General features: G+C 63.8%; 56 protein-coding genes (2 of these 56 running past the window's edge). 36 read left to right on the plus strand and 20 right to left on the minus strand.

Annotated elements, in window-relative coordinates:
- Together MESAU_RS08630 and MESAU_RS08635 are read right to left on the minus strand one after the other, a co-directional pair.
- Positions 1 to 60, minus strand: partial view of an aldo/keto reductase gene (locus MESAU_RS08630; protein WP_015315664.1) — the start only. The gene continues 939 nt to the left of window position 1, outside the view; the window shows 60 of its 999 coding nt (coding positions 1–60); its start codon is at positions 58 to 60; its stop codon lies off the left edge, out of view.
- 61 nt (positions 61 to 121) lie between these two features.
- Positions 122 to 1627, minus strand: coding sequence for a UxaA family hydrolase (locus MESAU_RS08635; protein WP_015315665.1), 1506 nt, complete (start codon positions 1625 to 1627; stop codon positions 122 to 124).
- A 205-nt stretch (positions 1628 to 1832) separates the two neighbouring features.
- Between MESAU_RS08635 and MESAU_RS08640 the strand changes: the two genes are divergently transcribed.
- From MESAU_RS08640 to gndA, 6 genes are all read left to right on the plus strand, one after another.
- Positions 1833 to 2735, plus strand: coding sequence for a GntR family transcriptional regulator (locus MESAU_RS08640; RefSeq protein WP_041163317.1), 903 nt, complete (start codon positions 1833 to 1835; stop codon positions 2733 to 2735).
- A 118-nt stretch (positions 2736 to 2853) separates the two neighbouring features.
- Positions 2854 to 3210, plus strand: a complete 357-nt coding sequence (locus MESAU_RS08645) for a DUF2946 family protein (RefSeq protein ID WP_015315667.1) — start codon at positions 2854 to 2856, stop codon at positions 3208 to 3210.
- Between the two features lie 94 nt (positions 3211 to 3304).
- Positions 3305 to 3847 (plus strand): copper chaperone PCu(A)C, encoded by a 543-nt coding sequence (locus MESAU_RS08650; RefSeq protein ID WP_015315668.1) that lies wholly within the window; start codon positions 3305 to 3307, stop codon positions 3845 to 3847.
- Between the two features lie 38 nt (positions 3848 to 3885).
- The gene (locus MESAU_RS08655) at positions 3886 to 4404 is read left to right on the plus strand and encodes a YcnI family copper-binding membrane protein (RefSeq protein ID WP_015315669.1); all 519 of its coding nucleotides are present in this window, start codon (positions 3886 to 3888) and stop codon (positions 4402 to 4404) included.
- Between the two features lie 52 nt (positions 4405 to 4456).
- A complete protein-coding gene (locus MESAU_RS08660; protein WP_015315670.1) occupies positions 4457 to 6091 on the plus strand; it encodes a copper resistance CopC/CopD family protein in 1635 nt (544 codons plus the stop codon).
- A gap of 116 nt (positions 6092 to 6207) precedes the next feature.
- Positions 6208 to 7632, plus strand: a complete 1425-nt coding sequence (gndA, locus tag MESAU_RS08665; protein WP_015315671.1) for an NADP-dependent phosphogluconate dehydrogenase — start codon at positions 6208 to 6210, stop codon at positions 7630 to 7632.
- 49 nt (positions 7633 to 7681) lie between these two features.
- Here the strand turns inward: gndA and MESAU_RS08670 are convergent, their stop codons facing one another.
- Positions 7682 to 8614 carry a LysR family transcriptional regulator gene (locus tag MESAU_RS08670; protein ID WP_015315672.1) on the minus strand — a complete coding sequence of 311 codons (933 nt, stop codon included), beginning with the start codon at positions 8612 to 8614 and terminating at the stop codon, positions 7682 to 7684.
- Positions 8615 to 8709: 95 nt separating this feature from the next.
- Between MESAU_RS08670 and MESAU_RS08675 the strand changes: the two genes are divergently transcribed.
- Positions 8710 to 9582: an NAD(P)H-dependent oxidoreductase gene (locus MESAU_RS08675; protein WP_015315673.1), complete on the plus strand. Its 873-nt coding sequence runs from the start codon at positions 8710 to 8712 to the stop codon at positions 9580 to 9582.
- On the opposite strand, the gene MESAU_RS08680 is transcribed toward MESAU_RS08675, so the two are convergent.
- The gene (locus tag MESAU_RS08680) at positions 9564 to 10613 is read right to left on the minus strand and encodes a LacI family transcriptional regulator (protein ID WP_041163318.1); all 1050 of its coding nucleotides are present in this window, start codon (positions 10611 to 10613) and stop codon (positions 9564 to 9566) included. The genes MESAU_RS08675 and MESAU_RS08680 overlap by 19 nt on opposite strands.
- Before the next feature lie 403 nt (positions 10614 to 11016).
- Between MESAU_RS08680 and MESAU_RS08685 the strand changes: the two genes are divergently transcribed.
- The 8 genes from MESAU_RS08685 (at position 11017) to MESAU_RS08720 (ending at position 19140) form a co-directional block, all read left to right on the plus strand.
- Entirely contained in the window at positions 11017 to 12255 is a 1239-nt protein-coding gene (locus MESAU_RS08685) for an ABC transporter substrate-binding protein (protein WP_015315675.1), read from the plus strand.
- Positions 12256 to 12352: 97 nt separating this feature from the next.
- Entirely contained in the window at positions 12353 to 13246 is an 894-nt protein-coding gene (locus MESAU_RS08690; RefSeq protein ID WP_015315676.1) for a carbohydrate ABC transporter permease, read from the plus strand.
- Entirely contained in the window at positions 13239 to 14174 is a 936-nt protein-coding gene (locus tag MESAU_RS08695) for a carbohydrate ABC transporter permease (protein ID WP_015315677.1), read from the plus strand. The genes MESAU_RS08690 and MESAU_RS08695 overlap by 8 nt, the downstream gene beginning before the upstream one ends.
- Positions 14174 to 15277 carry an ABC transporter ATP-binding protein gene (locus tag MESAU_RS08700; protein ID WP_041163319.1) on the plus strand — a complete coding sequence of 368 codons (1104 nt, stop codon included), beginning with the start codon at positions 14174 to 14176 and terminating at the stop codon, positions 15275 to 15277. Before MESAU_RS08695 ends, MESAU_RS08700 begins: the two co-directional genes overlap by 1 nt.
- A 55-nt stretch (positions 15278 to 15332) precedes the next feature.
- Positions 15333 to 16079, plus strand: a complete 747-nt coding sequence (locus MESAU_RS08705) for a sugar phosphate isomerase/epimerase family protein (RefSeq protein ID WP_015315679.1) — start codon at positions 15333 to 15335, stop codon at positions 16077 to 16079.
- A gap of 11 nt (positions 16080 to 16090) precedes the next feature.
- Entirely contained in the window at positions 16091 to 17248 is a 1158-nt protein-coding gene (locus MESAU_RS08710; protein ID WP_015315680.1) for a Gfo/Idh/MocA family protein, read from the plus strand.
- A gap of 134 nt (positions 17249 to 17382) precedes the next feature.
- A complete protein-coding gene (gene mgrA, locus MESAU_RS08715) occupies positions 17383 to 18429 on the plus strand; it encodes an L-glyceraldehyde 3-phosphate reductase (RefSeq protein WP_015315681.1) in 1047 nt (348 codons plus the stop codon).
- A 306-nt stretch (positions 18430 to 18735) separates the two neighbouring features.
- Positions 18736 to 19140 (plus strand): Fur family transcriptional regulator, encoded by a 405-nt coding sequence (locus MESAU_RS08720; protein WP_015315682.1) that lies wholly within the window; start codon positions 18736 to 18738, stop codon positions 19138 to 19140.
- Positions 19141 to 19157: 17 nt separating this feature from the next.
- Here MESAU_RS08720 and polA read toward each other — a convergent pair whose 3' ends face one another.
- A complete protein-coding gene (polA, locus tag MESAU_RS08725; protein WP_015315683.1) occupies positions 19158 to 22115 on the minus strand; it encodes a DNA polymerase I in 2958 nt (985 codons plus the stop codon).
- A gap of 427 nt (positions 22116 to 22542) precedes the next feature.
- On the opposite strand from polA, the gene MESAU_RS08730 reads away from it, so the two are divergent.
- The 8 genes from MESAU_RS08730 to MESAU_RS08765 all read left to right on the plus strand — a co-directional run bounded on the left by MESAU_RS08730 (position 22543) and on the right by MESAU_RS08765 (position 29669).
- Complete coding sequence (locus tag MESAU_RS08730) at positions 22543 to 23928, plus strand: M20/M25/M40 family metallo-hydrolase (RefSeq protein WP_015315684.1); 1386 nt, start codon at positions 22543 to 22545, stop codon at positions 23926 to 23928.
- A gap of 77 nt (positions 23929 to 24005) precedes the next feature.
- A complete protein-coding gene (locus tag MESAU_RS08735) occupies positions 24006 to 24626 on the plus strand; it encodes a ribonuclease D (protein ID WP_015315685.1) in 621 nt (206 codons plus the stop codon).
- A 13-nt stretch (positions 24627 to 24639) separates the two neighbouring features.
- Positions 24640 to 24843, plus strand: coding sequence for a hypothetical protein (locus MESAU_RS08740; protein WP_015315686.1), 204 nt, complete (start codon positions 24640 to 24642; stop codon positions 24841 to 24843).
- Between the two features lie 108 nt (positions 24844 to 24951).
- A complete protein-coding gene (locus tag MESAU_RS08745; protein ID WP_015315687.1) occupies positions 24952 to 25206 on the plus strand; it encodes a GlsB/YeaQ/YmgE family stress response membrane protein in 255 nt (84 codons plus the stop codon).
- Positions 25207 to 25231: 25 nt separating this feature from the next.
- The gene (locus tag MESAU_RS29970) at positions 25232 to 25378 is read left to right on the plus strand and encodes a hypothetical protein (RefSeq protein WP_015315688.1); all 147 of its coding nucleotides are present in this window, start codon (positions 25232 to 25234) and stop codon (positions 25376 to 25378) included.
- A gap of 25 nt (positions 25379 to 25403) precedes the next feature.
- Positions 25404 to 26318: a hypothetical protein gene (locus tag MESAU_RS08755; protein WP_015315689.1), complete on the plus strand. Its 915-nt coding sequence runs from the start codon at positions 25404 to 25406 to the stop codon at positions 26316 to 26318.
- 252 nt (positions 26319 to 26570) lie between these two features.
- Positions 26571 to 28838 carry a transglycosylase domain-containing protein gene (locus MESAU_RS08760; RefSeq protein WP_015315690.1) on the plus strand — a complete coding sequence of 756 codons (2268 nt, stop codon included), beginning with the start codon at positions 26571 to 26573 and terminating at the stop codon, positions 28836 to 28838.
- Between the two features lie 78 nt (positions 28839 to 28916).
- Entirely contained in the window at positions 28917 to 29669 is a 753-nt protein-coding gene (locus MESAU_RS08765; RefSeq protein ID WP_015315691.1) for an SDR family NAD(P)-dependent oxidoreductase, read from the plus strand.
- 95 nt (positions 29670 to 29764) lie between these two features.
- On the opposite strand, the gene MESAU_RS08770 is transcribed toward MESAU_RS08765, so the two are convergent.
- Positions 29765 to 31549 carry a cation:proton antiporter domain-containing protein gene (locus tag MESAU_RS08770; RefSeq protein ID WP_015315692.1) on the minus strand — a complete coding sequence of 595 codons (1785 nt, stop codon included), beginning with the start codon at positions 31547 to 31549 and terminating at the stop codon, positions 29765 to 29767.
- Positions 31550 to 31772: 223 nt separating this feature from the next.
- The gene (locus tag MESAU_RS08775) at positions 31773 to 32222 is read right to left on the minus strand and encodes a baeRF12 domain-containing protein (protein ID WP_015315693.1); all 450 of its coding nucleotides are present in this window, start codon (positions 32220 to 32222) and stop codon (positions 31773 to 31775) included.
- Positions 32223 to 32602: 380 nt separating this feature from the next.
- Here MESAU_RS08775 and cysG point away from each other — a divergent pair, with 380 nt between their 5' ends.
- The 6 genes from cysG to MESAU_RS08805 all read left to right on the plus strand — a co-directional run bounded on the left by cysG (position 32603) and on the right by MESAU_RS08805 (position 38260).
- Positions 32603 to 34051 (plus strand): siroheme synthase CysG, encoded by a 1449-nt coding sequence (gene cysG, locus MESAU_RS08780; protein WP_015315694.1) that lies wholly within the window; start codon positions 32603 to 32605, stop codon positions 34049 to 34051.
- A complete protein-coding gene (locus tag MESAU_RS08785; RefSeq protein ID WP_015315695.1) occupies positions 34048 to 34341 on the plus strand; it encodes a DUF2849 domain-containing protein in 294 nt (97 codons plus the stop codon). The genes cysG and MESAU_RS08785 overlap by 4 nt, the downstream gene beginning before the upstream one ends.
- A 45-nt stretch (positions 34342 to 34386) precedes the next feature.
- Entirely contained in the window at positions 34387 to 36057 is a 1671-nt protein-coding gene (locus MESAU_RS08790) for a nitrite/sulfite reductase (RefSeq protein ID WP_015315696.1), read from the plus strand.
- Positions 36032 to 36796, plus strand: a complete 765-nt coding sequence (locus MESAU_RS08795) for a phosphoadenylyl-sulfate reductase (RefSeq protein WP_015315697.1) — start codon at positions 36032 to 36034, stop codon at positions 36794 to 36796. The genes MESAU_RS08790 and MESAU_RS08795 overlap by 26 nt, the downstream gene beginning before the upstream one ends.
- 160 nt (positions 36797 to 36956) lie before the next feature.
- The gene (locus MESAU_RS08800; RefSeq protein WP_015315698.1) at positions 36957 to 37490 is read left to right on the plus strand and encodes a DUF934 domain-containing protein; all 534 of its coding nucleotides are present in this window, start codon (positions 36957 to 36959) and stop codon (positions 37488 to 37490) included.
- A gap of 149 nt (positions 37491 to 37639) precedes the next feature.
- Positions 37640 to 38260, plus strand: coding sequence for a DJ-1/PfpI family protein (locus MESAU_RS08805; RefSeq protein ID WP_015315699.1), 621 nt, complete (start codon positions 37640 to 37642; stop codon positions 38258 to 38260).
- Between the two features lie 45 nt (positions 38261 to 38305).
- Here the strand turns inward: MESAU_RS08805 and MESAU_RS08810 are convergent, their stop codons facing one another.
- The gene (locus tag MESAU_RS08810) at positions 38306 to 39328 is read right to left on the minus strand and encodes a fatty acid desaturase (protein WP_015315700.1); all 1023 of its coding nucleotides are present in this window, start codon (positions 39326 to 39328) and stop codon (positions 38306 to 38308) included.
- A gap of 89 nt (positions 39329 to 39417) precedes the next feature.
- Positions 39418 to 39618, minus strand: a complete 201-nt coding sequence (locus MESAU_RS08815; protein WP_015315701.1) for a hypothetical protein — start codon at positions 39616 to 39618, stop codon at positions 39418 to 39420.
- A gap of 238 nt (positions 39619 to 39856) precedes the next feature.
- Here MESAU_RS08815 and grpE point away from each other — a divergent pair, with 238 nt between their 5' ends.
- On the plus strand, positions 39857 to 40489 hold the full coding sequence (gene grpE, locus MESAU_RS08820; protein WP_015315702.1) for a nucleotide exchange factor GrpE: 633 nt from the start codon (positions 39857 to 39859) through the stop codon (positions 40487 to 40489).
- Positions 40490 to 40592: 103 nt separating this feature from the next.
- On the plus strand, positions 40593 to 41225 hold the full coding sequence (locus MESAU_RS08825) for a trimeric intracellular cation channel family protein (RefSeq protein WP_015315703.1): 633 nt from the start codon (positions 40593 to 40595) through the stop codon (positions 41223 to 41225).
- 107 nt (positions 41226 to 41332) lie between these two features.
- On the opposite strand, the gene olsB is transcribed toward MESAU_RS08825, so the two are convergent.
- The 7 genes from olsB to MESAU_RS08860 form a co-directional block, all read right to left on the minus strand.
- The gene (gene olsB, locus MESAU_RS08830) at positions 41333 to 42208 is read right to left on the minus strand and encodes a l-ornithine N(alpha)-acyltransferase (protein WP_041163320.1); all 876 of its coding nucleotides are present in this window, start codon (positions 42206 to 42208) and stop codon (positions 41333 to 41335) included.
- Positions 42209 to 42447: 239 nt separating this feature from the next.
- On the minus strand, positions 42448 to 44742 hold the full coding sequence (locus tag MESAU_RS08835) for a PAS domain-containing hybrid sensor histidine kinase/response regulator (RefSeq protein ID WP_015315705.1): 2295 nt from the start codon (positions 44740 to 44742) through the stop codon (positions 42448 to 42450).
- A gap of 143 nt (positions 44743 to 44885) precedes the next feature.
- Positions 44886 to 45875 carry an acrylyl-CoA reductase (NADPH) gene (gene acuI, locus MESAU_RS08840; protein ID WP_015315706.1) on the minus strand — a complete coding sequence of 330 codons (990 nt, stop codon included), beginning with the start codon at positions 45873 to 45875 and terminating at the stop codon, positions 44886 to 44888.
- Between the two features lie 53 nt (positions 45876 to 45928).
- Positions 45929 to 46426 (minus strand): signal peptidase II, encoded by a 498-nt coding sequence (lspA, locus tag MESAU_RS08845; protein WP_015315707.1) that lies wholly within the window; start codon positions 46424 to 46426, stop codon positions 45929 to 45931.
- A 13-nt stretch (positions 46427 to 46439) separates the two neighbouring features.
- Positions 46440 to 47297 carry a TrmH family RNA methyltransferase gene (locus MESAU_RS08850; RefSeq protein ID WP_015315708.1) on the minus strand — a complete coding sequence of 286 codons (858 nt, stop codon included), beginning with the start codon at positions 47295 to 47297 and terminating at the stop codon, positions 46440 to 46442.
- Position 47298: 1 nt separating this feature from the next.
- Positions 47299 to 48381: an RsmD family RNA methyltransferase gene (locus MESAU_RS08855; protein WP_015315709.1), complete on the minus strand. Its 1083-nt coding sequence runs from the start codon at positions 48379 to 48381 to the stop codon at positions 47299 to 47301.
- Between the two features lie 116 nt (positions 48382 to 48497).
- Positions 48498 to 48986, minus strand: a complete 489-nt coding sequence (locus MESAU_RS08860) for a hypothetical protein (RefSeq protein WP_015315710.1) — start codon at positions 48984 to 48986, stop codon at positions 48498 to 48500.
- A 149-nt stretch (positions 48987 to 49135) separates the two neighbouring features.
- Here MESAU_RS08860 and MESAU_RS08865 point away from each other — a divergent pair, with 149 nt between their 5' ends.
- Complete coding sequence (locus MESAU_RS08865; RefSeq protein ID WP_015315711.1) at positions 49136 to 49573, plus strand: EVE domain-containing protein; 438 nt, start codon at positions 49136 to 49138, stop codon at positions 49571 to 49573.
- Here MESAU_RS08865 and lhpI read toward each other — a convergent pair.
- The 4 genes from lhpI to sppA all read right to left on the minus strand — a co-directional run bounded on the left by lhpI (position 49563) and on the right by sppA (position 52293).
- On the minus strand, positions 49563 to 50528 hold the full coding sequence (gene lhpI / locus MESAU_RS08870) for a bifunctional Delta(1)-pyrroline-2-carboxylate/Delta(1)-piperideine-2-carboxylate reductase (RefSeq protein ID WP_015315712.1): 966 nt from the start codon (positions 50526 to 50528) through the stop codon (positions 49563 to 49565). The two genes, MESAU_RS08865 and lhpI, sit on opposite strands and share 11 nt — an antisense overlap.
- 37 nt (positions 50529 to 50565) lie before the next feature.
- Positions 50566 to 50922 carry a hypothetical protein gene (locus MESAU_RS08875; RefSeq protein WP_015315713.1) on the minus strand — a complete coding sequence of 119 codons (357 nt, stop codon included), beginning with the start codon at positions 50920 to 50922 and terminating at the stop codon, positions 50566 to 50568.
- Between the two features lie 50 nt (positions 50923 to 50972).
- Complete coding sequence (locus MESAU_RS08880; protein ID WP_006200394.1) at positions 50973 to 51257, minus strand: integration host factor subunit beta; 285 nt, start codon at positions 51255 to 51257, stop codon at positions 50973 to 50975.
- 79 nt (positions 51258 to 51336) lie between these two features.
- A complete protein-coding gene (sppA, locus tag MESAU_RS08885) occupies positions 51337 to 52293 on the minus strand; it encodes a signal peptide peptidase SppA (protein WP_015315714.1) in 957 nt (318 codons plus the stop codon).
- Between the two features lie 353 nt (positions 52294 to 52646).
- Between sppA and lptC the strand changes: the two genes are divergently transcribed.
- From lptC to rpoN, 4 genes are all read left to right on the plus strand, one after another.
- Complete coding sequence (gene lptC, locus MESAU_RS08890) at positions 52647 to 53360, plus strand: LPS export ABC transporter periplasmic protein LptC (protein WP_015315715.1); 714 nt, start codon at positions 52647 to 52649, stop codon at positions 53358 to 53360.
- Positions 53347 to 53940, plus strand: a complete 594-nt coding sequence (locus MESAU_RS08895) for an LptA/OstA family protein (protein WP_015315716.1) — start codon at positions 53347 to 53349, stop codon at positions 53938 to 53940. Before lptC ends, MESAU_RS08895 begins: the two co-directional genes overlap by 14 nt.
- Complete coding sequence (gene lptB / locus MESAU_RS08900; RefSeq protein ID WP_015315717.1) at positions 53940 to 54752, plus strand: LPS export ABC transporter ATP-binding protein; 813 nt, start codon at positions 53940 to 53942, stop codon at positions 54750 to 54752. Before MESAU_RS08895 ends, lptB begins: the two co-directional genes overlap by 1 nt.
- Positions 54753 to 54952: 200 nt before the next feature.
- Positions 54953 to 56041 carry the 5' portion of an RNA polymerase factor sigma-54 gene (gene rpoN / locus MESAU_RS08905; protein ID WP_015315718.1) on the plus strand. The gene runs 435 nt beyond the window's last position, so the window shows 1089 of its 1524 coding nt (coding positions 1–1089); its start codon is at positions 54953 to 54955; its stop codon lies beyond the right edge, outside the window.

The following is a 56041-nucleotide window of genomic DNA, read 5'->3' on the forward strand; positions in this document are numbered from 1 at the left end:
GCCTCCGAAACTGACTTCGGTGACCTCCAACGCGGTCTGGCCGATGCGGCGTTTTTCCATGCGCAACCTCCCTATCCCGGCCACTTGTCCGGCCGGGCAGTCTATCAGACATCAATCGAAATCAGAGCGTCGCGCCGAGATGCCAGGGCACGAATTCGTTGTCCCCGTAGCCAAAATCCTCGCTCTTGGTCTTGCGGCCCGAAGCCGTCTCGACGATCAGTTCGAAGATCTCCCGGCCCATGCCGGCAATGGTCTTTTCGCCGGAGGCAATGACGCCGCAATTGACGTCCATGTCCTCTTCCATCTGGTGATACATGGTCGAGTTGGTGGCGACCTTGATCGAGGGTGTCGGCCGGCAGCCGAAGCAGGAGCCGCGGCCGGTGGTGAAGACGATGACATTGGCGCCGCCCGCGACCTGACCGGTGGCAGAGACCGGGTCGTAGCCGGGCGTATCCATGAACACCAGCCCATTGCCGGTGACTTTCTCGGCGTAGCCGAAGACGCCGTTGAGCGGCGTCTGGCCGCCCTTGGCGACCGCGCCCAGCGACTTTTCCAGGATGGTGGTGAGGCCGCCGCGCTTGTTGCCGGGCGATGGGTTGTTGTCGATCGAGGCGCCATGCTTGGCGACGTGATCCTCCCACCATTTCACGTAGCCATCGAGCTTCTTGGCGACCTCGGGGCTTGCGGCGCGATAGGCGAGCAGGTGCTCGGCGCCATAGATTTCCGTCGTCTCGGAGAGGATGCCGATGCCGCCGACGCCAGCGAGGATGTCGACGGCCGCACCCAGCGCCGGATTGGCCGTGATACCCGACATGCCATCGGAGCCGCCGCATTGCAGGCCGACGACGATCTCGCTGACGGGGATCGGCTCGCGCTTCAACTGACCGACTTCCTCGGCGATCTCGGCCAGTACGCCCATCGCCTTTTCGACCGATTTGCGCGACCCGCCGGCATCCTGGATGTTGAAGTGGCGCTTGCCGGCGGCGGCACCCTTCTGGCCGTAAAGCGTGAGCTGGTTGACCTCGCAGCCGAGCCCGACCATCAGCACGCCGCCGAAATTCGGGTGGCGGGCATAGCCGGCAAGCGTGCGGTGCAGCACCATCATGCCGTCGCCGGTGCCGCTCATGCCGCAGCCCTGGCCATGGACGATGGGCACGAAGCCATCGATGCCGGGATATTTCGGCAAAAGGGTTCGGTTGGCGGTGTCGGCGATCGAATGGCAGACGGTGGCCGAGCAATTGACGCTGGCGATGATGCCGATGAAGTTACGGGTGCCGGCGCGACCGTCGGCGCGGCGATAGCCCATGAATGTCCGGGCGCGGTCCGCCTCCGTCGCATGCTCGGCCTCGCTTGGCGGCACCACAGGGAGGCGGCCGGCCTCGAAAACCAGATTGTGCGAATGGACATGCTCGCCGGGCGCGATGTCCTGCGTGGCGCGACCGATCGCCTGAGCGTATTTGACCACGGCTTCACCCGCGGCAATCGGCTTGATCGCCACCTTGTGGCCGGGCTCGATGACGGTGGCAGCGAGCGCGCCGCCCGGCAGCGCGGTACCGATCTCGATGCGCCCATTGGCAACGGCGACGTTGTCGGCGGGGGACAGAAGAATGGTATTCGAGACGTTCACGGGCGGTTTCCTGGGTGATCCTGGATGCGCGGATTGACACGCGCTTGTTAAGAGTTAATGTCTTTTATCGTGAAAAAACAGTTTTGCGTCAATTGTTTTTTCACGGCGGCTCCGCCCTGGGTAAGTGGTGGCGCTGCGGACGATGGAACGTCATATTGCGCTTCAAGCCGGCCGCCGCAAGCGCTGGCGTGCAATGGGTCAGGGGATGTCGAAGAGCAACAACGTCTACAAGGACGCCTATAACCGTTGTCTGAGGCTGCTCGATGAGACGCGCAGCCTGCCTTCGGAACCGGAACTTGGCGCCTTGCTGGGAGTCAGCCGCACGACCGTGCGCAGCATCCTGGCGCGCATGGAAGAGACCGGGCTGATCGCCTGGAACAAGCGCGCCAAGACGGTGCTGCGCGATCCACGTTCGGATGATTTCTTTCCCGAGGAAGAGACCGACACGCTGGCCGAGATCATCGAACGGTCCTTCATGCGCAGGCTGCTGGCCGGCGGCGCCGAGGCCGGCATGCAGATCAACGAGCTCGAACTGGCGCGCGAGATCGGCGTCGGCACCACCAGCGTACGCGAGTTCCTGATCCGCTTCTCCCGCTTCGGCCTGATCGAAAAACGCCGCAACAGCCATTGGGTGCTGAAAGGCTTCACGCGGGCCTTCGCGCTGGAACTGACCGAGATCCGCGAAATGTTCGAATTGCGCTCGGCCGCCGCCTTCACCGCGCTGCCGCAGGACAGTCCGGTATGGAGCGATCTCGATCGGCTGGAAGGGGAACACCGCGTTCTGGCACGCGAGATCGCGACGCGTTTCAATGAGTTCTCGGAGCTGGACGAGCGCTTGCACCGGCTCATTCATCGCGCCTCACGCAACCGCTTCATCGTCGATTTCTACGACGTCATCGCCATGATCTTCCACTACCACTACCAGTGGAACAAGGCGCAGGAACGCGAGCGCAACGAAGTCGCGATCGGCGAGCATCTGGCCTATATCGAGGCGCTCAAGTCGCGCGATCTCGGCAAGGTCGATGCCGCCTGCCGCAAGCACCTGAAGTCGGCCCGCCAGACATTGCTGACCTCCATCCCGGAAAGCCGGCCATCCCAAAAGAACTGATCCTGCCGTGTTGCCGCAGCATGGAATTGCCGATTTTCGACCTCTGGCTGCCGTGGTAGGGATAGTCATCGATCGTTTGAAGAGGCAAATGGTGAACCGCCGGGAGAGACGCTGGAGCATGCCGGTCGCGCTTGTCGCGGCCTGTCTGCTGTTGCTCCAGTCGACACTTGGTACGTTCGCCTTCAGCATCGGGCCTGATACCGCGCAGCTCGATGCCTTCGGCAACGTCATCTGTACCCATGACGGCGCCACACAGCTTCCCGGCGGCGACCAGCACCCGTCCCATCCGCCGGCCTGCTGCACACTCGGCTGCAGCATGTTTTCGCCGGCCTTTGCGCCGCCGGCCGATGCCGGGCTTGCGCTTGCGTCCCTTTCCTTCGAGACCGTCGCCTTCGTCTTCCCGGCGACCACGCATCTCGACTTCGCCCGCGAACGCTCCCCATCGAACCCGCGCGCGCCGCCATTGGCGGCTTGAGCCTGCTTGCTTGCGGAACCTTTCGCGAGCGTACTCATCCAAGATCAAGCATTCGCGACCGGCGACGGCGCGATCATCACGTCATGGAGCAACCATGTCCCATTCTTTCCGCATATCGGCGGGCACTTTGTTCGGCCGCACCCTGTCTCGCTTCAAAGCCGATCTCGGCATTGCCGCGTTGGCCCTCGCGCTTGTCTTCCTGGGCGCCCAGGCCGTCCTGGCGCATGAATTCAAGGTCGGCGATCTCGAAATCGAACATCCCTGGTCGCGCGCCACGCCGGCCGGCGCCAAGGTGGCCGGCGGCTATTTCACCATCGTCAACAAGGGCAGTACACCAGACCGGCTGCTGTCGATTTCCTCCGACGTCTCGGAAAAGGCCGAGCTGCATCAAATGGGCGTCAAGGACGGCGTCATGACCATGCGGCCGGTGGATGGTGGCCTGGAAGTCCCGGCAGGCGGCAAGGTGGCGCTGGCGCCGGGAGGCTACCACCTGATGTTCATCGGCCTGAAGCGGCAACCCAAGCAGGGTGAAAAATTCGCCGCCACACTGACCTTCGAGAAGGCCGGCACGGTCAATATCGAGTTCGCCGTCGAAGGCATGGGCGAAATGGGCGGCATGGACGACCACGCCAATTGATCGCGCCGATCACCAATTTTGAAATCAGAGGGACCATCATGAACAAATATCTTTTGGCGGCCGGCGCGTTTCTCGTGCTGGGGACAAATGCCGCCTTCGCGCACATCACGCTCGAGACCCAGGAGGCGGCAGTCGGCTCGACCTACAAGGCTGTACTGCGCGTGCCGCACGGTTGCGACGGCAAGGCCACGACGGCGGTGCGCGTGCAGATCCCGGAAGGGGTGATCGCGGTGAAGCCGATGCCCAAGTCGGGCTGGACGCTGCAGACCAAGAAGGGCAAGTACGAGAAATCGTACCAGCTCTACGGCCAGGCGGTTGCCGATGGGGTCAAGGAAGTCGACTGGAGCGGCGGCAATTTGCCGGATGAATTCTACGACGAGTTCGTCTTCCGCGCGACGCTGACGGCCGACCTGCCCGCCGGCCAGAAGCTGTACTTCCCGGTGGTGCAGGAATGCGGCGATGCCGCGGCCCGCTGGATCGAGATTCCGGCGGCCGGACAGGATGAGGACGCGCTGGAGAACCCGGCGCCCGGCATCAAGCTCACGCCGAAGAAATAGCTTTTCTCCCTGGCGCTCTGCTTGTCGGAGCGCCGCATCCCCATGGCATGGCATGATCGCAATACCTTCCTGGATAGCCGATACGAACAGCAAGCTCGTCGGCTGGATTGCCGGCGGGCTGCTCGCCGCGGCCATGGCGTTCATCGTCATGGCCTCGACAAGCCCGGCCCTTGCCCATGCGGCGCTGATCAAGACCGATCCGGCCGACGGTGCGGTGCTGGCGCAGGCCCCGGCGCGGTTCTCGCTGACCTTCAGCGAGCCGGTCTCGCCGTTGGTGCTGACGTTGGTGATGCCCGACGGCACCCCGGTTCCGCTGACCCACTTCCGTCTCAGCGACCAGACGGTCGAGATCGACAATCCGCGGGCGCTCAAATCCGGTACGCATGTGCTGAGCTGGCGTGTCATTTCCGCCGACGGCCATCCGGTCGGCGGCTCGCTGCTGTTTTCCGTCGGCGCGCCAAGCGAGCCGCCGACCGTCTCCGAGGCGATTGACTGGCCGCTGCGGTCGGCGATCTGGATCGGCAAGGTTTTTCTCTACATAGGCCTTTTCCTCGGCATTGGCGGCGCGTTCGCCTTTGCCTGGCTGGCCGGGGATGGCCGTGCCGGCCAGCGCTTTGTCGCGGCCGCGATCTTGTGCGGGCTGGTGGCGGCGCCCTTGTCGCTGGGCTTTCAGGGTCTCGATGCGCTGGGGGCGCCGCTCTCCCATCTGGCGCAGCCGGTGATCTGGCGCACCGGGCTCGGCACCAGCTTCGGCTGGACGGTGCTGATCGCCCTGGTCGCCTTGGGACTTGGCCTGCTGTCGCTGGCCGGACCGCGCGCGGCCGCCAGGCCGCTTGCCCTTGCCGGACTGGCTGGCGTCGGCGTCGCACTCGCCGCCAGCGGCCATGCCAGTGCCGCCGAACCGCAATGGCTGACACGGCCGCTGGTCTTCGTGCATGGCGTCGGCATCGCTTTCTGGGCCGGCGCCTTGGTGCCGCTCGGTCTCGCGCTGAAACGTCAAGCGGCGGGCGCCGTCGAATTCCTGCACCACTTCTCATGGGCAATCCTGCCTGTGGTGGCCTTGCTTGCCGCGGCAGGCATCGTGTTGGCCGTGATCCAGGTGCAGATACCCTCGGCGCTGGCCGACACAGCCTATGGCCGGCTGCTGCTGGTCAAGCTCGCGTTGCTGGTCTTCCTGTTCACGCTCGCTGCCGTCAATCGCTGGAAGCTCACCGCTTCGGCCGAGGCGGGAGCGACCGAGGTGCAACGCAGGCTCACCCGCTCGGTCAGCGTCGAAGTGCTGATCGTGCTGGCGATCTTCGGAGTCGCCGCGGGCTGGCGCTTCACGCCGCCGCCACGAGCACTGGCGATCGCGGCGGCGCAGCCGGTTTCGGTCCACATCCATGCGCTGCAGGCGATGGCCGATCTCAGCATCACGCCAGGCCATGCGGGGCCGGTGGTCGCCTCGATGATCATCATGACCGGCGATTTCGGACCGCTCGACGCCAAGGAGGTGACGCTGGTGCTGTCGAAGCCCTATTCCGGCATCGAACCGCTGAAGCGCGCGGCGACCAGGCCCGGCGACGGCAGCTGGCGTGTCGACAACCTCATCATCCCGGTACCCGGCCGCTGGATGGTGCGCATAGACATCCTGGTCTCGGACTTCGAGATGGTGAAGATCGAGGCGCCGGTCGACATCAGACCGTAACGCCCCAGCCACACAATTGGGCGAGGCGGTTGACGCGGGCCTGAAGGGCCGTCAATCATTCAAGCAACAATGAGCGCAAGCTCGAAAACACCAGATCCGAAAGCAGGGAAGAAACGATGGAAAAAGCCGAAATCGGCCTGATCGGCCTTGGCACTATGGGCTCCAACCTGGCGCTGAACATCGCCGAGCACGGGCACCGCATCGCCGTCTTCAACCGCACAAGGGCACGCACCGACGCTTTCGTCGAGAATTCCGGTGCGCTCAGGGACATGGTCGTCCCCTGCTACAGCCTGGAGGAACTCGCCGCCGCGATCCGGCCGCCGCGTCCGATCATCATCATGGTGCTGGCCGGCAAGCCGGTCGACGAGCAGATCGAAGCGCTGCGTGGCGTGCTGTCCGACAACGATATCGTCATCGATGCCGGCAATGCCAATTTCCGCGATACGATGCGGCGCTTCTCCGAGCTCTCTGGCTCGGGTTTGACCTTCATCGGCATGGGTGTCTCCGGCGGTGAGGAGGGCGCGCGCCACGGACCCTCGATCATGGTCGGCGGCACGGAAGACTCCTGGAAGCGCGTCGAGAAGGTGCTGACCGCGATCTCCGCCAAGTTCAAGGAGGAACCTTGCGCCGCATGGCTCGGCACCGACGGCGCCGGGCATTTCGTCAAGACCATCCATAACGGCATCGAATATGCCGACATGCAGATGATCGCCGAAATCTACGGCATCCTGCGTGACGGCCTGGGCATGGGGCCGAAGGAGATCGCCACGGTATTTTCCAACTGGAACAAGGGCCGGCTCAATTCCTACCTGATCGAGATCACCGCCAAGGTGCTCGCCGCCGACGATCCGAAGACCGGCAAGCCGGTGGTCGACATCATCCTCGACCGCGCCGGCCAGAAGGGCACCGGCAAATGGTCCGTCATCGAGGCGCAGCAGCTCGGCATTCCGGCGACCGCGATCGAAGCGGCGGTGGCGGCGCGCGTGCTGTCGTCGATCAAGGACGAGCGGCAGGCGGCGGAAAAGGCCTATGGCAATATCGGCGTGACCAGGATTTCCGGCGACAAGGACGGGCTGCTGAAAGACCTCGAACTGGCGCTGTTCGCCGGCAAGATCGCCGCCTACGCGCAGGGCTTCGCGGTGATGAGCGGCGCTTCGAAGGAGTTCAACTGGAACCTGCCGATGCCGACCATCGCCAAGATCTGGCGCGCCGGCTGCATCATCCGCTCGCAGATGCTCGACACGATGGCCGAGGCTTTCAGTGGTGGCGCTTCCACCAACCTGTTGATGGCGCCTGCCTTCATCAGCCTGATGCAGGAGGCGCATCCGTCGCTGCGGCGCGTCGTGGCGAGGGCTTCCGAAGCCGGCGCGCCGGTGCCTGCACTGTCTTCGGCTCTTGCCTATTTCGACAGCTACCGCCAGGGCCGCGGCACCTCGAACCTGATCCAGGCGCAGCGCGACTTCTTCGGGGCGCATGGTTTCGAGCGCATCGGCGAGCAGGGCGCGTTCCACGGACCGTGGGGCAGCGGCGCGGCTGGCTAGATCACGCTATGAAGACATCCGGCTTAGCTTGGCTGCCGTGCCGGAATACTCACCGCTCCACATGTGGCTTCTCGATTCCGGGGATGCCGCCGACCTGTTGGGCAAGAAAATCGACCAGCAGCCGGACCCGGGCGATGCCCGCCCGTTCGGGGACGATCAGCATGCTGAGCGGAACCGAAGGCAGCGCATAGTCCGGCAGAATCGCTTCAAGCCGGCCGGACGCCAGGAGATCGCCGACAAGCCATTGGTGGGCGGGCGCAATGCCGCGTCCGGCGAGCAGGGCTTCGCGTGCGGCAAGCCCGTGGTCGACCCGGAGGCGCCCTGCAAACGGCACTGTATGGCGGTTGCCGTCTGGTCCTTGCAGCACAAGGGTGTCGCTGCCGGCAACGTTTGACATCCGGATACCTTCGTGATCGGCCAGGTCCCCGGGACCTTCAGGCCTGCCGCGTTCAGCGAGATAGTCGGGCGCCCCCACGAGCAGTCGCCGGGATTGGCCGAGCGCTCGCAATTTCATGGAACTGTCGGTGAGCGGGCCGAGACGAAGCGCGATGTCGACGCCTTCCATGACGAGGTCGATGCGTTCGTCGGTGAGGCTGAGATCGACGCCGATGTCGCGATAGCGGTCCTGAAACGCGAAGATAAGCCGGCTGACATGCAGCACCCCAATGGCGGCGGTGCAGGAGAGCCGGATCGTGCCCGCGGGCGCCGCGCGCGTGCCGCGAACCTCGTCGCCCGCCTGTTCGACAAGGCGCAGGATCTGCACGCTGTCTGCATAATAGCGGCTGCCCTCATCGGTCATCGTGACACGCCGGGTGGTCCTGCTGAGCAGGGCGACGCCGACGGCCTCCTCCAGTTCCCTCAAATGGCGCGTGACTGTCGACTGGCCGATCCCGAGTTCACGCGCGACCGCCGACAGACTGCCTCGTTCAGCAACGCGCACAAAGGTGCGCATGCGCTCGAGCGTGACAGCTGATTTATCCATTAATCGGCAGAATATTATGCATTCTCGACATGTAGCGGATGATGCGGCTGTTGGCTATCTCAGGGTCAATGTTTCCAACAGAGGATCGACGAATCATGAAAGTCCTACTTGTCTTTGCCCATCCCGAGCCACGGTCGCTCAACGGCACGCTGCGTGACGTCGCCGTCAAGGAACTCACAGCTCAAGGCCACGAGGTTCGGGTGTCCGACCTCTATGCGGACGGTTGGAAATCGGAGGTCGACCGTGCTGACTTCCCCGAGCTTTCGCCCGGCGCGCGGCTGGTGCCGGTGGCTGCCTCCAAACAAGCATACGAATCCAATGCGCTGACCGGAGACGTCAAGACCGAGATCGAGAAGCTGCTTTGGGCCGATGCGCTGATCCTGCAGTTTCCGCTGTGGTGGTTCACCATGCCGGCGATTTTGAAAGGCTGGGTCGATCGGGTCTTCGCCTACGGCTTTGCCTATGGCGTCGGCGAACATAGCGACAAGCGATGGGGTGACCGGTACGGCGAGGGCACACTCGCGGGCAAGCGAGCGATGCTGGTTGTGACAGCCGGCGGTTGGGAGGATCATTATTCCCCGCGCGGCGTCAACGGACCGATCGACGACCTGCTGTTCCCGATCAATCACGGAATTCTCTATTATCCGGGGTACGACGTGCTTCCGCCGTTCGTGATCTACAGCGCGGACCGTCTCGATGCAGCTGGCTTCGAGCTTGTCGCCGAGCGCCTGCGCGAACGGATGCGGACACTGGCGACCACTGCGCCTATTCCCTACCGGCGGCAGAATGGTGGCGATTATCTGATCCCGAGCATGCGGCTTCGTGCCGAACTAGCCGATCCGGGAGCAACCGGCTTCGGACTTCATGTGAACCGCGGGGCTACCGACCAGAACGGTTCCTGGTTTGACGGGATGCATGTGGACTTGCCCGATCAGATCCGGGCAGACGCTCAGTCAGAGCGCCGATAGGCCACGACGCCCTTCGGTTCGCTCAGGCTCTGCAGCGAGCCGGGCGCGGCGCCGCCGATCCAGCCGAGCACCGAGCGGGCGAGTTCGGACCCGGCCAGGCGGAAGTCTTCGTTGACGACCAGCAATTCATGCCTGAACAGATGCAGCAGTTCCGACGACTGCTTCGACACCACGTCTACGTCGCGGCCGAGCTTGAGGCCGGCGTCCTCGATGCCGGCGACGATGGCGAGGGTCGCGGCGGCGGCGCTGCTGACGATGCCGTCCGGCCTGATGTCGCGCCGCATCAGCTGCGCGGTCCTCGTCCTGATCTGTTCGATCGAATGGTCGATCGAAACGGTGTTGAACGGCACCTCGCTGGCGCCGACTTCGCTCAGCGCATCGGCAAAGCCGTCGACCGTGTGGCGGTAGTAGCTCAAACCCACCGGCGGCGTCACCAAAGCGAGCCGGCGGCGGCCTAGGCCGGCCAGATGGCGCACCGCCTCGGCCGCGAAGGCGTAATTGTCGAAATCATGATAGGGATGCACGAGCCCCATATCGGTGCGGCCGTGGGTCGCGAAGGGAATGCCGCGCTCCAGCATGTAGCGGGCGCGGGGGTCGTTCGGCTGCGTGCGTGAAATGATGACGCCGTCGGCGGAGCCGGTCTCCACGAGATAGCGCACCGGATCCAGCGGATCCTGCGAGCGCGAATAGGGTGTCACGATCAGGTGGTAGGGCGTGTCGGCGATGACTTCCGTGACGCCATAGATGATGTCGGAGACAAAGCTCATGAGTTCGTGCTCAGTGTTGAGCACGAGGCTGATGACATTGGTCTTGCCGGTCCTGAGGCGCACCCCGGCGCGGTTCGGCCGATAGCCGATCTGCTTGGCCACGAGCTGGACTCGGCGTCTGGTCTCGGCGCCGATCTCGGGCGCGTCCTTCAAGGCCCGCGAGACGGTGGTGACGCCGAGCCCGGTCATGAAGGCAAGCGTCTTCAGCGTCGGCCGCTCCTGTGCCGTCGCCCCGTCATCCCTGGCCATGCGCTGTTTGTCCATCCGTCCCGCCCATCAGGCGCATAGCAGCCGCCGGGCAGCCCGGCAATGTTGCGGCCGCTCCCCATGGCGCGTCACCTGCAGTGGAAGCAGTATACTGAAACGTTACAGTTTGTCACGATCGGTGTAAACGGGCGCGGGCGGACGCAAAAAGACGCCGTCAACCGCAGGCCGAAAAAACGTTGAGATTCAGAGGGAAGCGTGCTCTTGGCAAGTTTCTTGCTGCTCTTACCTAAGAGAGCGGTGCAGTTTTGCATATTGCGTCGCACAATGCCGCGGCAGCGAGATGATTTTGTTCGCAGCTCGAAAAATGTCAAAGTGACATTCTGCCGGAAGGGGTTGCGTATGGTCTTCAATTGCCGTATCGAAAATCTGTAACGTTTCAGATTTCTGGGAGGAAGCCGAAATGCGATACAAATTCCTGACCGCTGCCTTTGCCGCGACGGTTGCTCTCAACTTTGCCGGGCCGGCGGCCGCGACCGATCTGGAAGTCACCCATTGGTGGACCTCCGGCGGCGAGGCGGCGGCAGTCGCCGAACTCGCCAAGGCATTCGACGCCACCGGCAATCACTGGGTCGACGGCGCCATCGCCGGATCCGGCGGCACGGCGCGGCCGATCATGATCAGCCGCATCACCGGCGGCGATCCGATGGGGGCCACGCAGTTCAATCACGGCAGGCAAGCGGAAGAGCTGGTTCAGGCTGGCCTGATGCGCGACCTCACCGATGTCGCCACCAAGGGCAAGTGGACGGAAGTGGTACGGCCCAAGAGCCTGCTCGATTCTTGCACCATCGACGGCAAGATCTATTGCGTGCCGGTCAACATCCATTCCTGGCAGTGGCTGTGGCTGTCGAACGCGGCGTTCGAGAAGGCCGGCGTGCCGGTGCCGAAGAACTGGAACGAGTATGTGGCCGCCGCTCCGGCGCTGGAGAAGGCAGGCATCGTGCCGCTCGCGGTCGGTGGGCAGGCCTGGCAGGCATCAGGCGCCTTCGACGTGCTGCTTGCCGCGGTCGGCGGAACCGACACCTTCCTCAAGGTCTACAAGGACAAGGACGCCAAGTTCGCAGCCGGTCCCGAAGTCGCCAAGGTGTTCAAGGCGGCCGACGATGCACGCAAGATGGCCAAGAACACGAATGTGCAGGACTGGAACCAGGCCACCAACATGGTCATCACCGGCAAGGCCGGCGGCCAGATCATGGGTGACTGGGCGCAGGGCGAGTTCCAGGTCGCCGGTAAGACCGCCGGCAAGGACTACACCTGCCTTCCCGGCCTCGGCCTGAACGAGGTCATCGCAACGGGCGGCGACGCCTTCTATTTCCCGCTGCTCAAGGACGCCGACAAGGCCAAGGCGCAGGAGGTGCTGGCCGAGACGCTGCTCGATCCCAAGACCCAGGTCGCCTTCAACCTCAAGAAGGGCTCGCTGCCGGTGCGCGGCGACGTCGACCTCAACGCGGCCAATGACTGCATGAAGAAAGGCCTCGCCATCCTGGCCAAGGGCGCGGTCATCCCGTGGACGGACCAGCTGCTCTCGCAGGACAGCCAGAAGCAGAAGGAGGACCTGTTCTCGGAGTTCTTCGCCAAGCCCGACATGAGCCTCGAAGAGGCGCAGAAGCGCTTCGCCGACATCATCGCTTCGGCTGATTGACGACCGACGAGCCGCCCGCTCCCGACCTTGCCAGACAGGGCCGGGAGCCAAGGCGTGCTGACTTTCCGCCCTTATCCGATCCAGCACGGCTGTACCGATGAGCAAGAGCGAACGCCCGAGCCAACTCTTCCGCAATCTCAATGCGAAGGTCGCTTCGATCCCGATGATCCTCACCGCAATGGTGGTCTTTGTCGGCGGCACCGCGTGGACGGTGCTCTATTCCTTCACCAATTCGAAGCTGCTGCCGCGGCTGAATTTCGTCGGGCTCGACCAGTATTACCGGCTGTGGGCGACGCCGCGCTGGCTGATTTCGATCGAGAACCTCTTGATCTACGGTGTGATCTCACTGGTGTTCTCGCTGGTGATCGGTTTTCTGCTGGCGGCCCTGCTCGACCAGAAGATCCGTTTCGAGGACACGTTCCGCACCATCTTCCTCTATCCCTTCGCGCTCTCCTTCATCGTCACCGGCCTTGTCTGGCAATGGCTGCTCAATCCGGATTTCGGCGTCCAGGGCGTGGTACGAAGCCTCGGCTGGACCAGCTTCGACTTCAATCCGCTCTACAATTCCAGCATCGTCATCTACGGCATATCGATCGCGGCGCTTTGGCAAGGCACGGGGCTGATCATGTGCCTGATGCTGGCGGGCCTGCGCGGCATCGACGAGGACATCTGGAAGGCCGCACGGGTGGACGGGATTCCCATGTGGAAGACTTATCTGTTCATCATCATCCCGATGATGCGGCCGGTGTTCATCACCACGCTGGTGATCATCGCGTCCGGCATCGTCAAGGTCTATGACCTCGTCGTCGCGCAGACCAGCGGCGGGCCGGGCATCGCCTCCGAAGTGCCGGCCAAATACGTCTATGACTACATGTTCTTCGCCCAGAATCTCGGCCAGGGCTTTGCCGCCTCGACCATGATGCTGCTGTCGGTGATGATCGTCATCGTGCCGTGGGCCTATCTCGAATTCGGAGGCCGCAAGCGTGTCTGATCATGCCGTCTCCTTGTCCGCCACGTCGTCAAACCTCCGGGCTGGCGCCTCCGGCCCGAGCGGACCAAAGCCGCGGCACATGTTCTCGCGCCGTAACATTTTCCTGTACGGCACGCTCATCGTGGTGGCGCTCTACTATCTCCTGCCGCTCTATGTGATGGTCGTCACCTCGCTGAAGGGCATGCCGGAGATCCGCCTCGGCAACATTTTCTCGCCGCCGCTCGAGATCACCTTCGAGCCCTGGGTCAAGGCGTGGTCGCAGGCCTGCACCGGCCTCAATTGCGACGGGCTTTCGCGCGGGTTCTGGAATTCGGTGCGCATCACCGTTCCCTCGGTGATCCTGTCGATCGCCATCGCCTCGGTGAACGGCTACGCGCTGGCCAACTGGCGCTTCAAGGGCGCCGACACCTTCTTCGTCATCCTGATCGTCGGCGCCTTCATTCCCTACCAGGTGATGATCTATCCCATCGTCATCATCCTGCGCGAGATCGGCCTCTATGGCAGCCTTACCGGCCTGGTGATCGTGCATTCCATTTTCGGCATGCCGATCCTGACGCTTCTGTTCCGCAATTATTTCACCTCCATGCCGGAGGAACTGTTCCGGGCGGCGCGCGTCGATGGCGCCGGCTTCTGGGGCATCTACCTGCGCATCATGCTGCCGATGTCACTGCCGATCTTCGTCGTCGCCGTCATCCTGCAGGTGACCGGCATCTGGAACGACTTCCTGTTCGGCGTCGTCTACACCCGTCCCGACACCTATCCGATGACGGTGCAGCTCAACAACATCGTCAATTCGGTGCAAGGCGTGAAGGAATACAACGTCAACATGGCCGCCACCATCCTGACCGGGTTGGTGCCGCTGATCGTCTATTTCATTTCCGGCAAATTGTTCGTGCGCGGCATCGCCGCCGGCGCGGTGAAAGGGTGATGGCGATGGCGGCGAACGGCACCAGCGTTTCGATCCAGGACCTGTCGCTGAACTTCGGCGCGGTCTCGGTGCTGCAGACGCTCAATCTCGATGTCGCCGAAGGCGAGTTCATCGTGCTGCTCGGACCCTCCGGCTGCGGCAAGTCGACCTTGCTCAACTGCATCGCCGGCCTGCTCGACATTTCGGAAGGCCGCATCTTCATCAAGGGCAAGAACGTCACCTGGGAAGAGCCCAAGGACCGCGGCATCGGCATGGTCTTCCAGTCCTATGCGCTCTATCCGCAAATGACGGTGGAGAAGAACCTGTCCTTCGGGCTGCGTGTCGCCGGCATCGCCAAGGACGAGATCGCCAAGCGCATCGCGCGCGCCGCCGAGATCCTGCAGATCGAGCCGTTGCTGCAGCGCAAGCCGGCGGCCCTTTCCGGCGGCCAGCGCCAGCGCGTGGCGATCGGACGGGCGCTGGTGCGCGATGTCGACGTCTTCCTGTTCGACGAACCGCTGTCCAATCTCGATGCCAAGCTGCGTTCGGAGCTGCGTGTCGAGATCAAGCTTCTGCACCGCAAGCTGCAGAACACGATGATCTATGTCACCCACGACCAGATCGAGGCAATGACGCTGGCCGACCGCATCGCGGTGATGAAGGGCGGCGTCATCCAGCAGCTCGACGCGCCGCAGACCATCTACAACCGCCCGGTCAACCGGTTTGTCGCCGGCTTCCTCGGTTCGCCTGCGATGAATTTCGTCGAGGGGCAGCTGGAGACCGGCACGACGGCGGTGTTCAAGACCGGGGATTTGGCCATCCCGCTCGAGCGCTATGGCTTCGATGGCGCCGGCAACAAGAGCGGGCCTTGCGTGTTCGGGATTCGCCCCGAGCACGTTGCCTTTGGCGAGGCCGCGAATTCCATGCCCTTCGCCACCGATGCCGCCGTCGAGATCGTTGAGCCGATGGGCTCCGATACGCTGGTGTGGACGAAGCTCGGCGGCCGCATTTTTTCCTTCCGTGTCGAGGCGGAAAAAACGCTGCGCAATGGCGACCCGATCAGGATCGGCTTTGATCCTGCCCGCGCCTCGCTGTTCGATACTCCATCCGGCAACCGCATGTAGCTCCCAAGAAAACCATCCTCCCAAGGACAATCCCCAAGCAGAACGGACAGAGACGATGAACTGGTCATTCCAACTTTACAGCGCCCGCAATTTCTTGCCCTGGACCGATGTGCTCGAAATGCTCGGCAAGCTCGGCTATGCCGAGGTCGAAGGGTTCGGCGGCGTCTATGACGATCCCAAGGCCTTCCGCGCCGAGCTCGACAAGAACGGCCTTGCCATGCCGACCGGGCATTTTTCCATCGATGCGCTGGAGAATGATTTCGACGGTGTGCGCCGGATCGCCGAAACGCTCGGCGTCAAGCTTTTGATCTGTCCCTATCTGATGGCCGAGGACAGGCCATCCGACGCCGCCGGCTGGCGCGCCTTTGGCGAGCGCCTGGCCAAGGTCGGCGAGGTCGCGTCGAAGGCCGGCTATGGCTTCGCCTGGCACAACCATGATTTCGAGTTCAAGACACTCGCCGACGGCTCGGTGCCGCAGGACCATATCCTGTCGTCCGCGCCCAATATAGGCTGGGAAATGGACGTCGCCTGGGTAGTGCGCGGCGGCTCCGACCCGCTGCCCTGGATCGAAAAGCAGGGCCAGCGCATCGTCGCCGTCCATGTCAAGGACATGGCGAAGGCGGGCGAGGGGCTGGATGAGGATGGCTGGTCGGATGTCGGCCACGGCACGATCGATTGGGCCGGCCTGATCAAGGTGCTGCGGGCCAAGAGCGCGGCGAAATACTTTGTCATGGAACAGGACAATCCCAACGACATCGAGCGCTTCGCCCGCCGCTCGATCGCAACCGTCAAGAGCTACTAGGAACAACCACCATGGCAAAGAAGCTGGGTACTGGGAAATTGGGTGTTGGCGTCATCGGCTGCGGCAACATCTCGAAGGCGTATTTTTCGCTGGCGCCGTTGTTTCGCGGCATCGAGATGCGCGCCTGCGCCGACATCAACATGGACGCGGCCAGGGCGCGGGCGAAGGAATTCAAGCTGCGCGCCGAGACCGTCGAGGATCTGCTCAAGGCCGACGATATCGACATCACCGTCAACCTGACCATTCCGGCCGTGCATTACGAAGTCTCGAAGCAGGTGCTCGATGCCGGCAAGCATGTCTATTCCGAAAAGCCGTTCGTGCTGTCGCTCAAGGAGGGTCAGGACCTCAAGGCGCGGGCCCAGAAGAGGGGGCTGCGCATAGGCTCGGCGCCGGACACGTTCCTCGGCGGCGCGCACCAGCTGGTGCGCGAACTGATCGACGAGGGGAAGCTTGGCAAGATCACCAGCGGCACTTGCCACGTCATGGGCCACGGCATGGAGCATTGGCACCCCAATCCCGACTTCTTCTTCCAGCCCGGGGCGGGACCAGTGCTGGACATCGGACCGTACTACATCACCAATCTGATCCAGCTGATCGGGCCGGTGAAGCAGGTGGCGGCCTTCGCGACGACCCCGGCCAAGGAACGGACCATCAGCTCAAAGCCGCGCGCAGGCGAAAAAATCCCGGTCAACACGCCGACCACCATCCATGGCCTGCTGGAATTCGAGAACGGCGCCGTGGTGACGCTGAACACCAGCTGGGATGTGTGGGCTCACGGCCACGCGCCGATGGAACTCTATGGCGAGGGCGGGACGGTGTTCGTGCCGGATCCGAACTTCTTCGGCGGCGACGTGCGCTTCACCGAAGAAGGCAAGCCGGTCAAGAAGCTGCCGAAATGGAAGCATCCGCTTGGCGTTCCCAATGAGATGCATGGCCAAGGCATGATGGCCAATTACCGCACGGCGGGCCTGGCCGACATGGCGCTGGCGATCGCCGAAGGGCGGCCGCACCGCTGCTCGATGGAACTCGCGCTGCATGCCGTCGATGTCATGACCGGCCTCCTGCGCTCCGGCGAAACCGGCAAGTTCGTCGCCATGCAGACCACTTGCGAGCGTCCGGCCGCGCTTGGCGTCAAGCAGGCCAAGGAGCTGCTGGCCAAGAAGACGTAGTCGCATGGATTATCGATAATTTTGCCTTACCCCTCTCCCCGTTCCTCCGGGGAGGGGGTAAAGGATGGGGTACGGGCATGCCCATCGCCTCTGCGATGACGGTGCCCTGTCCGTTCAGATTCGAGGATTTCCCGATGCCCTATATCGCCGCTGAAAACCGCTACGAGAAAATGATCTACAACCGCTGCGGTCGGTCCGGCCTCAAGCTGCCGGCGATCTCGCTCGGGCTGTGGCACAATTTCGGCGACGACACGCCGCATCGGACCAAGCAGGCGATCGTGCGAAAGGCCTTCGATCTTGGCATCACCCATTTCGACCTCGCCAACAATTATGGGCCGCCGCCCGGCTCGGCCGAGACGGCTTTCGGCGAGATACTGCGTACTGATTTTGCCCCCTATCGCGACGAACTGATCATCTCGACCAAGGCCGGCTACGAAATGTGGGCCGGCCCCTACGGCGAATGGGGCGGGCGCAAATACATGCTGGCCAGCCTCGACCAGAGCCTGAAGCGGATGGGCCTCGACTATGTCGACATCTTCTATTCGCACCGCTTCGATCCCGATACGCCGCTCGAAGAAACCATGGGCGCGCTCGACCATGCGGTTCGTTCGGGCAAGGCGCTCTACGCCGGCATCTCGTCCTACAATTCGCAGCGCACCCGCGAGGCCGCCGACATATTGAGGCAACTCGGTACGCCCTGCGTCATCCATCAGCCGAGCTATTCGATGCTGAACCGCTGGGTCGAGGAGGACGGACTGCTCGACACGCTCGAGGGGCTCGGCGTCGGCTCCATCGTGTTCTCGCCGCTGGCGCAAGGCATGCTGACCGACAAATATCTCGGCGGCATTCCCGATGGCAGCCGGGCCTCCCAGGGCAAGTCGCTGAAGACAGCTTTCATCAACGATCGCACCATTGCCAACATCGAGGCGCTCAACGCGATCGCCGGCAAGCGCGGCCAGACGCTGGCCCAGATGGCCTTGGCCTGGGTGCTGCGCAGGGGCCGGGTTACCTCAGCGCTGATCGGCGCCAGCCGGCCCGAGCAGGTCGAGGACTGCGTCGGGGCGCTGAAGGTGCTCGACTTCAGCGACGCCGAACTGGCCGAAATCGATACATACGCGCGCGAGTCCGACATCAACCTGTGGGCTGCTTCCGCCGAGCGCAAAGGCCCGCCGAGGAAATAGCTGAAGCCGGCTAATGAAGGCTGGCGGAATTGCTCGCGCCGGCCTTCGCGGATGAAGTCAAGTCAGGGCGTGGCCGGCCTCCCTGAGGCGGCGTTGATCGCCGCGTGGGTCGGCAGGCCAATGGTGCCTAGCACACCCTTGGCTACCCTCGTCGAGATTTCTGCCAATGTGCCCGCGCGTCATCGATTGGCCCGGGACAACAACAGAAGAGTAGCAAAGAGGGCGGTTCGTCGCTATCTGAATGGGATCGGGCCGTTTGCATGCGCAGACAGCCCGCCAACAGTGCAGGACAAGTGGAACAGGACCATGGCGGCAAGGGATGTGCTGACGAAAAACCAGTTGTGCGTGCTCGAGAAACTCGAGATCGCCAGCGGGCCGCTCAGCGCCTACACCTTGCTCGATCAGCTTCGCGAGCGCGGTTTTCGCGCCCCATTGCAGGTCTATCGCGCGCTCGACACGCTGGTGAAATCAGGTTTCGTGCACCGGCTGGAAAGCATTAATTCCTTCGTCGCCTGCGCCGAGCCGCACGACCATAGCCACTCGATGACCGCCTTCGCCATATGCGATACTTGCGGGCAGGTGACCGAAATGTCCGATCACGACGTCGATCACCGGCTGAACGAATGGGTCAACTCGACCGGCTTCGCCGCCAAGAAGGCGGTGATCGAATTTCGCGGGACCTGCGCGAAATGTTTGGCGCAAGCGGCCTGAGGGCCTTCGCCAGCGCGTCAGTGTGCCTCGTCCCAGTTGCTGGCGGCCCGCGCGTCGACATGCAGCGGCACCGACATCGAGACCGCCGGCATCGCCGCGTTTTCCATGACATGGCGCACGACGGGGATCGTCGCCTCGACTTCCGCCTCGACCGTTTCGAAGATCAGTTCGTCATGCACCTGCAGGAGCATGCGGGCCGACAGCTTGGCCTTGTCCAAGGCTTCCTCCATGCGGATCATGGCGCGGCGGATGATGTCGGCGGCGGTGCCTTGCAGGCGGGCGTTGATCGAGGCGCGCTCGTTGAACGCGCGCAGCGACGGGTTCGAGGACCTGATGTCGGGATAGTGGATGCGGCGGCCGAAGATCGTTTCGACGAAGCCGTGCTCGCGGGCATAGGCCTTGGTCTCCTCGATATAATCGCGGATGCCGGGAAAGCGCTCGAAGTATTTCTTGATGTAGGCGCTCGCCTCCTCGCGCGGGATCGACAGTTGGTTGGCGAGACCGAAGGCCGAGATGCCATAGATGATGCCGAAATTGATCGCCTTGGCACGGCGGCGCACTTCCGACGGCATACCCTCCACGGGCACGTTGAACATTTCAGACGCTGTGATGGCGTGGATGTCGGCGCCATCCGCAAAGGCCTGCCGCAATTGCGGGATTTCAGCGACATGGGCGAGCACGCGCAGTTCGATCTGGCTGTAGTCGGCTGACACCAGCCGGAGGCTCTTGTCGGTGATGAAGGCGGTCCGGATCTTGCGGCCTTCAGCCGTGCGCACCGGAATGTTCTGCAGGTTCGGGTCGGAAGACGACAGACGGCCCGTCGTCGTCGCGGCGAGCGCGTAGGAGGTGTGGACGCGTTTCGTGTCGGGATTGACGAAGCCGGGCAGGGCGTCGGTGTAGGTCGATTTCAGCTTGGTCAGCTGGCGCCAATCGACGATCTTACGCGGCAGTTCGTGCCCTTCCGCGGCAAGGTCTTCGAGCAGCTGCGCCGAGGTCGACCACTGGCCGGTCTTGGTCTTGGAGCCGCCGGGCAGGCCCATGCGGCCGAACAATATGTCGCCGAGCTGCTTGGGTGAGCCGATGTTGATGCGCTCGCCGATGAGCAGGTAGATTTCCTCCTCGAGCCGGGCCGCACCTTGCGCCAGTTCCCCCGACAGCCGCGACAGGATCTGCCGGTCGACCGAAATGCCGCGCTGTTCCATGCGCGCCAGCACCGGCACCAGTGGCCGCTCCAGGCGTTCATAGACCGAGACCAGGCCCTTGGCGGCAAGCCGGGGCTTCAGCACCCGCCACAGCCGCAACGTCACGTCGGCATCCTCGGCGGCGTGAGCGGTCGCCCTGTCGATATCGACCTGGTCAAAACCGACAGAGTTCTTGCCGGAACCGGTCACGTCCTTGAGTTGAAGGGGTTTATGGCCAAGCCACTTGTCGGCAAGGGCATCCATGCCGTGGCCATGCGGCGTGCCGGCGTCGAGCACGTAGGAGATCAGCATGGTGTCGTCGAACGGCGCGACATCGATGCCGTAGCGGCTCAGGATGACCAGATCATATTTCAGGTTCTGCGCGATCTTCAGCACCGACCTGTCCTCGAACAGGGGTTTGAGCACCGCCAGAGCCTCGCGAAGCGGAACCTGGTTTTCGAGCGTGCCGCCGCCAAGCAGGTCGCCGTTGCCGCTCTTATGGGCGAAGGGAATATAGCCGGCGCGGCCAGGCGCTGTGGCCATGGCCAAGCCGATCAGTTCGGCCTGCATCGGATCGGTCGAGGTGGCCCTGACGTCGAAGGCAGCGATGCCGGCCTCCCGCGCCTCTGCGACCCAGGCTTTCAGCGTCGCGATATCGCGGATGCACTGATAGGCCGCGGTATCGATCTTGGCGGTCGCCGCTCTCTCCAGCCGCAATGCGGCCAGGAGGGAAGGGGTGTCACCTTGTTTTGGCGTCTCCGTCGTCTCGGTTTCAGCAACCTGCCTAGGCTCGGAGCCCGTCCCGTTCTGGGCAACGGGCGGTGTTCCGGCGCCGACATCGGGGCCATGTGCATTATCGGCGCGTTCGACGGGCACCGCGACGGCCTGGACGTCGCCGGCCTCGGTGCCGGTCGCTTCCGCCACACGGCGGGTCAGCGAGGTGAATTCCATGGTCTTGAGGAAGCCGATCAGCTTCGGTCCGTCGGGGGCATGCAGGACGAAATCGTCCAATCCTTCTGCCACCGGCACATCGTTCTTCAGCGTCACCAGCTGGCGCGAGATGCGCGCCTTGTCGGCGTTGGCGATGATCGATTCCCGCCTTTTTTCCTGCTTGATCTCGCCGGCGCGGGCGAGCAATCCGTCGAGGTCGCCGAACTGCTCGAGCAGTTGCGCCGCGGTCTTTGGCCCAATGCCGGGCACGCCAGGCACATTGTCGACGGAGTCGCCCGTCAGCGCCTGCAGGTCGATCATCTTTTCCGGCGGCACGCCCCATTTCTCGACGACTTCGGGGATGCCGATCTGCCGGTCCTTCATCGGGTCGTACATGCCGACCGTTTCGCCAACCAGCTGCATCAGGTCCTTGTCGGAGGAGATGATGGTGGTGTCGCCGCCGGCCTCGCAGGCCAGCCGGCAATAGGTGGCGATGAGATCGTCGGCCTCGAAGCCTTCCATCTCGACGCAGGGCAGGTTGAACGCCCTGGTAGCCTGGCGGATCAGGCCGAACTGCGGGATCAGATCCTCGGGCGGAGCCGAACGGTTGGCCTTGTATTCGGGATAAAGGTCGTTGCGGAAGGTTTTCGAGGAATAGTCGAAGATGACGGCGAAATGCGTCGGCACAATGCCCACATCGGTGTTGCGCGCATCCTGCATCAGCTTCCACAGCATGTTGCAGAAGCCGGAAACGGCACCGACCGGCAGGCCGTCCGACTTGCGGGTCAGCGGCGGCAGCGCGTGATAGGCGCGGAAGATGTAGCCCGAGCCGTCGATGAGAAAGAGATGATCGCCTTTTTTCATGCGGGCAGGGATAGCGCGGCGCGATGGCTTGGTCCATGCCAAAGACAGCGCCAGATACAACACCCTGACAGATCGCGACGCTGACGGATCAAAGGCATACAGGCCCGCTCACGGGCACGTTACAAAAGTGTAACGTTGACGCCCTTGAATCGCCACGTTCACGGACCCAAATAGACGTCATCGGCAGTTTTCGCCGAAGTCCGGAGCAAGGCCCGTCCCCCGCCTATACCGGACAATTGCGGCAGCCTATCCCCCCTCTCCGGGCTGCCGCATCGTTTCGAGTAAAAGGCCGCCGTGGTTCCCCCTCCACCACGGCGGCATTTTTTTGCCCGCGGCGGCCATCCGGGCCGTGGTCCAATCGTCCCGGGCTTTTCGTTTCGCCGCTCTGCCTTTACGGTTCCGGCACTGAACCGAAAGGCTATTGCAAATGTCCGCAGTCTCCCCCGTCCTCGACCGTCTCGACAAGAATCTCGACCAGAGCCTGGAACGGCTCTTCGGCCTGCTCGGGATCAAGTCGATCTCCACCGATCCAGCCTACGCCGCCGACTGCCGCAAGGCGGCGGAATGGCTGGTGGCGGAACTCAAACTGATCGGCTTCGACGCCAGCGTGCGCGACACGCCGGGCCACCCGATGGTGGTTGCGCATCATGATGGGCCGGCTGGCGCGCCGCATGTGCTGTTCTACGGCCATTACGACGTGCAGCCGGTCGACCCGATCGAACTGTGGGAAAACGATCCCTTCGCCCCCACGATCAAGGAGGTCGGACCTGGTCACAAGATCATCACCGGGCGCGGCTCGGCCGACGACAAGGGCCAGCTGATGACCTTCGTCGAGGCATGCCGTGCCTGGAAACAGGTGCACGGCAGCCTTCCGTGCCGGGTCACCATCCTGTTCGAAGGCGAGGAGGAATCCGGCTCGCCCTCGCTGAAGCCGTTCCTCGAAGCCAATGCCGAGGAGCTCAAGGCCGACTTCGCGCTGGTCTGCGATACCAGCATGTGGGACCGCGACACGCCGTCGATCTGCGTCGGGCTACGCGGTCTGGTCGGCGAGGAGGTCACGGTGAAGGCCGCCGACCGCGACCTGCATTCGGGCCTGTATGGCGGGGCTGCCGCCAACCCGATCCGCATCCTGGCCAAGGTGCTGGCCGACATCCACGACAAGGACGGCCATATCACCATCCCGGGCTTCTATGACGGCGTCGAGGAAACGCCCTCGCAGGTGCTGAAATCATGGGAGACGCTGGGCGAGACGGCCGAGACCTTCCTCGGGCCTGTCGGCTTGTCGATCCCATCGGGCGAAAAAGGCCGCTCGGTGCTGGAACTGACCTGGGCGCGACCCACCGCCGAATTCAACGGCATCATCGGCGGCTATACCGGCAAGGGTTTCAAGACGGTCATCGCGGCGGAAGCCTCGGCAAAGGTCTCGTTCCGCCTTGTCCACAAGCAGGATCCGGCCAAGATCCGCGCGGCCTTCCAGAAATTCGTCAAGGAACGCATCCCGGCCGATTGTACGGTCGAATTCCATGCTCATGGCGGCTCACCGGCAATCCAGCTCTCTTACGACTCGCCCTTCCTGGCCAAGGCCAAGACGGCGCTTTCCGACGAATGGCCAAAGCCCGCGGTGACGACCGGCAGCGGCGGCTCCATTCCGGTGGTGGGCGACTTTCAGACCTATCTCGGCATGGAATCGCTGCTGGTCGGGTTCGGCCTCGATGACGACCGCATCCACTCGCCCAACGAGAAATACGAGCTCAGCTCCTTCCACAAGGGCCAGCGCTCCTGGGCGCGCATTCTGGATGCGCTGACACGCTGAGCGCGGAAACACGTTTTCTTGTTGATTTTTCACCGGATCGCGGCGAGGACGGGTAACGCCGCGACCCGGAGAAAACGATGAGCGATATCCGCTTCCATAAAAACGATCTGCCCGACCTTTCGCATTACGATGTCGCGGCGGTGGCGATCGATACGGAGACGCTTGGCCTCAACCCGCACCGAGACCGGCTCTGCGTGGTGCAGATCTCGCCTGGCGACGGCAGCGCCGATGTCATCCAGATCGCGCCGGGCCAGACGGAGGCACCGAACCTGGTCAAGCTGCTGGCAAACGACAGGGTGACCAAGCTGTTCCACTACGGTCGCTTCGACCTCGCCGTGCTCTACCATGCGTTTGGCGTGATGGCCGAGCCGGTGTTCTGCACCAAGATCGCCTCGCGGCTGACGCGCACCTACACCGACCGGCACGGGCTGAAGGACATCTGTTTCGAGCTTCTCGGCGTCGGTCTGTCCAAGGCGCAGCAATCGTCGGATTGGGCGGCCGAAACGCTGTCGCCCGAACAGCTCGAATACGCCGCCTCCGATGTGCTCTATCTGCATCGTTTGCGCGATGCGCTGGCGGGACGGCTGGCGCGCGAGGGCCGCACGAAGGAGGCGGACGCCTGTTTCCGCTTCCTGCCGACGCGGGCCAAGCTTGACCTGATGGGTTGGGACGAAGAGGATATCTTCGCTCACAGCTGAGAAAAGGGATGAGATGGCGGACAGAAAGCCGATATCGACCGCGCCGACCGATGGCTCCAAGGTCACCGTCACCTGGAAGGACAGCGACGGAGTCCTCAATGAATCCTTAGCGCAATACCGCGACGGCGGCTGGTGGGTCTACACCGACAGCCATACGCAGAAGAAGGTCGAGCCGACCAGCTGGCGGCCCGCTGCCAGCGACGACGACGACCAGTGAGCGCCGCTGGCGAGGCCGGCTGCTTTCGACTAGCCTGAAGCCGTTGATATCGGGGCCGATTCGGAGCCTTCCGCTCCGCACCCGCCCTCTTGCACGGAGGAACCCGCCATGGGCGTCGAAAGCCTTCTCGTCTTCATCCTCATCGGTGCCATCGCCGGCTGGCTCGCCGGTCTCATCGTTTCGGGTTTCGGCTTCGGCCTGATCGGCAACATCATCGTCGGCATTATCGGCGCGTTCATCGCCGGCTGGCTGTTTCCGCGCATCGGCTTCTCGATCGGTGGTGGCATCATCGCCTCCATAATCCACGCCACGATCGGCGCCATCATCCTTTTGGTTCTGGTCAGGGTGCTGAAACGAGCCTGAGGTTCGGCACGACAAAAGGCGCGCCATGAAGCAGAATACGCTCTATCTCATCATTGGCGCGCTCATCGTCGTGGTCGTCGCGCTGGGCGTCTACGTCTACCGCGAGCAGGCCAGGCCGAAAGGCGTCGAACTCAAGATCGACGACAAGGGCATTTCAATCCAGCAGAACTGAACCCGCCGGGATCCAGGAGCGTGACATGGGGGCTTCCGACGCGTGGCAGAGCGGAGAGCGGCCCAGGATCACCGTGGCGGAATGGGAGAGGCTGAACCGGCCGCCACGACGCGAGGCGTTGCTGCGCTATTACTGGCGGACTTTTCGCTTCCTGAGGACATCCGCGCCGGTCAGCGAATTGCAGGGACGACAGCAATCGTTCCGTGACGCGATCGTCGCCAGCGTTGCCTTCAACCGGCCTGATGTGATCGCATGGCAGATCCACCTCGTGCGCCGACACCTGGCCGAGCACGAGAGCTATATCGTCTTCGACAACAGCAAGAAGGAGGAGGCGAGGGAAGCCATCCGCGACCTCTGCCTGCGCCAGCACGTCCCCTATGTAGCGTTGCCGAGGAACAGGCTGACGGTCAGCAGATCGCACGGCCAGGCGCTCAACTGGATCGTGCGCAATTTCATGACCGGCTTGGCCCCGAAGGTCTTCGGCTTCATCGACCATGACATCTTTCCGACGGAATCTTTTTCAATCCGCGACCGGCTGAAGGGCAAGAGCGTTTACGGCAGTGTCCGGCGCGACACTCCGACGCCGGGCGGCTGGTTCTTGTGGCCCGCCTTCTGTTTTTTCGACGGAAGCCTGCTGCGGCAGCGGCTGGATTTCGCGCCGAGCTACAAATTCCGTATGGACTCGGGTGGCGGCAACTGGCCGCTGCTCTACCGCACGATCGACCAGGCGCTGGTCAGATTTACCGAGAACAAGTTGCTGCGCTGCGGCGAGGGCGATGACGAGCACGAGGATTTCTTCATGTCGGTCGACGGCTGGCTGCATGTAACCAATGCCTCGAACTGGCGAAGGCAGCCGGTTGATAGGCGCGAACAACTTGTCGCCTTGTTGCGGCAAGCTGCGGGTCCTGACCATCTGGATGTGAAGTTCGAGCCGATCTAGAAGGATCGGGGTCCGTCGACCGCTCGAACAATGTCGTTGCGGTCACCTGCGAGGAGCAGGCGCTGGCCTTCTATCCGCCGGCGTCGATTGTCGGAACGGCAGGCTCGGGGATCGAGCCAGGCTTCGGAGAGATTAACAAATTCCTAACGGAATTCAGAGGTTTGGCCGAAGGCCTGCTTAACCCGCCCTTAAATCGCCGCATCTACTCTTCAACCCGAGCGCCATTGGCACCGGGGACATCAAGCGCAGCGCATGGCGAACCGCAGAGACAGTCGCATCGAGCCCAGCTTCGAGGGACCGCCGCGAGCGAGATCCCAGACGGGTCTTTCGGTGAGCGAGGAGGACCGCGTCGTGCCGAGCAACCGCAAAGCCTCCGCCAAACGCAAATCATCGAAGGCGAAATCGCCGCGGGGGAGGCGCGGCGGAGGCGGGCGCGGGCTGTTCGGCGTGCTCGGCCGGCTGTTCTACTGGTGCTTCGTGCTCGCCATCTGGGGCGGCATCGCGGTGGCCGGCGTCGTCATCTACTATGGCGCCAAGATGCCGGCGGCCACGACCTGGTCGATTCCCGATCGTGCGCCCAACATCAAGATCGTCTCGGCCGATGGGCAATTGCTGGCCAATCGCGGCATGAGCGGCGGCGAGGCGGTCGGCCTGCACGAAATGTCCCCTTATATCCCCGAGGCAGTCATCGCCATCGAGGACCGCCGTTTCTATTCGCATTTCGGTGTCGATCCGATCGGCCTCTCGCGCGCCATGGTCACCAACCTCATCGGCGGGCATTTCTCGCAAGGCGGTTCGACGCTGACGCAGCAATTGGCCAAGAACCTGTTCCTGACGCCGGACCGTACACTGGAGCGTAAAGTGCAGGAGGTGCTGCTGGCCCTATGGCTCGAGCACAAGCACAGCAAGGACCAGATCCTCGAAATGTACCTCAACCGGGTCTATTTCGGCTCCGGCGCCTATGGCGTCGAGGCGGCCTCGCGCCGTTATTTCGGCAAGAGCGCACGCGACGTCACGCTGTCCGAAGCCGCCCTGCTTGCCGGCCTCTTGAAGGCGCCCTCGCGGCTGTCGCCGGCGCGCGATCCCAAGGCCGCCGAGGAGCGTTCGCAGCTGGTGCTCGGCGCCATGCGCGAGGAGGGCAAGATCAGCGAGAAAGAGTTGAAAACGGCGCTCAGCGCACCGGCGACGCGCTCGCCATCCTACTGGACGGGTTCGGAAAACTATGTCGCCGACACCATCATGGAAGAATTGCCCGACCTGATCGGCGACGTGCGCGGCGATATCGTCATCGATTCTACCGTGGACCTGAACCTGCAGAAACTTGCCGAAAAGTCGATACGCCGGCTGATCGACGACAGCGGCAAGAAACTCAACGTCACCCAGGGCGCGCTGGTATCGATCGACGATTCCGGCGCGGTACGCGCCATGGTCGGCGGCTACGACTATTCGACCAGCCAGTTCGACCGTGCCTCGGAGGCGCGCCGGCAGCCGGGCTCGGCGTTCAAGCCGTTTGTCTATATGGCGGCACTTGAGGCCGGCCGCACGCCTGACAGCATCCGCAACGATGCGCCGATCAAGATCGGCAACTGGACGCCGGACAATTACGGCGGCAAGTACTTTGGCAAGGTCACCTTGGCAACAGCGCTGGCAAAATCGCTGAACTCGGTTGCCGCGCAGTTGACCATGGAAGTCGGACCGAACGCGGTGGTGGAAGCCGCGCACCGCATGGGCATCCAGTCCGACCTGCAGGCCAACACCTCGATAGCGCTCGGCACCTCGGAAGTGACGCCACTGGAGCTGACTTCGGCCTATGTGCCCTTCGCCAATGGCGGCTACAAGCCGGACATCCATTTCATCCGCCGCGTGACGACGTCAGACGGCAAGGTGCTCTACGACAGCGCTGGCGGCAGCGCACCGCGCGTGATCAAGCCCGAGATCGTCGGCATGATGAATTCGATGATGACCGGCACGGTCGAGGTCGGCACCGCCAAGAAGGCGGCTTTCGCCTGGCCGTCGGCCGGCAAGACCGGCACCAGCCAGAATTCGCGCGACGCCTGGTTCGTCGGCTACACCGCCAATCTGACCACCGGCGTATGGTTCGGCAATGATGACGGCACGGCGATGAAGAAGGTCACCGGCGGCGCGCTGCCGGCGCAGGCCTGGCACGAATTCATGGTCGCCGCGCATGAGGGCGTGCCGGTGCGGCCGCTGCCCGGCACCTGGAAATCGACGCCGGCCGACACCATCGTGCCCGACGAGATTCCCTCGGCCAGCAACAACCAGCCGGCACCGGTTCCGTCGGCGTCCGTCGGCCAGCAGCCGCCGGCCGCGCAGGCGACCGCACCGGCAACGCCGGTCCGTGCGGCGCGGCCTGCCCAGACCGTCGATGCCGATGGCTTCGATATGCCGGCGGATGACGGCACCACCGCTTCGGTCGGACATCCGGTGCCGCCAGGCAGCGTCGGCGGTCGGCTCAAGAAACGGCAGACGTCGATCCTGGATATCCTTGGCGGCGGCTGAGCAGCCGGCTGGCGGCGTCAATCCGCCTCTCGCCACCTCGGCGGCATTCGGCTACATGTCCAGCCCGGAGACCGCGACATGACCGAGACCGACACCAGAAAAACCATCGTGCTGACCGGCGCCAGCCGCGGTATCGGCCATGCCACTGTCAAGCGCTTTTCGCGCGAGGGCTGGCGCGTCATCACCTGCTCACGCCAGGCCTTTGCCGAGGATTGCCCGTGGCCGGCCGGTCCCGAGGATCACATCAAGGTCGACCTCGCCGATCAGGAAGATGTCGGTATTGCGGTCTCGGAAATCCGCCATCGGCTGGAATCCCATGGTGGCCAGTTGCACGCGCTGGTCAACAATGCAGGCATTTCGCCCAAGCTCAAGGACGGCAACAGCCGCATGAACTCGATCGACACGCCGATGCATGTCTGGCGCGACGTGTTCCAGGTCAATTTCTTCGCGCCGATCATGCTGGCGCGCGGCCTGTTCAAGGAATTGGCGGCGGCCAAGGGCTCGATCGTCAATGTGACGTCGATCGCCGGCACCCGCGTGCATCCCTTCGCCGGCACCGCCTATGCGACGTCGAAGGCCGCGCTCGGCTCGCTGACGCGCGAGATGGCGCATGATTTCGGCCCGCACGGCATCCGTGTCAACGCCATCGCGCCAGGCGAGATCGACACCGCGATCCTGTCGCCGGGCACGGAAAAAATCGTCGAGACCATCCCACTGCGGCGCCTGGGCACCACGGCTGAGGTCGCCGACATCATCTTCTTCCTGTGCTCGAGCCAAGCGTCCTACGTGACCGGCTCGGAAATCCACATCAATGGCGGCCAGCACGTGTGAACTGGTCGAGCCAAGGCCCGCTAATCTGGCCAGGGTGACAACAGCCTTCGCAGTTCATTCGTGGCTTGATCAACGCGCCTGTGGGCAGCGCCGGCTCAGGCAGCGGACGGTTCAGCGACCCGCGGCTTGTGGCCAAGCACCTCTTCGACAATGCCGCGCGCGATCTCGCGTTCGCCCATGATCACCGTATCGGCGCCGAGCCCCTTGAGATGCTCGACCTCGGCATCCGAATGGGCGCGGGCGACGACGTTGATGTTGGGATTGGCGGCGCGTGCCCGCAGCACGATCTGGCCGGCCTCAAACGCGTTGGGAATGGCAAGGATCAGCCGCGTGGCGCCTTCGGGATTGGCGGCGGCGAAGACTTCGGCGTTGGCGGCGTTGCCGGCGACGGTTTCGATGCCGTCCGTTTTCAGCTTCGCCAGCGTCTTGTCGGCATCCTCGATGACCAGGAAAGGCCGTGCTGCTTCTTTCAACGCGGCGCCGACGAGGCCGCCGACGCGGCCGTAGCCGATCAGGATGGCATGACCGGTGAGCGCCGTCCTTGGTGGCGGGCCGTCTTCCTTTTTGGATGCCATGGCGACCGAGGCGACATGGCCCGGTTCCGTCGCCGGGCCAACCGGCTTGGCGTCCGCCGGCGGCGCCGTCCTGGCGGCGCGGGCCTCGAGCCACGGCTTCATCCAGTCGATGACCAGGAACATCAGCGGGTTGAGCACGATCGACAGGATGGCGCCGGCCAGGATGAGGTCCCGTCCCTGTTCGGGCAGAAGTTTCAGCCCGACGCCGAGTTCGGCCAGGATGAAGGAGAATTCGCCGATCTGGGCAAGGCTGGCCGAAATCATCAAGGCCGTGGCCAGCGGATAGCCGAAGGCGACGACGATGACGAACGCCGCCAGCGACTTGCCGATGACGATGATGGCCAGCGTCGCCAGGATCGGCAGGCCGTTGCTGAACAGGCTGAGGGGGTCGAACAGCATGCCGACGGAGACGAAGAACAGCACCGAGAAAGCATCTCGCAGCGGCAGCGATTCTTCCGCGGCACGGTGGCTGAGCTCGGATTCGCTCATGATCATGCCGGCGAAGAAGGCGCCCAGCGCCAGCGAGACGCCGAACAGTTTTGCCGCGCCGAAGGCGACGCCGAGCGCTATTGCCAGCACCGAGAGGCGGAACAGTTCGCGCGACCCGGTATGGGCAACGTAGTGCAGGATCCAGGGAATGACCCTGCGGCCGACCACCAGCATGACGACGACGAAAGCGGCGACCTTCGCCAGCGTCATGCCGACGACACCCCAGATGCCGTAACTGGCCGGCAGCGCCAGCAGGCCGCTCGAATGGGCATCGGCCGGTTCCTGGCCGCCGAGTACGCCGGCAAGGGCCGGCAACAGCACCAGCGCCAGCACCATAGCCAGATCCTCGACGATAAGCCAGCCAACGGCGATGCGGCCGCGCTCGGTCTCGATCAAGCGGCGTTCCTGAAGCGCGCGCAGCAGCACCACGGTCGAGGCGACCGATAGCGCCAGGCCAAACACCACGCCCGCCCCCATCGACCAGCCGAGCATCCAGGACAGCCCGGCGCCGAGCGCCGTGGCAAAGCCGATCTGGACAATGGCTCCCGGCACGGCAATGGCGCGGACCGACAGAAGGTCCTTCAGCGAAAAATGCAGGCCGACGCCGAACATCAGGAGGATGACGCCGATTTCGGCCAATTCGTTGGCAAGGCCGGCGTCGGCGACAAAACCGGGTGTGTTCGGCCCAACCAGCACGCCGGCTACGAGATAGCCGACCAGTGGCGGAATGCGGAACCGATTGGCGAGGGCGCCGAAGACGAAAGCCAGCCCCAGACCGGCGACGATGGTGGCGATAAGGGGCGTGTCATGCGGCATTGTCTATGGAGCGCCTTTCAAGCCAGCGATGTCGGATATGCGCCGCCCTAAGCCGCCGCCTGTTTGCAATATGGTGGACGGGGTGTCGGCGATGCAACCCGCAAAGCCGCGAATCAACGTCGAGACGGCAAAAACCTGACCGGCAGCTGAGTGACTGCCGGTCAGGTGCTTGGGTTCAGTGGCGACCGTGCTGCGACCCGATAGGCGCCTTCGCCGCGCGTGGTCAGGCTGCCTGCAGCAATGCCTCGATCTCGAAAATGGCGTGGTTGGTCATGGTCTTCGGGATTTCGGCCGTCACCTTGTCGCCAACCTCCTTATGCAGCTTCTTGCGCATCGCGCCGAGCACCATGGGCGGGGCGACAAGCACAAGACTGTCGAATGCACCCTCATGTGCAAGCTTGTAGAGGCGGGCGGCAATCTCCTCGGCGAAGCGTTCCTTGCCGATGCGATGCCAGTCGGTCTCCTCGACCGCGCTGCGATGCACGGATGGGCCGTCATTGTATCGACCGGGGCTGTCGCTTCCCTGTTCGCGTGTGGGCGGGTTCTCCTGTTCCATCACCTGCACGACTTCAAGGTTGGGAAACTTGGTGTCGCCGGCGTTCTTGAGCAGGAGCGCCTTTTCGCCGTCGGCCACCAAAACCCAAATGCCATGCTTCAGTTTGATCGTGTTCATAGGGACGCTCCTTGTTGAGTGGTGGCTATACCGGGAACGCATTTTGACCCGTCAACGTTCCACCCGAACGGAGCACCGAGTGGCCGTGCAGACAGGCGCTGAAGACGAAATCACCACCGGACGACTTTAATCTACTGAATTGGTAGAAATTAGAAAAAACTGTTTTGTGGGATCGGTCGCCGGCAGCTAAAAGTGCCTGAAATCAAGGCGCGTTTCAGCAGCCCGGGCGCTCCCGGTGCATGGGCATGGAATATTTTTCTCCTGCCCTTCGCGGTTGCGGAAAAGCGATTGCCTGCCATCACCGGATGCGCGAGTGCTTTGCTTCTGCTTTTTTACGCTTGGGCGTAAAACTGCGACCCTGTTCCCGGATCTGCTTTGTCATGTCGCAAGCCACCACCAAGCTCAACGCCTTCCCCGTCTTCATGCGGGTCGAGGGCGAAGCCGTGGCCATTGTCGGCGGCGGCGAGGAGGCTTTGGTCAAGGCGCGGCTGATCGCCCAGTCGAGCGCGGTCCTGCACATCATCGCTGGGGATGCCGAACCGGATCTGTTGGCCTTCATCGCCGAGACGGGCGCGAACCATATGCCCGGCGCGTATGATGCTTCGCAGCTTGAAGGCGCCGTGATGGTGTTTGCCGCCAGCGGCGACGAGGCGCTCGACCGTCGCGTCGCCGCCGACGCGCGCCGGCTGGGCATTCCCGTCAATGCCGTCGACCGGCCGGACCTCTGTGATTTCTTCACTCCGGCGCTGGTCAACCGCGCACCGGTCGCCGTGGCGATCGGTACCGAAGGCGCGGGGCCCGTGCTTGCCCAGATGCTGCGCAGCCGCATCGACCGCATGCTGTCGCCCTCGCTCGGGCCACTGGCAGCGCTTGCGGCGTCGTTCCGCAATGCCGCCGAGAGATTGCCCAGGGGCAATGTACGCCGCCGTTTCTGGAGCGACTTCTTCGGCGGAGCGCCAGCACGCGCCGTCGAGGCCGGCGAATTTTCACAGGCGCGCGAAGCCGCCACCGATCTGCTGTTGTCCGACGCGCCCATTCGCGGCCACATCGCCCTGGTGGGCGCCGGTCCCGGCGCCGAGGACCTGCTGACCCTGCGGGCGCATCGTCTGCTGATGGAGGCCGATGTCATCGTCCATGACGCGCTGGTGCCGGAGGCGATCGTCGCCATGGGCCGCCGCGATGCCGAGCGCCTGCCGGTGGGAAAGCGCAAGGGCTGCCATACCAAGAGCCAGGCCGAAATCAATGCGTTGCTGGTGGATCTCGGTCGTCAGGGCAAGCGCGTCGTGCGGCTGAAATCGGGCGATCCGCTGGTGTTCGGCCGCGCCGGCGAGGAGATGGCCGCGCTTCGTGACGCCGGCATCGCCTATGAGGTGGTTCCAGGCGTCACAGCGGCCTTTGCCGCTGCCGCCGATTTCGAACTGCCGTTGACGCTGCGCGGCGTTTCCTCCTCGATGGTGTTCACCACCGGCCACGATCTCAAGGGCAATTCACTGCCGGATTGGGCCAAGCTCGCGATTTCCGGCGCTACCGTTGCCGTCTACATGGGCCGCTCGGTCGCGGCCGAAGTTGCCGGCCGGCTGATCGAGGCGGGCTTGTCGCCGGACACGGCGGTCGCCGTGGTCGAGAATGCCAGCCTGGCCAATCGCCGACGCTTCCACGGCACACTTGCCGACCTGCCGTCGCTGGAAGCGCGCGCCGATCTGTCGGGCCCGGTCATGACCATCATCGGCGACGCCGTCGCCGGCGCCAATTTCGAGCGGTCCGAGCCGCTCGCGGCACACAGGCACGAGAGCGTGCCCGTAGCAGCCGCCGAGGGAGTTCAGCCATGAAGATACTGACCGCCAATCGCCTCGGCGACGGCATTGCCGTGTGGTACGCCGATGGCGGCTGGGCCGAGACGGTGGACCATGCGGACCTTGCCCACGACAAGGCGGCCGAGGATCGGCTGGAGGCGATCGGCGCCAAGGCCCATGCCGACAATGAAGTGGTCGACGTCAATCTGATCGACGCGGACATCGTCGACGGCGTTGTCGAGCCGGTGCGGCTGCGCGAGAAGATCCGCGCCGCTGGCCCGACCATCCGCAACGACCTCGGCAAGCAGGCCGAGCGGGCGGCATAGCCAGGACACCAGGTGAACGGGCGGACGCGCCCTGAAAGACGAAGCATGTACCGTTACGATGAGTTCGACCACGATTTTGTCCAGGCCCGCGTCGCCGAGTTCAGCGACCAGGTCGAGCGCCGGCTGTCCGGCGAGATCACCGAGGACCAGTTCCGGCCGCTCCGGCTGATGAACGGTGTCTATCTGCAGCTGCACGCCTACATGCTGCGCATCGCGGTGCCCTACGGCACGCTGAACGGCAAGCAGTTGCGCATGCTCGGCCACATCGCCCGCAAATACGATAAGGGCTACGGCCATTTCACCACGCGCCAGAACATCCAGTTCAACTGGCCGGCGCTGTCGGACATTCCGGCGATCCTGGCGGACCTGGCCAGCGTGGAGATGCACGCCATCCAGACCAGCGGCAACTGCATTCGCAATGTCACCGCCGATCATTTTGCCGGGGCTGCCGCCGACGAGGTCGCCGACCCGCGTCCCTATGCGGAAATCCTGCGGCAGTGGTCTTCGGTGCATCCGGAATTCTCGTTCCTGCCGCGCAAGTTCAAGATCGCGGTGACGGGAGCCGAGCGCGATCGCGCCGCCATCCAGACGCACGATATCGGCCTGCACCTGAAGAAGAACGCCGCCGGCGAACTCGGCTTCGCCGTCTATGTCGGTGGTGGCCAGGGCCGCACGCCGATGGTGGCGAGGAAGATCCGCGACTTCTTGCCCGAAGCCGACCTTCTCTCCTACTGCACGGCGATCCTGCGCGTTTACAATCTCTATGGCCGCCGCGACAACAAATACAAGGCGCGCATCAAGATCCTGGTCCACGAGACCGGCGCAGAGGAAATCACCCGCCAGGTCGAGGCCGAGTGGCAGGAATTGAAGGACGCGGAGCTGAAGCTGCCCGAGGCGGACATCCGCGCGATCGAGGCCTATTTCGCACCGCCGGCGCTGACCGGGCGGCCGGACGGCGACGCTGCCGTCAAGGTGGCGCGGCTGGATTCCAAGGGCTTCTCGGACTGGCTCGACCAGAACGTGGTGACGCACCGCCACCCCGACTACGCGGCGGTGACGATCTCGCTCAAGGGTATCGGCGAGGTGCCGGGCGATGCGACCGACAGCCAGATGGAAGCGGTCGCCGACATTGCCGAGAAATATGCCTTCGACGAGCTTCGCGTCAGCCACGAGCAGAACCTGATCCTGCCGCATGTGGCGCGTGCCGACCTCAAGGCGGTCTATGACGCGCTGGTCGACATCGGGCTGGCGACGGCTAATTCCAACCTGATCTCGGACATCATCTCGTGCCCGGGCCTCGATTATTGCGCGCTGGCGACGGCACGCTCGATCCCGATCGCACAGGAAATCTCGCGCCGCTTCGCCTCGCTGGAGCGGCAGCGCGAGATCGGCGAATTGAAGCTGAAGATCTCCGGCTGCATCAATGCCTGCGGCCACCACCATGTCGGCCATATCGGCATCCTCGGTGTCGAGAAGAAGGGCTCCGAACTCTACCAGGTGACATTGGGCGGTTCGGCCGACGAGAACACTTCGGTCGGCGAGATCATCGGCCGTGGCTTCTCTTCGGAAGAAATCACCGACGCCATCGAGCAGATCGTCGACACCTATCTCGGCCTTCGGCTCAACCCGCAGGAAAAATTCATCGACGCCTACCGCCGTGTCGGTCCCGCGCCGTTCAAGGAGGCGCTCTATGCTGGCGAAGCCAAGGCCGCTTGACCATATTGCCGATGCCGATGACGGCATCGCCGCCAAAGCGGCGGGGTTTGACGCGCTCTACGGTCATCTCAGCCCGATCGAGATCATCGAACGATCGGCCAACGATCTGTTTCACGACGAGATCGCCGCCGTGTCTTCGTTCGGCGCGGATTCGGCAGTGCTGCTGCATATGATCGCCAAGATCGACCGCACGCTGCCGGTCATCTTCCTCAATACCGGCAAGCATTTCGAAGAGACGCTCGGCTATCGCGACGCGCTGGTCGCCGATTTCGGATTGACCAACATCCGGGTGATCAAGCCGGACGAGGCGGCGCTCGAACGGATCGACCCGACCGGCAATCTGCACCAGAACAACACCGATGCCTGCTGCGACGTGCGCAAGGTCGAGCCGCTGGCACGTGGCGTCGCACCCTTCCGCGCCTGGTTCACGGGCCGCAAACGCTTCCAGGCCTCGACACGGGCCGCACTTCCGGTGTTCGAGGCGGTCGGGCCTCGCATCCGCATCAATCCGCTGGCGCACTGGACGACGTCGGACCAGGCCGACTACATGCGCGCGCATGCGCTGCGCGAAAACCCACTGGTCGCCTATGGTTATCTGTCGATTGGCTGCTTTCCCTGCACGCAGCCGGTGCAGCCGGGCGAGGATGCGCGCAGCGGCCGCTGGGCCGGCCACGCCAAGACCGAGTGCGGCATTCACCTGTCGGGACTGGAAGTGTCGCTGACCGACGCATCACTATAAGGTATGTTGCAATTCAGGTGAGGCCGGGCTGCAAACGGCAGCTTCCGGTGCTCACGGACTTCAAGTACGTTTCGCTCCGGTTCTCGCAAGCAGCCGTTTTCGACGCAACCTGACCTGAATTTCAACACACGCTCGAGCTCTTCGAATTTTAGGAATTTTGATGACTGGACTGACGACACCGGAGACCCGGCTCTGGACCCCGGAGGGTTTTCGCGAGGACGAGTGGAGCCATGCCGAAAGCGCCGACGCGCTTTCCGGCAATGGCCGATTCATCTTGCCGCTGCAGGCCTTCCTCGATCTCGACCCGGAGGTGCGCCGCTCGGCGAAGGAGCGGCTCGGCGTCGTGCTGCAACCCGGCGACCCGCTCGAGAAGATCGTCGACCTGCTCGACCAGCTGTCGCTGGTGGCGCTGGCCTTCCCGGCTTTCGGCGACGGCCGCTCCTTCTCCAAGGGCGAACTGCTGCGCAGCCGTTATCATTTCACGGGCGCGTTGCGTGCCACCGGGCAGGTCCTGGTCGACCCGTTGCCGCACATGCTGCGGCTTGGCTTCGATGAATTCGAGATCTCGAATCCAGTGCTCATGAAGCGCCTGGAAGAAGGCCGCACCGGCGGGTTGGGGCTTTATTACCAGCCGGCCGCCATAACGGAGACCAAGGGACCGAAATATTCCTGGCGGCGCCTTCGCAACAGCTGACGCTTTTTCTAGCAAGGTCGAAGGCCTCTACTCCAAAAACTGGTCGTACCAATTGTGCGATTTGCGCTTTTCCTCCCGGCATCTTGCTCTTAGGATATCGCTGTTATTTCGCAACCCGAAATAAATGGCCACAAAGGGAGGAACCGGGAATGGCTGGCAAGAAGATATTGATGCTCGTTGGCGAGTTCAGCGAGGAATACGAGATTTTCGTCTTTGAACAGGCCATGCATGCCGTCGGCCATACCGTGCATGTCGTTTGCCCGGACAAGAAGGCGGGCGATGTGCTGAAGACATCGCTGCACGATTTCGAAGGCCACCAGACCTACACCGAGAAGCCCGGACACGATTACATCCTCAACAAGACGTTTTCCGAGGTTGATCCGGCCCAGTACGATGCCGTCTACGCGGCGGGCGGGCGCGGTCCCGAATACATCCGTATCGACAAGCGGGTGCAGGCGCTGGTGCGGCACTTCCATGAGACAGGCAAGCCGATCTTCACCATCTGCCATGGCGTGCAGATCCTGATCGCGGTCGACGGCGTGGTGCGGGGCAGGGAAGTGGCGGCGCTTCACTATTGCGAGCCGGAAGTCACGCTGGCCGGCGGCATCTATATCGACGTCGCGCCGAACGGGGCCCATGTCGACGGCAATCTCGTTTCGGCCAAGGGCTGGCCGGGCCTGTCCAATTTCATCCGCGAATGCCTGAAGGTGCTGGGCACGGAGATCCGCCATGGCCAGATCCTGATGCGCGACGAGCGGCAAGCGGCCTGAGAAAGGTTTGGGAAATACCGCCGCGCGCTGGCGCGGCGGTATGCTCTACGCCGCCATCCGCGCTTCGCGGAACGACACCAGTTTGTGGCTGCTTTCGTCCCACAAGGCCAGTTTGACGCAGCGCAGGCTCTCGAGGAGCGTGACGCGGCCGATGCCGCGCAACTCGGGATAATCCCGCAGCACTTCCTGCAGCCGGTAGCCGGGCACCTTGGCGGAGAGGTGGTGGACGTGGTGAACGCCGATATTGCCGGTGAACCAGTTCAGCACCGGCGGGAGGTCGTAATAGGACGAGCCGTGCAGGGCGGCGCGCTGGAACTCCCATTCCTCATCCTTCGCCCATTCGGTCTCCTCGAACTGGTGCTGGACATAGAACAGCCAGATGCCGGCCGAACCGGCGAGAATGACGATCGGCAGATGGACGATCAGGAACGCGCCGGGGCCGATGACCCAGATGAGGATGGCCGCGGCAAGCGCGATGCCAAGATTGGTGGTCATTGACGACACCCAGGGCGTCAGGCCGCCACGCATCATGCCGATAGGCAGCCTTTGCGAGAAGATGAACAGCCAGATCGGCCCCAGGCCGAACATCACCAGGGGATGACGGTAGAGGCGATAAGCCAGGCGACCCCGCCAGGACATCCGCCGGTATTCGGCGACGGTCAGCGTCCTGATGTCGCCCATGCCGCGTTCGTCGAGATTGCCGGCGCTGGCATGATGGGTGGCATGGGCACGCCGCCAGCAGTCGTAGGGCGTCAGCGTCAGGATGCCCAGCGCCCGGCCGATCCAGTCATCGGCAATGCGATTGGCAAAGAAGGAGCCATGGCCGCAATCGTGCTGGATCATGAAAATCCGCACCAGGAAGCCGGCCGCGGGCAGGATCAGCACCAGTCCCCACCAATGACCATAGGCATAGGCAGCGGAAGACAGAGCCCACAGCGTGGCGAAAGGAACGAGGGTGATGGCGAGTTCGAGTGTGCTACGCCGCCTGTCAGGCTTCTTGTAGTGCGCCAGGATCTTGAGCCAGGCACGCTTGCTGTTGGCAGCTGCCTCGGGGGAAATCATGTTCATCAGGAAGCATAGGCAGGGTGCGCCGCCACCGCAAGCCAGGGATCACGCAAAGTTACTGTGCGTAATTGTCGCGTAAGGTCCGGGCGATCCTACTGCCGGCGCCAGCCGGCGTCGCCATCCTCGACCCGGTCGAGATGCTCGAGCAATTGCTCAAATCGGTCCGGAATGTCGGGTTCGATGCGGAAGGCTGGCAAGGTGCGCAGAAAGCGCGTCACTGCCTCGGCGCCGAACTGGCGCCGAACCTCCGCAGCGAGCCCTTCTCCTTTTTCAAGCTTGTTGCGGGTCATCATTTCAAAAATCCTGCGTCGGCTCCGAAACTCCCCCAGCAGCGGAATGGTTCCCGCATCACCGCCTCGTGGCAAGCAAAGCCGGCAAGTACGGTAAAATTTGAATTAAAATCGAAGCGTCCCCACCGTGCTTTCCTGGTCGGGTCGCAGGCCCCTGCGGTCTCTTTCCCCTTGATTTTTGGCCTGCGAACCTCGATATCGGGCACAAAATCCATACCATTCGAGATGACGGGAAACGGCGATGAGCGACCAGGCAAAAGACGAACGCACGCCCAATGAAGCCGAGGCGGCCGAGGCCAATGCCGAGCGCACGGAAGGCAGCACCGATGGTGACTACGAAGCGCTTGTACGGCTGCTGAAGGAAAATGAAGAACTGAAGGACCGCGCGCTGCGGGTCGCGGCCGAGATGGAAAACCTGCGCCGCCGCACCGCGCGCGACGTGCATGACGCGCGCACTTATGCGGTGGCGAATTTCGCCCGCGACATGCTGTCGGTGTCGGACAATCTGCGCCGCGCCCTGGATGCCATTCCGGCCGAGGCCAAGGCATCGGGGGATGCCGGCTTCAAGGCGCTGATCGAAGGCGTCGACCTGACCGAGCGCGCCATGCTGTCGGCGCTGGAGCGGCATGGGGTCAAGAAACTCGCTCCCGAGGGCGAGAAGTTCGATCCCAATTTCCACCAGGCAATGTTTGAAGTGCCCAATCCCGATGTTCCGGCCAACACCGTGGTCCAGGTCGTGCAGCCGGGCTATTCGATCGGCGAGCGGGTGCTGCGCCCGGCCATGGTCGGCGTCGCCAAGGGTGGTCCGAAAATCGCCGCCGACGCGCCGGTCGAGCCAGGGCCGGTCAATGAGCAGGCCGAGAAGGATGCGTGATTAGTGGGGTAGCGATAGAGAGTTGTGAGTAGCAAGGACTGGGCCGGGTAGGCGCCTGCTTCGCCAATTGCCATTCACTACTGACTACTTCACTACTCACTCCATGAACCCGATCGCCCTCCTCGACTATGCCGGCGTTGCGGTCTTCGCGGCGACGGGGGCGTTGGCGGCGTCGCGCAAACAGCTCGACATTATCGGCTTCCTGTTCCTGGCCAGCGTCACCGGCATCGGCGGCGGCACGCTTCGCGACGTCATCCTCAATCTGCCGGTTTTCTGGGTCGCCAACTCCAGCTACGTGCTGATTTGCGCGGCGGCCGCTGTGCTGGTTTTCTTTGCCGCGCACCGTATGGAATCCCGCTGGAAATGGCTGCTCTGGCTCGACGCCATCGGGCTGGCCGCTTTTTCGGTGATGGGTGCGGCCAAGGGACTGGCCATTACCGGTTCGCCGGTCGTCTCCGTCATCACCGGCGTGCTCACCGCCACGTCCGGCGGCATCCTGCGCGATCTGCTGGCCGGCGAACCCTCGGTGCTGCTGAGGCCGGAAATCTATGTTACGGCCGCTCTCACGGGCGCTGCCATCTTCACGGCTGGCGACGTCACAGGATTGCCGCCGATCGTTTCAGAGCTGGCCGGCTTCGCCGCGGCGTTCGCGGTTCGCGGCGGCGCGCTCCGTTTCGGCTGGACCTTTCCAGCCTACAAGAGCCGGCCCGGCCGGCGGCCGGAAGACATTCCGTGAGGAGAGGGAGTAGGGGAGTGGTCAGTAGTCGCCGAAGCGCGAATCGTGTCGTCTTGACTACTGATTACTGATTACTGACTACTGACTACTGACTACTGACTAATCGCTCACGCAGCGAAGCGCTGCGCTTCCCCGCCATAATAGTTGACGTAGCGGGCACCGATCTCCTTGACCGGCATCACGACGAAAATGTCGACCGTGGAGAATTCGCGGTCGATGACGCAACCATCGCCGATGCGAGCGCCGACCCGCAGATAGCCCTTGACCAGAGGCGGCATCGCCGCGATCGCCGCCTTGGTGTTGACCGCCTCGATCGGCATCAGGTCCATGGAGCAATAGCGCCCGGACACAGCGCGCACGTCCCAGGCCGAGTTGGTGCGGCAGTGATGGGCAAGATAGGTGAGCGCCTCCGCATGCGCGGCCGGCACGGTGCCATGGAACGAGGCGCAGCCGGTCATCACCCCGATCTCGTAGTGATTGATGTAGGCCCAGATGCCTTGCCATAGCGCTTCGATGGTGCGCTTCGAACGGTATTCCGGCAAGACGCAGGAACGGCCGAGTTCAAGGAAACGCTGGCTGGGATGGCGGGCGATGAGCTTGGTCAGCTCGAATTCGCCTTCGGAATAGAAGCCTCCGGCGGTTGCCGCGATTTCTTGCCGCAGCAAGCGATAGGTGCCGACGATACGGCGGTGCTCAGGGCCGGAAAGCGTGGTGTCGAGGACGAGCAGATGGTCGCAGAGCGGGTCGAAGCGGTCGGCGTCGCGGCGGTCCTGCGCCTGGAACAGATCCTTCCTGGCGCCAAGCTCGTCATAGAATACACGGTAACGCACTTCCTGCGCGGCCGCGATCTCGGCCTCGTTGCGGGCGAGCCGCACTTCGAGATTGCCGATACGGCCGAGCGCCGCGCCCTTTATGACGGAATCGACATTACGTCCGGCGAGCAAGGCGCTGCTGGCGTTCGGCCGAGTGTCACATTCCGGCATAACTGTATGCACGAGTGATTCTCCTTCGAGCCATCCCTCTTGGCACGGGGATACGGTGTAGGTGCAACAGGATTGTGACAGTACCGTGATACGGCGTCGCGGGCAATACTTCGTCGGCTGGCGAAAACGGTCAACCGGCTACGTTGCGCCACAAGACCCAGGCGCGTCGCGTTCGCGGGCGCCGAAAATGGGCTGGTTTTTGGCGGCCTTGACCAGCCACGCACCCGGAAAAAGCTGGCTCAAGCGGCGACCTGGCCCTCGACGGCACTGACCAGCGCATCGGGGTCGAGCGGCTTGGTGACGAAGCCGCTGGCGCCGTGGGCGAGCACCGCATGGCGGGTCTTTTCCTGGCTGTCGGCCGACAGCACCATGATCGGCACCGGCGGCACGGAGGCCTCCTCTTCATGGCGGCGGATCGCGGCAATGGCGTCCAGTCCGTCCATGACGGGCATGTGAAGATCCATCAGCACCACGTCGAAGCGGTGCTTGTGGCCGGCACCAGTGACCGCCTCGACGGCGGCCTTGCCATTGCCGACCACCTTGACGCGATGCCCGGCCTTCAACAGCGTCGCGCGGGCCAGCATGGCATTGATGTCGTTGTCCTCGGCGATCAGCACGGACAGGCCCTGCTGGCGTTCGCCTGAGGCACGAAGCGCCGGCGCGCGGCGTTTTTCCGGCTGCGGCTGGGCCAGGACCGGTGCGTGGCTGCTCAAAAGGACACGCAAAAGTGTTCCTCCGCGCACTGGCCGGGCAAGGAAAGTCGCGTAGCCGCTGGCACGAAACTCGCCCAGCATGCCGCGGTCGGTGGGTGCGATCAGCGTGACGGCTTCGCAATCGGAAAACCCATGCTGGCGAAGCCGCTTGAGCAGCCTTCCGTCACTCTCTTCCATGGCCGCGTCGACCAGAAGCACGTCGCAGCCGTCGGCAAAGGATGCGGCCTGAGCCACGGTGGTGGCGATTCCGGCCGCTCCGCCATTGGAGCGGATGGTGCGGGCGATGGCGTCGGCCTCGACGGTGTTCTTGGAGACGATCACGGCGCGTCGCCCGGCAAGCGCGTTCAACCGGCCCTGCGGCGGCTCGGTGGCTGATGTGGCGGGAATCTCGAAGACGAATTCCGATCCCTGGCCAAGCCGGCTGGAAACCGAAATCGTGCCGCCCATGGCGGCCACCAGGCGCTTGGAGATGGCAAGTCCCAGTCCAGCACCGCCATGCGTGCGCGTCGAGGTGCCGTCGGCCTGCTCGAACTCCTCGAAGATGCGCTCCATGTCCTCGTCGCGCAGGCCGGGACCGGTATCGGCGATGGTGAAGCAGATGCGGTCGCTGGTCTCGGTTCGGGCGCGCGCGACGCTGACCAGCACGCCCCCACTGTCGGTGAACTTGATGGCGTTGCCGATGAGGTTGAGCAGCACCTGCCTGACCCGGCCCGGATCGGCGGTGATCAATTGCGGCACATCCGGTTCGACATGGCAGCCGAGGCCGATATTCTTGGCGAAGGCGCGCGCGGCCATCAATTCGATGATGTTGTCGGCGATCTCGCGCACCGACATGGGCTGCGGTTCGGGATCGAAGCGTCCGGCCTCGATCTTGGAATAGTCGAGCAGGTCCTCGATCAGGGCAAGCAAGGCGCTGGCCGAGGTCGAGATGGCGCCGACATAGGTCTGCTGCTCCGGCGAAAGGCTGGTGTCGGCGAGCAGCCTGGCCATGCCCATGATGCCGTTCATCGGCGTGCGGATCTCATGGCTGACGGTGGCGAGGAAGCGCGACTTGGCCTGGCTCGCGAATTCGGCCCGCTCGCGCGCGGTGATCATGGACGATTCAGCGCGCTTGCGTGCTGTGATGTCGCGGGCGATGGCGCGATGCGAGACGGCACCACTGTCCTTTTCGCGCACCGACAACTCGATCCAGGAGAACCAGCGCGGGCCTGTCGGCGTGCGGATGGCAACGTCGGTGGAACTCAGGCATTCATGATCGGAGAAAGCCGCATCGGGAACGATGCCGACCTCGATGCCGAGTTCGGCCAACGTCTTGCCGGCAAGATCGCGCGGATCGGTTTCGACGAGGTCGGCGAACACCTTGTTGGCGTAGACGATGTAGCCGTCGCGGTCGCGATGGATGACGAGATCGCCGAGCGCGTCGATGAGACCGCGAAAGCGCTCCTCGCTTTCCTGCATCTCCCACATGCGGTCGGCCAGCGTCTCGATCTCGGCGCGGTTACGGGCGGTGGTTTCGTCGAGCAGGACCGCGGTGCGGCGTACGCTGCGTCTGGCGCGCAGATGCATGGCCAGGCCAGCAAGGCCGGTTGCCAGCAAGGCAAGGCTGATGAAGACTGGCGCCCCGGTCAGGGATGAGAGGCCGGCCAGCAGCATGACGGCAACGAAGGTCAGGATCGGCAGGCCTTCGCGCTTGGCCGGTTGCTGATCAGGGACCAGCGGCGGCGCGGCGATAAACCGCCGCGCCGATACCGGCGGTTGCGCCGATGCCGCATCGATGTCGTCGCCGGCGTCGGCCTGTTGGCTGTCGGATTCCGCGATCATGCGAGATCCTTTGCCAGACAGAGATTATGCAAAATTGCGGGGGATCGTTCGAATTTTAGCGGATCGGGCGTTTTTGGCCCGGCGGCGACGTATTTGCCACCAATGTGGCAATTCCGCCCCGCGCCTGCCACCCCTGAGCCGGGTCACATGTCGACGACGACGCGGCCACGGATATTGCCGTCGACGATGTCGTGTGCCGCACCGATGATGCCGTCGAAGCCGATGGTCGTGGACAGGCTGGCGAGCTTGTCCACATCGAGATCGGAGCCGATGCGCCGCCAGGCCTCGAGGCGCACGGCTTTCGGCGCCATCACCGAATCGATGCCGAGCAGGGAGACGCCGCGCAGGATGAAGGGGGCGACACTCGACGGAAGATCCATGCCGCCGGCCAGGCCGCAGGCCGCGACCGCGCCGCCATAGGAGGTCATCGACAGCACATTGGCCAGCGTGTGGCTGCCGACCGAATCGATGCCGCCGGCCCAGCGCTCCTTGGCCAACGGCTTGGCGGGTTGGTTGAGCGCGTCGCGCGATATCACCTCGGCGGCGCCGAGGTTGATCAGATAGGGGCTTTCGGCGTTGCGGCCGGTTGACGCGATGACATGGTAGCCGAGGCTGGACAGGATCGAGACCGCGACCGAACCGACGCCGCCGGCAGCACCCGTCACCACGACAGGTCCGCGCTCAGGCAGGATGCCGTGCCGCTCCAGCGCCATGACGCAGAGCATGGCCGTGTAGCCGGCGGTGCCGACCGCCATGGCATCATGCGCGCTCATGCCTTCCGGCAGGGGCACCAGCCAGTCGCCCTTGACGCGGGCGCGCCCGGCATAGGCGCCGAAATGGGTTTCGCCAACACCCCAGCCATTCAGGATGACCTTGTCGCCCTTGCGCCAGTCGGGATTGGAAGAAGAGATGACGGTGCCTGCAAGGTCGATGCCCGGCACCAGCGGCCATCGACGGATCACCGGCGCCTTGCCCGATATCGCCAGTCCATCCTTGTAGTTCACCGTCGTCGCCTCGACCGCGATGGTGACGTCGCCCTCCATCAGATCGGCGTCGGTGAGATCGGTCACGGCGACCGACTGTTTTTTCTCGGCATCGCGCGAAACGAGGATGGCTTTGAAGGTTTCGGTCATCTTTTTCTCCGCGAACTTGCTCGGCGTGACTGTGCGGCGATGGCCGCGCGGGGTCAATCCTCGGAAGGCTTGGCGTTCGGAGGCGTGGGTTCACGCCGCCAGCCGATGAGTTCGTCGAAGACGACCAGGGCCGCGCCCACCGAAATGAAGGCATCGGCAAGGTTGAAGACGGCGAAGGACCAGACCGGCGTGTGGAACAGGATGTAATCGATGACGTGGCTATAGACGGCGCGGTCGATCAGATTGCCCAGCGCGCCGCCGATGATCAGGGCAAAGCCGGTGCGGGCGATGACATGGCCCGATGGCGTGCGCGTGGCGAGGTAAAGCACGAAAGCGACGACCAGCACCGCGATGACAACCAGGCCGATGTCACCGAAGGAGGAGAACATCGAGAAGGCGATGCCGGTGTTGTAGGTGCGAAACAGCGCCAGGAAGGGCAGGAGGTCGAGCTTTTCCTGGAAGGGCAGTCCGGCTTCGACCCGCGTCTTTATCCACTGGTCGAGCGCGATGGCCACGATGACGAGCAGCGCGTAGGGAGACCATGATTTCACGATTGGGCAACCCTCATTGCTGGTCCGAAATTGGTTCGAGCTTCAGCGCGCCGCGCCGGATCTCGAACAGCATGATGCCGGTGGCGACCGCCAGATTGAGCGAATCGGCACGGCCCGCCTGCGGAATCCTGAGCAGCCTGTCGCAGCTTGCCGCCAGGCTTTCGGGCAGGCCCTGCTGCTCATTGCCCATCATCAGCAGCACCGGCCCGCGGGAAAAATCGACCGAGCGATAGTCGACCGCGCCTTTCAGATGCGTGCCGGCAACCAGCCCTGAAAAGCCGCCACGCCAGGCAAGGAATGCCTCCGTAGTTGCCTTGGCCACCGGGATGGCGAAGATCGACCCCATGGTGGCGCGCACCGTTTCCACCGAAAACGGATCGGTCGTGTCGCCGACCAGGATGACGCCCTTGGCGCCGACGGCATCGACGGTGCGGATGACGGTGCCGAGATTGCCGGGATCGCGCACCCGGTCGAGCGCCACCCAGACATCGCCATTGTCGGCACGGATGTCCTTCAGGGCCAGGAATTTCTGCGAGAAGACGCCGACCACCATTTGCGGATTGTCGCGGCGGGTGATGGCGACAAGCACCTTTTCCGATACTTCGAGCACGGTGCCCCCGGCGGCGACCGTGCGTGCCGCGACCTTTTCCACGGCCGCATTGCCGCGTCCTGCCTTGGCGAAAACCAACGTCCTGATCTGCCAGCCCAAGTCGAGCGCATCGATGACCAGCTTCAGCCCCTCGGCCATGAAGGCGTTCTGCTGGTCGCGGAATTTCTTCAAGGCAAGTGCCTTGATGTCCTTGACCAGCGGATTGGCAAGGCTGGTGACTTCCTTCACCTGACCGGGCGCGCCGGCATGCCGTTCGTTCATGTCAGGCCACCCAGCGCGAAAACAGTGACGTCGAAAGCGCCCGGCCGGCGGACTTTTCACGGATGATCAGCTCACCCGATTCAACCTTGCCGCCCATGCCGGCGAACGTGTCGCGCACCAGAGCGTGGATGGCGAAGAAGGAGGCACGGATCGAATAGGCGGTCAGCACCACGGCAAGCGGTCTTGGGGTCAGGATCGAGCGACAGAGGTCCGTCAGATCGGGAAGATCTTCGAACAATTGCCAGACCTCGCCCTTGGGGCCGCGGCCATAGGCCGGCGGATCGAACAGGATGATGTCGTAGCGGCTGCCGCGACGCTCCTCGCGCTCGGCGAACTTGACCGCGTCGTCGACGATCCAGCGGATCGGCTTGCCGCCAAGTCCGGATATCTCCTGGTTTTCGCGAGCCCAGCCGATCGCCTTCTTCGAGGCGTCGACATGGGTGACCTCGGCGCCGGCGCGCGCCGCCACCAGCGAGGCAAGGCCGGTATAGCCGAACAGGTTGAGTACCTTGACTGGCCGCCTGGCGGCCGCGATCAGCCCGGCCATATGGTCCCAGTGCGACGCCTGCTCGGGAAAGACGCCGACATGGCGAAACGAGGTGAAGCGGCCGAGATAGTCGATGCCGTCATGCTTCATCGGCCAGGTTTCGCCGAGCGGCGTCCTGGGAAAACGCCAGCGACCGATGCCTTCCTCGTCGGTGTCACCGGTGAAGATCGCGTCGGCACGCTCCCAGTCCTTTGCCGGCAGAGCTTTCTGCCAGATCGCCTGGCCCTCGGGCCGCACGATGCGGTAGGGGCCATATTGTTCAAGCTTTTGTCCCGCGCCGCTGTCGAGCAGCGCGTAATCCGCGTTGGGTGCCACTTCGAGGATTACCGGAAGTTGCTCAGCGGGCAGGACGCCGTCGCGACGGGCAAGGTTGCGGGGCGTGGATTTCGGTGCGGGCTGGTCCGGCTTCAGGTCTTGCCGCGGCCTGACCTCCGGCCTGGCCACGCCGCGACCTTCCGGTGGACGCGATTGCGCGGCTTCGCCTTTACCCGGCTGGTGCGGGCGGCCGTCGCGGCGTTTGTCGCGAAAAGACTTCAAGAGACAGCTTCTCCGGCGGTTCGGCCCGCTTCTGCCACAGCTATGCCCATCGGCGCAACAAACCCGCGCGACATTGCGATAGCAACGATTGGGCAATTGCGGCGATTGCGGATGGTTTAGCCGCCACGCCCGATCGAAAGCAGTGCGACAACCAGCGAAACGAAGCCGGCAGCCTTGGCCGCCGTGACGGCCATGTGGCCGGTTTCCCAGCGCAGCCGTATGGCTTCGAAATTGTCTGGAATTGGCCCTGGCACCCAGGTGGCGAGAATTTTATTGGCCGGTTTGACGAGAACGAACCAAAGCACGAGGGATAGCGCATAGAGCAAGGTGGCGGCGAGTGCGAACCAGAACGCCGGCCGATCCTGGCGCAGCAGCCACGCCAGCAGTCCCGGGCAGATGATTGCCGCGACATCCAGCGGCGCGCCAATGATTGCGAAGAGCAGGAACTGGCCGTTGAAAACGGTGGCCTCGCGCCAAAGCGCCGGGGACCATCGGGTGAGCCGGGGCACCGATTCCAGGACATGGGCGAAGGACGGCCCGAGGCTGAGCGCAGCGATCATGGTGGCCAAGACAGACCAGAACAGCAGGAAGCCATATAGTCGCATGACGCAACAACGGTTCCGGGCCGAAGCCGTTCCGAACGGCCGCACTTGCCATTGCCGCGGCCCCAGCCCTATCGTTTGGCACTCCGGCACTGCGGGCCGATTAGCGGGCAAGCGTTGGCCGACGGACAACTGGCCAATTAGGAACAGAAATGAGCGCGTATTGGATCGCCGTGGCGTCGGCCGAACATGTCCGGCGCGGCCGCAAGGGCGGCTTCATGCAGGTCAACCATGGCAAGGCGGCACCGCTGCGCCGCGTCAGGCCCGGTGATGGCATCGTCTATTATTCGCCGACCACGGTTTTGGGGGAGAAAGACGGTCTGCAGGCGTTCACGGCGATCGGCATGGTGCGGGAAGGAGACCCCTATCAAGGCGACATGGGCGGCGGCTTCACGCCGTTCCGTCGCGATGTCGACTGGGCGCAGGCACAGGAAACGCCGATCAAGCAATTGCTTGAGAGGCTGGAGTTCACCTCAGGCAAATCGAACTGGGGTTACCCGTTGCGCTTTGGCTTGTTCCCGATCAGCGTGGCAGATTTCGCTTTGATCGCGGAGACGATGGGCGCCAAACTCGCTTCGACTAGCCCCTGAGCGCCTTGTAGACGGCAATGCCGGCGGCCAAGTCCTCCAGCGCGGCACCGACCGACTTGAACAGCGTAATCTCGTCCGGGCTGCCGCGACCTTCCTTTTGGCCGCGCGCCAGTTCGTGCAGGTCGGCGACGATGGCTTGTGGTTTCAGCACGCCTGAGGCCAGTGGCTGGAGGATGTCGCCGGCTTCCTTGGTGGCGCCGGCGCGGGTGTCGACATAGACGCGGGCGCGCATGACCGCGTCGTCGTCGCTTTCGCGCATCGCAGGCGTAAAGCCGCCGACCAAGTCGACATGGGTTCCCGGCCGCAGCAACGTGCCCTTGATCAGCGGCGTGGTGGTGATTGTCGCCGAGGAGATGATGTCGGCTTGGCCAAGCTCGGCATCGAGATCGGTCGCGGCGCTGGCCGCGAAGCCCTCGGCGCGCAGATCGGCCGCGACTTTCTCGGCGTTGGCCGGGGTGCGGTTCCAGATGCGGATGGTCTTGATTGGCCGCACGGCGCTGTGCGCCTTGGCCAGGAAGGGCGACAGCGCGCCGGCGCCGACCACGAGCAGCCGCGAGGCATCGTCGCGGGCGAGATAGGACGCCGCGAGGGCCGAGGCGCACGCCGTGCGCCACTGCGTCAGCCGCTGGCCGTCGATCAGGGCTTCCGGCTCGCCGGTGCTGCCATCGAGCAGGAGATAGAGCCCCATCACGGCGGGCTTGCCGACGGCGTTGTTGTCGGGCGAGACGGTGACGATCTTGACGCCGATATGGCCGCCGGCGGAACGGCCCGCGGCGTGAAAATCGGTCCATGCGGGCATCAGCAGCAAGGTCGACGCCGCGCCGTCAGGCCTTTCGACCGTGTGATGATGCCTGACCGGCTGCACCGCGCCCTCGCGAAATGCCGTGCGCAATGTCTCGACCAGTCCAGGAAAGGTCAGCGCACGATCGACCTCAGCGGCCGAAATGGTCAGCATGAAAAGCTCCGTGAAAAGAAACGCGCCGACCTGCGGCTCAATTGGTCGGCTTCGGCAACGCCGACCCTTGGGCCGGTGCTTGGGCTGATGCCTGCGGCACCGAGGGCGTGCGGCTGACTGCCTGGCGCAGGTTTTCGGCCTCGACACCGCGCTGGCGAGCCAGTTTGCGGTAGTGGCCCTGCTTCACCCATGTCGCCAGGCTGCCGACGACCATGCCGATGGCGAGCGCCAGGAACAGGAAGATGAACAGCGGCAAGGTGAGTGTCAGCTTCGGATTTCCGGGATTGAAGGGGTCCAGCGTGAAGGCGACGAGTTCGCGGTTGGCGACGGCCAAAGCGATCAGGATGATCGCCAGGGGCACGAAGACCACGATGAGCATGAAGCGATTGAGCATGATGTTTTCCGTCGCAAGCGGGCCGATAAGGCCGTCCAGCGCTGACGCGCCTACTTGCCGCCGTTCAGCCTTTCACGCAACTCCTTGCCGGTCTTGAAGAACGGCACCCATTTCTCCTCGACCTCGACGGATTCGCCGGTGCGCGGGTTGCGGCCGGTGCGGGCAGGTCGGTTCTTCACCGAAAAAGCGCCGAAACCGCGCAATTCGACCCGGTTGCCCTCGGCAAGCGCGTCGGTGATTTCATCGAAGATCGCGCCGACGATGTTTTCGACGTCGCGCAGGAAAAGATGCGGATTGCGCGTGGCAATAATCTGCACAAGCTCGGACTTGATCATCAGACGGGTCCCCGTGAAAGCAGTTCGGCCAAAATTATCAGGATGATTTTATTTGCTTTTTTAGCTGTCCCAACGCGTCTCAAGGGTGCCAGACGGAAACGAGACCGTCAAGAAACAAGCGGTCGGCGCCAAGTTCATGGATCACGTCGCCGCCGGAGTCCGGCAGGCCGAGCGCGCCGGCGATCGTGCGTGCCATCGCCTTCGAGAACAGGAAACCGCCGCGCCGTTCCGTGTCCTTCCACTCGACCACCTTGAGCTTGGCATCGACACCCTTGGTCGCCAGCCAGTCGATCGCCACGGACTCGCCGCCGACGGCGTCGATCAGCCCGTTGGCAACACCCTGGCGGCCAGTGAAGATCGAACCGTCGGCCAGCGCCAGCGCCTGTTCGTGGGTCATCTTGCGACGTTCGGCGACGATGCCGACGAACCAGTCGTAGCTGTCCAGAATGAGCTTGCGGACCATGGCGCGCTCGTCGTCATTGGTCGGCTTGAAGGGCGAGGGTGAGGCTTTCAGCGGCGAGGACTTGACCTCCTCCAGCTTGACGCCGAGCTTGTCCATCAGGCCGCTGACGTCGGGATACTGGATCAGCACGCCGATCGAGCCGACGATCGAGGTCTTGCGGGCGACAATATGGTCGGCGGCACTGGCGATCATGTAACCCGCCGACGCGGCGAGCGTGCCGACCTCGGCCACGACAGGCTTGTCGGCGGCCAGCTTGCGCACCTCCTCGTAGATCGATTCCCCGCCGACGGTGGTGCCGCCAGGAGAATCGACCACAAGGATCACGCCTTTTACTTTCGGCGACTGGCGGATAGCCTCCAGCCGCTTGATCAGTTCGTCGTCCTCGGTGATGGTGCCTTCGATCCTGACCTTGGCGATGTGGTCGGCGGCGGAGCCGCCGAAATCGTCGCCATAGAACCAGGCCGACACCGCAATCACCCCGAGCGCCACGATGCCGAAGGCCGCGACACGCCAGAAAGTCAGCTTGCGCCGCAAGCGGCGGCGGTCGATCAGGTCGTCGGCTCTCAATGCCATCGTCAGCCTCACAGTCATCGGGAAGAGACGCTTTTAGACCATGATGTCTTGATCGGGAAGCAGTTCCGTCCCGCACATGGCGCGGCAATCCGCGCGCGGCGGTGCGTGTTGTCTGTTTTGTGACTGGCCTGTGCGGGCGACGCAAGGTAAGTGGGAAGAACTTCGGTGGTGAAAAAAGACGCAAGGGCGTCTATTTCTGCTATGAAGCACTGGCTGTTGCGCTGACCCGGGTTTCGTTTGTGCACGGCAGCTGTCACATTTTTGCGGTTTTCGTCGGCTTGTGCTTGCGCGAGGGCGCTGGCGTCCCACCTATAGGCGGTGCTCCCGGGGCAGGGTTTTAGAAGAAAGCAGTCATGTTAGCGCGACCGAATGAACCGACCAGCCCGGAGACGGAGTTGGCTCCCCCGGCGGATGACTGGACGCGGGGCGAAGCTTTCGACCGCGCCCAGCGTCATTCACGCCGCGTGCGCGTGCTCAAATTCGCCGTGCCCTTGGCCGCGGCATTGATCGCCGTCGCCTTCCCAGTCTATTCCTACCTCGCCGCGCCCGTTTCCGTCGCGGTGCAGGCCGAAGGCACCGCCTTCTCGAACGGTAAGCTGGTGATGGCCAATCCCAAACTCAATGGTTTCACCAAGCAGAAGCAGCCCTATTCGATGACGGCGCTGCGCGCCATCCAGGATGTGAGCACGCAAGGCATCATCGAACTCGAAGGCATCGACGCCAAGGTGCCGATCGCCCCCGACAATGTCGCGGCGATTAAAGCCTCGCGCGGTACCTACGATCGCGACGGCAATACGATGAAGCTGAACAGCGACGTCACCATCAGCACGACCGACGGCCTGCAGGCCAAGTTCAAATCCGTCTTCCTCGACATGGGCAAAGGCACTATGAAGACGGATGATCCCGTCGATGTCAGCCGTGGCGGGTCGCAGATCAGGGCGGATTCGATGTCGGTCCAGGACAATGGCAAGATCCTGGTGTTCGAGAACAAGGTTCGTGTCAACATCGATCCCGCCGTTCTGAAGGCGGCTGAGGCAAAGGGCGAAGAAGCGAATGTGGCTCAATAATTCGACACGGCTTGCGGCCGCAACTTCGGCGCTGTTCCTGCTCAGCCTGGCGCCGTCGCTGGCGCAGTCGGGAGCGGCCAGCCAGGTGTCCGGTCTCAAACTGGCCGGCGACAAGCCGATCCAGATCGAAAGCGACAAGCTGGAAGTCCACCAGGCTGACAGCGTCGCGATCTTCACCGGCAATGTCACCGTCGTCCAGGGGCCGACGCTGATGAAGGCCGGCAAGATGATGGTCTACTACGTCAAGGACCCCAATGCGGGCGCCAAGGGCGCCGAAGCCGCCGGGGCGGCAGCCATGACCGGCTCGGCCAACATCGATCACCTGGAGATCTCCGACAAGGTCTACATCAAGTCGGATCAGCAGGTCGCGACCGGCGATCAGGGCAGTTTCGACATGAAGAGCCAGGTGCTGGTGCTTTCGGGCAAAAAGGTCGTCCTTTCGCAAAACGACAATGTGCTGGTCGGCTGCAAGCTCACCGTGCAGATGAAAACCGGGCTGGCCCAGGTCGATCCATGTGCTGGGCAGCGTGTGCAGATGTCGATCACACCGCCGCCGAAATCGGGAGCGACGAACCCCTGATGGTCAGCCTGTCGTCGCTGACGGCGCGTCTTCCGGGACGGGCCGCAGGCAAGCTTTCGGCGCCGGCCACGGTCGACAAGGCGAAGTTCAAGGGAACCTTGATCGCCAAGGGTCTGACCAAGAGCTACAAGGGCCGCAAGGTCGTCAGCGGCGTCACGCTGGGCGTGCGCGCAGGCGAGGCCGTCGGGCTGCTCGGCCCCAACGGCGCCGGCAAGACGACCTGTTTCTACATGGTCACCGGCCTGGTGCCGGTGGATGAAGGCACGATCGAGATCGACGGCTTCGACGTCACCTCGATGCCGATGTATCGTCGCGCGCGCCTCGGCATCGGCTATCTGCCTCAGGAGGCCTCGATCTTTCGCGGGCTCAATGTCGAGCAGAACATCCGCGCCGTGCTCGAAGTGGTCGAAAAGGATCGCAAGGTCCGCGAGCGCAACCTCGACGAACTGCTCGAGGAATTTCACATCAGCCATCTGCGCAAGGCGCCATCCATGTCGCTCTCGGGCGGCGAAAGGCGGCGCCTGGAAATCGCGCGCGCGCTGGCGACGCGCCCGGCCTACATGCTGCTCGACGAGCCCTTCGCCGGCATCGATCCGATCGCCGTCGCCGATATTCAGCAATTGGTGCGTCACCTGACGGCGCGCGGCATCGGGGTCCTCATCACCGACCACAATGTGCGTGAGACGCTCGGCCTGATCGACCGCGCCTACATCATCCACGCCGGCCAGGTGCTCACTCATGGCCGCGCCGACGAAGTGGTGGCAAATCCCGACGTGCGGCGGCTTTATCTCGGCGAGGGTTTTACGCTCTGAGCGTGAAATTTGTTTCCTGATACGATTTTTTGCGCGCCGGCGACCTGTTTTCCGCGATTTTGCTCCGGGATAACGCTCCGGTAAGCGGGTTTTGCTAGGCTTTGCCTTGACAAGCAAAAGCCGGGCCAGTTTCTATGGCCGGCCGTGAAATTGATTTCCGGAAGTTGGGGACGCGTAGAGGAGGCGTTTGAAACCGAACCATGGCATTGGCGGCCAAACTACAGCTCCGACAGTCGCAGTCGCTGGTGATGACGCCGCAGCTGATGCAGTCGATTCGGCTGCTGCAGTTCACCCATACCGAGTTAGAGCATTTCATCGACGAGGAGATCGAGCGCAACCCGCTTCTGGAGCGCGCCGAGCCGCAGGATGATGCCGCGAGCGACCAGGCGCAGAAGCTCGACGTAGAGCCGCAAGCGTCCGCCGATGGCGACTGGTTCGAGAACGAGGCGGGATGGAGTGCCGAGGCCATCTCGGAAAAGCTCGATACGTCGCTGGAAAACCTGTTTCCCGACGATCCCGGCACCAGCGAGCGGTTGGGCCCCGACCTGACGGCGCAATGGAAATCGGCTTCGGGCAGTGGAGGCTCCTCGTCCGAGGGGCTCGACGCCGGCGACATGGCTGCGAGCGGGATCACGCTGCGCGACCATGTCGGCGAGCAAGTCGCGCTCGCCTTCATCGATCCCGTCGCGCGGCTGATCGCCGGAGAACTTGCCGATGGGCTGGACGAAACCGGCTATGTCAGGGCCGATCTGGCGGAGATCGCCACGCGGCTTGGCACCGACGAGGTGGCGGTGGGCAAGGTGCTGGCGGTGTGCCAGACCTTCGAGCCGGCCGGCCTGTTTGCCCGCGACCTCGCGGAATGCCTTTCGCTGCAGCTTGCCGTGCGTGACCGTCTCGATCCGGCCATGAAGGCCCTGGTCGCCAATCTCGAACTGCTGGCGCGCCGCGATTTCCAGACGCTGAAGCGGCTCTGCGGCGTCGACGAGGAGGATTTGCTGGACATGCTGGCCGAAATCCGGGCGCTCGATCCGCGGCCGGGCATGGCGTTTTCTGGCGGCGCCAGCGATGCGATCGTCGCCGATGTCGAGGTGCGGGCGGCCAATGACGGCAGCTGGACCGTCGAACTCAATGCCGAAACGCTGCCGCGCGTGCTCGTCGACCACATCTATTTCGCCCAGGTGTCGCCGCACGCGAAGAACCAGGCGGAAAAGGATTTCCTGGCCGAGTGCCTGCAGAACGCCAACTGGCTGACACGGAGCCTCGACCAGCGGGCCAAGACGATCCTCAAA

The sequence above is a fragment of the Mesorhizobium australicum WSM2073 genome (assembly GCF_000230995.2).
In the GTDB taxonomy this organism is placed as follows: Bacteria; Pseudomonadota; Alphaproteobacteria; order Rhizobiales; family Rhizobiaceae; genus Mesorhizobium; species Mesorhizobium australicum.

Coding starts and splice junctions, on each gene's coding strand:
- MESAU_RS08640 (WP_041163317.1), top strand. CDS start 1,833: ATGTCGAAGAGCAACAACGTCTACAAGGACGCCTATAACCGTTGTCTG.
- MESAU_RS08645 (WP_015315667.1), top strand. CDS start 2,854: ATGCCGGTCGCGCTTGTCGCGGCCTGTCTGCTGTTGCTCCAGTCGACA.
- MESAU_RS08650 (WP_015315668.1), top strand. CDS start 3,305: ATGTCCCATTCTTTCCGCATATCGGCGGGCACTTTGTTCGGCCGCACC.
- MESAU_RS08655 (WP_015315669.1), top strand. CDS start 3,886: ATGAACAAATATCTTTTGGCGGCCGGCGCGTTTCTCGTGCTGGGGACA.
- MESAU_RS08660 (WP_015315670.1), top strand. CDS start 4,457: ATGATCGCAATACCTTCCTGGATAGCCGATACGAACAGCAAGCTCGTC.
- gndA (WP_015315671.1), top strand. CDS start 6,208: ATGGAAAAAGCCGAAATCGGCCTGATCGGCCTTGGCACTATGGGCTCC.
- MESAU_RS08670 (WP_015315672.1), bottom strand. CDS start 8,614: ATGGATAAATCAGCTGTCACGCTCGAGCGCATGCGCACCTTTGTGCGC.
- MESAU_RS08675 (WP_015315673.1), top strand. CDS start 8,710: ATGAAAGTCCTACTTGTCTTTGCCCATCCCGAGCCACGGTCGCTCAAC.
- MESAU_RS08680 (WP_041163318.1), bottom strand. CDS start 10,613: ATGGACAAACAGCGCATGGCCAGGGATGACGGGGCGACGGCACAGGAG.
- MESAU_RS08685 (WP_015315675.1), top strand. CDS start 11,017: ATGCGATACAAATTCCTGACCGCTGCCTTTGCCGCGACGGTTGCTCTC.
- MESAU_RS08690 (WP_015315676.1), top strand. CDS start 12,353: ATGAGCAAGAGCGAACGCCCGAGCCAACTCTTCCGCAATCTCAATGCG.
- MESAU_RS08700 (WP_041163319.1), top strand. CDS start 14,174: ATGGCGATGGCGGCGAACGGCACCAGCGTTTCGATCCAGGACCTGTCG.
- MESAU_RS08705 (WP_015315679.1), top strand. CDS start 15,333: ATGAACTGGTCATTCCAACTTTACAGCGCCCGCAATTTCTTGCCCTGG.
- MESAU_RS08710 (WP_015315680.1), top strand. CDS start 16,091: ATGGCAAAGAAGCTGGGTACTGGGAAATTGGGTGTTGGCGTCATCGGC.
- mgrA (WP_015315681.1), top strand. CDS start 17,383: ATGCCCTATATCGCCGCTGAAAACCGCTACGAGAAAATGATCTACAAC.
- MESAU_RS08720 (WP_015315682.1), top strand. CDS start 18,736: ATGGCGGCAAGGGATGTGCTGACGAAAAACCAGTTGTGCGTGCTCGAG.
- polA (WP_015315683.1), bottom strand. CDS start 22,115: ATGAAAAAAGGCGATCATCTCTTTCTCATCGACGGCTCGGGCTACATC.
- MESAU_RS08730 (WP_015315684.1), top strand. CDS start 22,543: ATGTCCGCAGTCTCCCCCGTCCTCGACCGTCTCGACAAGAATCTCGAC.
- MESAU_RS08735 (WP_015315685.1), top strand. CDS start 24,006: ATGAGCGATATCCGCTTCCATAAAAACGATCTGCCCGACCTTTCGCAT.
- MESAU_RS08740 (WP_015315686.1), top strand. CDS start 24,640: ATGGCGGACAGAAAGCCGATATCGACCGCGCCGACCGATGGCTCCAAG.
- MESAU_RS08745 (WP_015315687.1), top strand. CDS start 24,952: ATGGGCGTCGAAAGCCTTCTCGTCTTCATCCTCATCGGTGCCATCGCC.
- MESAU_RS29970 (WP_015315688.1), top strand. CDS start 25,232: ATGAAGCAGAATACGCTCTATCTCATCATTGGCGCGCTCATCGTCGTG.
- MESAU_RS08755 (WP_015315689.1), top strand. CDS start 25,404: ATGGGGGCTTCCGACGCGTGGCAGAGCGGAGAGCGGCCCAGGATCACC.
- MESAU_RS08760 (WP_015315690.1), top strand. CDS start 26,571: ATGGCGAACCGCAGAGACAGTCGCATCGAGCCCAGCTTCGAGGGACCG.
- MESAU_RS08765 (WP_015315691.1), top strand. CDS start 28,917: ATGACCGAGACCGACACCAGAAAAACCATCGTGCTGACCGGCGCCAGC.
- MESAU_RS08770 (WP_015315692.1), bottom strand. CDS start 31,549: ATGCCGCATGACACGCCCCTTATCGCCACCATCGTCGCCGGTCTGGGG.
- MESAU_RS08775 (WP_015315693.1), bottom strand. CDS start 32,222: ATGAACACGATCAAACTGAAGCATGGCATTTGGGTTTTGGTGGCCGAC.
- cysG (WP_015315694.1), top strand. CDS start 32,603: ATGTCGCAAGCCACCACCAAGCTCAACGCCTTCCCCGTCTTCATGCGG.
- MESAU_RS08785 (WP_015315695.1), top strand. CDS start 34,048: ATGAAGATACTGACCGCCAATCGCCTCGGCGACGGCATTGCCGTGTGG.
- MESAU_RS08790 (WP_015315696.1), top strand. CDS start 34,387: ATGTACCGTTACGATGAGTTCGACCACGATTTTGTCCAGGCCCGCGTC.
- MESAU_RS08795 (WP_015315697.1), top strand. CDS start 36,032: ATGCTGGCGAAGCCAAGGCCGCTTGACCATATTGCCGATGCCGATGAC.
- MESAU_RS08800 (WP_015315698.1), top strand. CDS start 36,957: ATGACTGGACTGACGACACCGGAGACCCGGCTCTGGACCCCGGAGGGT.
- MESAU_RS08805 (WP_015315699.1), top strand. CDS start 37,640: ATGGCTGGCAAGAAGATATTGATGCTCGTTGGCGAGTTCAGCGAGGAA.
- MESAU_RS08810 (WP_015315700.1), bottom strand. CDS start 39,328: ATGAACATGATTTCCCCCGAGGCAGCTGCCAACAGCAAGCGTGCCTGG.
- MESAU_RS08815 (WP_015315701.1), bottom strand. CDS start 39,618: ATGATGACCCGCAACAAGCTTGAAAAAGGAGAAGGGCTCGCTGCGGAG.
- grpE (WP_015315702.1), top strand. CDS start 39,857: ATGAGCGACCAGGCAAAAGACGAACGCACGCCCAATGAAGCCGAGGCG.
- MESAU_RS08825 (WP_015315703.1), top strand. CDS start 40,593: ATGAACCCGATCGCCCTCCTCGACTATGCCGGCGTTGCGGTCTTCGCG.
- olsB (WP_041163320.1), bottom strand. CDS start 42,208: ATGCCGGAATGTGACACTCGGCCGAACGCCAGCAGCGCCTTGCTCGCC.
- MESAU_RS08835 (WP_015315705.1), bottom strand. CDS start 44,742: ATGATCGCGGAATCCGACAGCCAACAGGCCGACGCCGGCGACGACATC.
- acuI (WP_015315706.1), bottom strand. CDS start 45,875: ATGACCGAAACCTTCAAAGCCATCCTCGTTTCGCGCGATGCCGAGAAA.
- MESAU_RS08850 (WP_015315708.1), bottom strand. CDS start 47,297: ATGAACGAACGGCATGCCGGCGCGCCCGGTCAGGTGAAGGAAGTCACC.
- MESAU_RS08860 (WP_015315710.1), bottom strand. CDS start 48,986: ATGCGACTATATGGCTTCCTGCTGTTCTGGTCTGTCTTGGCCACCATG.
- MESAU_RS08865 (WP_015315711.1), top strand. CDS start 49,136: ATGAGCGCGTATTGGATCGCCGTGGCGTCGGCCGAACATGTCCGGCGC.
- lhpI (WP_015315712.1), bottom strand. CDS start 50,528: ATGCTGACCATTTCGGCCGCTGAGGTCGATCGTGCGCTGACCTTTCCT.
- MESAU_RS08875 (WP_015315713.1), bottom strand. CDS start 50,922: ATGCTCAATCGCTTCATGCTCATCGTGGTCTTCGTGCCCCTGGCGATC.
- MESAU_RS08880 (WP_006200394.1), bottom strand. CDS start 51,257: ATGATCAAGTCCGAGCTTGTGCAGATTATTGCCACGCGCAATCCGCAT.
- sppA (WP_015315714.1), bottom strand. CDS start 52,293: ATGGCATTGAGAGCCGACGACCTGATCGACCGCCGCCGCTTGCGGCGC.
- lptC (WP_015315715.1), top strand. CDS start 52,647: ATGTTAGCGCGACCGAATGAACCGACCAGCCCGGAGACGGAGTTGGCT.
- MESAU_RS08895 (WP_015315716.1), top strand. CDS start 53,347: ATGTGGCTCAATAATTCGACACGGCTTGCGGCCGCAACTTCGGCGCTG.
- lptB (WP_015315717.1), top strand. CDS start 53,940: ATGGTCAGCCTGTCGTCGCTGACGGCGCGTCTTCCGGGACGGGCCGCA.